46 protein-coding genes are annotated in these 57,017 nt (G+C 73.4%); 19 read left to right on the top strand and 27 right to left on the bottom strand.

The genetic code is table 11. From position 1 onward, the window contains the following. Positions 1–12: 12 nt before the first annotated feature. A complete protein-coding gene (locus tag ACFQ79_RS04320) occupies positions 13–966 on the bottom strand; it encodes a SigB/SigF/SigG family RNA polymerase sigma factor (RefSeq protein WP_383579302.1) in 954 nt (317 codons plus the stop codon). A gap of 257 nt (positions 967–1,223) precedes the next feature. Between ACFQ79_RS04320 and ACFQ79_RS04315 the strand changes: the two genes are divergently transcribed. Next, positions 1,224–1,658 (top strand): ATP-binding protein, encoded by a 435-nt coding sequence (locus ACFQ79_RS04315; protein ID WP_383579301.1) that lies wholly within the window; start codon positions 1,224–1,226, stop codon positions 1,656–1,658. A gap of 120 nt (positions 1,659–1,778) precedes the next feature. Here the strand turns inward: ACFQ79_RS04315 and ACFQ79_RS04310 are convergent, their stop codons facing one another. The 4 genes from ACFQ79_RS04310 to ACFQ79_RS04295 form a co-directional block, all read right to left on the bottom strand. After that, positions 1,779–2,138, bottom strand: coding sequence for a hypothetical protein (locus ACFQ79_RS04310; RefSeq protein WP_383579300.1), 360 nt, complete (start codon positions 2,136–2,138; stop codon positions 1,779–1,781). Between the two features lie 334 nt (positions 2,139–2,472). After that, positions 2,473–2,949, bottom strand: a complete 477-nt coding sequence (locus tag ACFQ79_RS04305; RefSeq protein ID WP_383579299.1) for a GerMN domain-containing protein — start codon at positions 2,947–2,949, stop codon at positions 2,473–2,475. Between the two features lie 14 nt (positions 2,950–2,963). Next, on the bottom strand, positions 2,964–4,583 hold the full coding sequence (locus ACFQ79_RS04300; RefSeq protein ID WP_383579298.1) for an ATP-binding protein: 1,620 nt from the start codon (positions 4,581–4,583) through the stop codon (positions 2,964–2,966). Further along, the gene (locus tag ACFQ79_RS04295) at positions 4,580–5,275 is read right to left on the bottom strand and encodes a response regulator (RefSeq protein WP_383579297.1); all 696 of its coding nucleotides are present in this window, start codon (positions 5,273–5,275) and stop codon (positions 4,580–4,582) included. The genes ACFQ79_RS04300 and ACFQ79_RS04295 overlap by 4 nt, the downstream gene beginning before the upstream one ends. A 134-nt stretch (positions 5,276–5,409) precedes the next feature. On the opposite strand from ACFQ79_RS04295, the gene ACFQ79_RS04290 reads away from it, so the two are divergent. From ACFQ79_RS04290 to ACFQ79_RS04275, 4 genes are read left to right on the top strand one after another with little or no spacing between them, the layout of a single operon-like run. Then, positions 5,410–6,063, top strand: coding sequence for a hypothetical protein (locus ACFQ79_RS04290; protein WP_383579296.1), 654 nt, complete (start codon positions 5,410–5,412; stop codon positions 6,061–6,063). Beyond that, entirely contained in the window at positions 6,060–7,157 is a 1,098-nt protein-coding gene (locus tag ACFQ79_RS04285; protein ID WP_383579295.1) for a peptidoglycan-binding protein, read from the top strand. The genes ACFQ79_RS04290 and ACFQ79_RS04285 overlap by 4 nt, the downstream gene beginning before the upstream one ends. After that, positions 7,154–8,014: an ABC transporter ATP-binding protein gene (locus ACFQ79_RS04280; protein ID WP_383579294.1), complete on the top strand. Its 861-nt coding sequence runs from the start codon at positions 7,154–7,156 to the stop codon at positions 8,012–8,014. Before ACFQ79_RS04285 ends, ACFQ79_RS04280 begins: the two co-directional genes overlap by 4 nt. Next, positions 8,011–9,204, top strand: coding sequence for an ABC transporter permease (locus ACFQ79_RS04275; RefSeq protein ID WP_383579293.1), 1,194 nt, complete (start codon positions 8,011–8,013; stop codon positions 9,202–9,204). Before ACFQ79_RS04280 ends, ACFQ79_RS04275 begins: the two co-directional genes overlap by 4 nt. On the opposite strand, the gene ACFQ79_RS04270 is transcribed toward ACFQ79_RS04275, so the two are convergent. From ACFQ79_RS04270 to ACFQ79_RS04240, 7 genes are all read right to left on the bottom strand, one after another. Continuing rightward, complete coding sequence (locus ACFQ79_RS04270) at positions 9,191–9,568, bottom strand: MazG-like family protein (protein WP_383579292.1); 378 nt, start codon at positions 9,566–9,568, stop codon at positions 9,191–9,193. The genes ACFQ79_RS04275 and ACFQ79_RS04270 overlap by 14 nt on opposite strands. A 113-nt stretch (positions 9,569–9,681) precedes the next feature. Next, positions 9,682–11,136, bottom strand: a complete 1,455-nt coding sequence (locus ACFQ79_RS04265) for a DEAD/DEAH box helicase (RefSeq protein WP_383579291.1) — start codon at positions 11,134–11,136, stop codon at positions 9,682–9,684. A 231-nt stretch (positions 11,137–11,367) separates the two neighbouring features. After that, a complete protein-coding gene (locus tag ACFQ79_RS04260) occupies positions 11,368–11,571 on the bottom strand; it encodes a cold-shock protein (RefSeq protein WP_030218719.1) in 204 nt (67 codons plus the stop codon). 212 nt (positions 11,572–11,783) lie between these two features. Further along, positions 11,784–12,554, bottom strand: a complete 771-nt coding sequence (locus tag ACFQ79_RS04255) for a DUF817 domain-containing protein (RefSeq protein ID WP_383579290.1) — start codon at positions 12,552–12,554, stop codon at positions 11,784–11,786. 128 nt (positions 12,555–12,682) lie between these two features. Then, the gene (locus tag ACFQ79_RS04250) at positions 12,683–14,128 is read right to left on the bottom strand and encodes a glyceraldehyde-3-phosphate dehydrogenase (RefSeq protein WP_187624257.1); all 1,446 of its coding nucleotides are present in this window, start codon (positions 14,126–14,128) and stop codon (positions 12,683–12,685) included. 107 nt (positions 14,129–14,235) lie between these two features. Beyond that, entirely contained in the window at positions 14,236–15,267 is a 1,032-nt protein-coding gene (locus ACFQ79_RS04245) for a serine hydrolase domain-containing protein (RefSeq protein WP_383579289.1), read from the bottom strand. 120 nt (positions 15,268–15,387) lie between these two features. Next, positions 15,388–17,160: a VanW family protein gene (locus tag ACFQ79_RS04240; protein ID WP_383579288.1), complete on the bottom strand. Its 1,773-nt coding sequence runs from the start codon at positions 17,158–17,160 to the stop codon at positions 15,388–15,390. A 294-nt stretch (positions 17,161–17,454) separates the two neighbouring features. Here ACFQ79_RS04240 and ACFQ79_RS04235 point away from each other — a divergent pair, with 294 nt between their 5' ends. From ACFQ79_RS04235 to ACFQ79_RS04215, 5 genes are all read left to right on the top strand, one after another. Beyond that, positions 17,455–18,216, top strand: coding sequence for an IclR family transcriptional regulator (locus tag ACFQ79_RS04235; protein ID WP_383579287.1), 762 nt, complete (start codon positions 17,455–17,457; stop codon positions 18,214–18,216). Positions 18,217–18,261: 45 nt separating this feature from the next. After that, a complete protein-coding gene (locus ACFQ79_RS04230; protein WP_073902316.1) occupies positions 18,262–18,591 on the top strand; it encodes a putative quinol monooxygenase in 330 nt (109 codons plus the stop codon). 103 nt (positions 18,592–18,694) lie between these two features. Then, the gene (locus ACFQ79_RS04225) at positions 18,695–19,729 is read left to right on the top strand and encodes a LacI family DNA-binding transcriptional regulator (protein WP_383579286.1); all 1,035 of its coding nucleotides are present in this window, start codon (positions 18,695–18,697) and stop codon (positions 19,727–19,729) included. A 311-nt stretch (positions 19,730–20,040) separates the two neighbouring features. Next, positions 20,041–24,705 carry an aminotransferase class I/II-fold pyridoxal phosphate-dependent enzyme gene (locus ACFQ79_RS04220; RefSeq protein WP_383579285.1) on the top strand — a complete coding sequence of 1,555 codons (4,665 nt, stop codon included), beginning with the start codon at positions 20,041–20,043 and terminating at the stop codon, positions 24,703–24,705. After that, positions 24,705–25,499 carry a class I SAM-dependent methyltransferase gene (locus ACFQ79_RS04215; protein WP_383579393.1) on the top strand — a complete coding sequence of 265 codons (795 nt, stop codon included), beginning with the start codon at positions 24,705–24,707 and terminating at the stop codon, positions 25,497–25,499. Before ACFQ79_RS04220 ends, ACFQ79_RS04215 begins: the two co-directional genes overlap by 1 nt. On the opposite strand, the gene ACFQ79_RS04210 is transcribed toward ACFQ79_RS04215, so the two are convergent. The 9 genes from ACFQ79_RS04210 to ACFQ79_RS04170 form a co-directional block, all read right to left on the bottom strand. Then, positions 25,490–26,764 (bottom strand): beta-galactosidase, encoded by a 1,275-nt coding sequence (locus ACFQ79_RS04210; protein WP_383579284.1) that lies wholly within the window; start codon positions 26,762–26,764, stop codon positions 25,490–25,492. The genes ACFQ79_RS04215 and ACFQ79_RS04210 overlap by 10 nt on opposite strands. Further along, entirely contained in the window at positions 26,761–27,855 is a 1,095-nt protein-coding gene (locus ACFQ79_RS04205) for a glycosyltransferase family 4 protein (protein ID WP_383579283.1), read from the bottom strand. The genes ACFQ79_RS04210 and ACFQ79_RS04205 overlap by 4 nt, the downstream gene beginning before the upstream one ends. Further along, positions 27,842–29,530, bottom strand: coding sequence for an ArnT family glycosyltransferase (locus tag ACFQ79_RS04200; RefSeq protein ID WP_383579282.1), 1,689 nt, complete (start codon positions 29,528–29,530; stop codon positions 27,842–27,844). The genes ACFQ79_RS04205 and ACFQ79_RS04200 overlap by 14 nt, the downstream gene beginning before the upstream one ends. After that, the gene (locus ACFQ79_RS04195) at positions 29,527–30,411 is read right to left on the bottom strand and encodes a PIG-L deacetylase family protein (protein WP_383579281.1); all 885 of its coding nucleotides are present in this window, start codon (positions 30,409–30,411) and stop codon (positions 29,527–29,529) included. Before ACFQ79_RS04195 ends, ACFQ79_RS04200 begins: the two co-directional genes overlap by 4 nt. After that, the gene (locus ACFQ79_RS04190; RefSeq protein ID WP_383579280.1) at positions 30,393–32,219 is read right to left on the bottom strand and encodes a glycosyltransferase; all 1,827 of its coding nucleotides are present in this window, start codon (positions 32,217–32,219) and stop codon (positions 30,393–30,395) included. Before ACFQ79_RS04190 ends, ACFQ79_RS04195 begins: the two co-directional genes overlap by 19 nt. Next, positions 32,216–34,843: a lipopolysaccharide biosynthesis protein gene (locus tag ACFQ79_RS04185; protein ID WP_383579279.1), complete on the bottom strand. Its 2,628-nt coding sequence runs from the start codon at positions 34,841–34,843 to the stop codon at positions 32,216–32,218. The genes ACFQ79_RS04190 and ACFQ79_RS04185 overlap by 4 nt, the downstream gene beginning before the upstream one ends. Then, entirely contained in the window at positions 34,840–36,291 is a 1,452-nt protein-coding gene (locus ACFQ79_RS04180; protein WP_383579278.1) for a glycosyltransferase family 4 protein, read from the bottom strand. Before ACFQ79_RS04180 ends, ACFQ79_RS04185 begins: the two co-directional genes overlap by 4 nt. Positions 36,292–36,296: 5 nt before the next feature. Then, a complete protein-coding gene (locus tag ACFQ79_RS04175; RefSeq protein WP_383579392.1) occupies positions 36,297–37,046 on the bottom strand; it encodes a glycosyltransferase in 750 nt (249 codons plus the stop codon). Between the two features lie 614 nt (positions 37,047–37,660). Continuing rightward, positions 37,661–38,446 (bottom strand): glycosyltransferase family 2 protein, encoded by a 786-nt coding sequence (locus ACFQ79_RS04170; protein ID WP_383579277.1) that lies wholly within the window; start codon positions 38,444–38,446, stop codon positions 37,661–37,663. A 149-nt stretch (positions 38,447–38,595) separates the two neighbouring features. Between ACFQ79_RS04170 and ACFQ79_RS04165 the strand changes: the two genes are divergently transcribed. The 6 genes from ACFQ79_RS04165 (at position 38,596) to ACFQ79_RS04140 (ending at position 46,401) form a co-directional block, all read left to right on the top strand. Beyond that, complete coding sequence (locus ACFQ79_RS04165) at positions 38,596–40,437, top strand: glycoside hydrolase family 15 protein (RefSeq protein WP_383579276.1); 1,842 nt, start codon at positions 38,596–38,598, stop codon at positions 40,435–40,437. Between the two features lie 51 nt (positions 40,438–40,488). Continuing rightward, complete coding sequence (locus ACFQ79_RS04160; protein WP_383579275.1) at positions 40,489–40,779, top strand: hypothetical protein; 291 nt, start codon at positions 40,489–40,491, stop codon at positions 40,777–40,779. Between the two features lie 126 nt (positions 40,780–40,905). After that, on the top strand, positions 40,906–41,976 hold the full coding sequence (locus tag ACFQ79_RS04155; protein WP_383579274.1) for a phosphatase PAP2 family protein: 1,071 nt from the start codon (positions 40,906–40,908) through the stop codon (positions 41,974–41,976). A 43-nt stretch (positions 41,977–42,019) separates the two neighbouring features. Continuing rightward, a complete protein-coding gene (locus ACFQ79_RS04150; RefSeq protein ID WP_383579273.1) occupies positions 42,020–44,239 on the top strand; it encodes an NADP-dependent isocitrate dehydrogenase in 2,220 nt (739 codons plus the stop codon). 130 nt (positions 44,240–44,369) lie between these two features. After that, complete coding sequence (locus ACFQ79_RS04145; RefSeq protein WP_030319344.1) at positions 44,370–44,660, top strand: hypothetical protein; 291 nt, start codon at positions 44,370–44,372, stop codon at positions 44,658–44,660. Between the two features lie 97 nt (positions 44,661–44,757). Continuing rightward, positions 44,758–46,401, top strand: coding sequence for a sigma-70 family RNA polymerase sigma factor (locus tag ACFQ79_RS04140; RefSeq protein ID WP_383579272.1), 1,644 nt, complete (start codon positions 44,758–44,760; stop codon positions 46,399–46,401). Positions 46,402–46,417: 16 nt separating this feature from the next. On the opposite strand, the gene ACFQ79_RS04135 is transcribed toward ACFQ79_RS04140, so the two are convergent. The 4 genes from ACFQ79_RS04135 to ACFQ79_RS04120 form a co-directional block, all read right to left on the bottom strand. After that, on the bottom strand, positions 46,418–47,500 hold the full coding sequence (locus ACFQ79_RS04135; protein WP_383579271.1) for a CAP domain-containing protein: 1,083 nt from the start codon (positions 47,498–47,500) through the stop codon (positions 46,418–46,420). Positions 47,501–47,652: 152 nt separating this feature from the next. Continuing rightward, entirely contained in the window at positions 47,653–48,525 is an 873-nt protein-coding gene (locus ACFQ79_RS04130) for a universal stress protein (protein WP_383579270.1), read from the bottom strand. 202 nt (positions 48,526–48,727) lie between these two features. After that, a complete protein-coding gene (locus ACFQ79_RS04125; protein WP_383579269.1) occupies positions 48,728–50,104 on the bottom strand; it encodes an acyl-CoA dehydrogenase in 1,377 nt (458 codons plus the stop codon). A gap of 158 nt (positions 50,105–50,262) precedes the next feature. Then, positions 50,263–50,718 carry an Rrf2 family transcriptional regulator gene (locus tag ACFQ79_RS04120; protein ID WP_073902335.1) on the bottom strand — a complete coding sequence of 152 codons (456 nt, stop codon included), beginning with the start codon at positions 50,716–50,718 and terminating at the stop codon, positions 50,263–50,265. A gap of 434 nt (positions 50,719–51,152) precedes the next feature. Between ACFQ79_RS04120 and ACFQ79_RS04115 the strand changes: the two genes are divergently transcribed. Then, the gene (locus ACFQ79_RS04115) at positions 51,153–52,013 is read left to right on the top strand and encodes a glutathione S-transferase C-terminal domain-containing protein (protein ID WP_383579268.1); all 861 of its coding nucleotides are present in this window, start codon (positions 51,153–51,155) and stop codon (positions 52,011–52,013) included. Between the two features lie 73 nt (positions 52,014–52,086). On the opposite strand, the gene ACFQ79_RS04110 is transcribed toward ACFQ79_RS04115, so the two are convergent. After that, complete coding sequence (locus ACFQ79_RS04110) at positions 52,087–53,124, bottom strand: NAD-dependent epimerase/dehydratase family protein (protein ID WP_383579267.1); 1,038 nt, start codon at positions 53,122–53,124, stop codon at positions 52,087–52,089. Between the two features lie 141 nt (positions 53,125–53,265). Between ACFQ79_RS04110 and ACFQ79_RS04105 the strand changes: the two genes are divergently transcribed. Both ACFQ79_RS04105 and ACFQ79_RS04100 read left to right on the top strand, forming a co-directional pair. Next, positions 53,266–53,508: a DUF5133 domain-containing protein gene (locus tag ACFQ79_RS04105; RefSeq protein ID WP_383579266.1), complete on the top strand. Its 243-nt coding sequence runs from the start codon at positions 53,266–53,268 to the stop codon at positions 53,506–53,508. A 142-nt stretch (positions 53,509–53,650) separates the two neighbouring features. Further along, positions 53,651–56,029 (top strand): ATP-binding cassette domain-containing protein, encoded by a 2,379-nt coding sequence (locus ACFQ79_RS04100; protein WP_383579265.1) that lies wholly within the window; start codon positions 53,651–53,653, stop codon positions 56,027–56,029. Positions 56,030–56,065: 36 nt separating this feature from the next. Here the strand turns inward: ACFQ79_RS04100 and ACFQ79_RS04095 are convergent, their stop codons facing one another. Then, positions 56,066–56,689 carry a DUF6058 family natural product biosynthesis protein gene (locus tag ACFQ79_RS04095; protein ID WP_383579264.1) on the bottom strand — a complete coding sequence of 208 codons (624 nt, stop codon included), beginning with the start codon at positions 56,687–56,689 and terminating at the stop codon, positions 56,066–56,068. Between the last annotated feature and the right edge of the window lie 328 nt (positions 56,690–57,017).

Here is a 57,017-nt window from a genome sequence, read left to right as displayed (position 1 = left end):
ATCGCCGTGCGGCTACCGGGCCGCTCGGTCCGGTGCGGTCACGGTCCTCGTCGTGGTGGCCGGGGACGCGATCGTGCTCGTCGCCTCCGCCGGCTCGTCCGCCGTCAGGGCCGTACGCAGCTCGCCCAGGATGCGGCTGAGGAGACGCGACACGTGCATCTGCGAGAGGCCGAGGCGCTCGCCGATCTCCGCCTGGGTCAGCTCGTCGCCGAACCGCAGCGCCAGGATCGTCCGGTCGCGCGCGCAGAGGTCGGCGACGAGCGGCTTGAGCGCCTCCAGGTTCTCGATCTTCTCGAAGGAGTCGTCTTCGCTGCCGAGGCGGCGCGCGAGCACGCCGGGTCCGCCGTCCTCGTCGTCGACGGGAACGTCGAGCGAGCGACTGGTGAATCCGTTGGCGGCGAGCCGGCCCTCGCGCAGTTCGGCCTGCGTGATGTGGAGGTGGGCGCCGAGCTCGGCGTCCGTCGGCGGGTGGCCCAGCTCCTGTTCGAGGGCGTCGGTCGCCTTCGCCAGATCCAGGCGCAGTTCCTGCAGACGGCGCGGTACGTGGACGCTCCAGCTGGTGTCCCGCAGATGCCGCCGTATCTCACCGAGCACGGTCGGCAGCGCGAAGGACATGAACTCGTTGCCCCGCTCGGGGTCGAACCGGTTGATCGCCTTGATCAGACCGACGGTGCCGACCTGGACGATGTCCTCCCAGGACTCGTGGGAGCGGCGGAAGCGGGTCGCGGCGTACTTGACCAGGCTGAGGTTCAGCTCGACGAGGGTGTTGCGTACGTACGAGTAGTCCGCCGTGCCCTCCTCGAGCGAGTGCAGCCGCTCGAACAGGGAGGTCGAGAGCGAACGGGCGTCATCGGTGCTCACCGCGAGGGGATCCGCGATCTCCGGGAGCCCGGCCGGGGGCTCGGGAGTGCGACGGACCGGCCGACGGTCGCTCCGGCCCCGGACGGTGGTGCGGTTGTTCGACATCAAGGCTCCTTGTGAGAGCCCCCTCTTCCCTCCTACCCGCTCACGCCCCACACGAGCAGTGCACCGTGGGTGACAGAGAGGTGGAAAAGGAGAATACGGGTGCATACAGCAGCATGCGGGGGCATGCGGGGTGAATGCAGACGAATCGTTGGGGCAAGGGCCTGATGGACGCCCGAAGCGGAGGGGGCCCGGAGGGTGCGGGGCGGAGCGGACAGGGTGCGTGGGGGACGAGCGGGGACCGCGTAGGAAGAACAGTGATGACAGGGCAGCGCACGGGACATCCCACGCCGTACGGGAACCGGACCCTCGTTCCGCATGACGCGGCCGAAGCGCGCGCCCGGGTGGCGGAAGCGCTACGGGCGGCCGCGACGGGGACGGGCGGCGCGCCGTCCACGACCGCCGTCGGGGACGCGCTGCTCGTCACCTCCGAGCTGGTGACCAACGCGCTGCGCCACGGGGGAGGCCTCACCGGGTTCGCCGTGGACCTCCAACCGGGCGCGGTGACGATCACTGTCGCGGACGCGAGCGGCGAGCTGCCGCACCTCACGGACAGCCGCGGGGCGGAGCGGGCCTCCGGTCCGGCCGAGGGCGGCTTCGGGTGGCCCCTGGTCAGGCTGCTCGCCCAGGAGATCCGGCTGACGCTGCCGCCGGAGGGCGGCAAGACGATCGAGGTACGGCTGCCGCTTCAGTGAGGCCGGCCCCTCTCCGGGACGCGAAGGCGGCGGTGAAGGCAGCCTCCGGCCGCACCCGCGAGCACCGCCCCCGGCGCGGGGCGGGGGCGGTCTCGTGCCGCGCGGCCCTCCGGCGGCCGATCAGCAGCGGATGTAGCTCATGGCGATGCTGGTGATGCTCTGCCCGGAGGGCGCGGAGACGTTGACCGGCGAATCGTCGCCCTTCGGGCCGGCCCAGTCGCTGTCCCGGTAGCCGCCGCCGGACATGTAGGCGCGGACGAAGGGGCAGCGGCCGTCCGCCTTGGTGTCGTGCACGTTGCCGGAGATCCGCGTGTTGTAGTCGCACCACTTTCCGTTGGCGAAGCCCTCGCCGGAGGAGATGGAGAAGTTGACGGTGCAGTCGAGCGCGCCGGATCCGCCGGCGCTGGCCGGCGGCGCGGTCACCGCGAGAGCGGCGGCGACCAGCGCACCGGCCGCGAGAACGCGCGATATGTGCTTCATGACGACACCTCCGTGGTTCCGGACGCCGCCGATCGGCGTCCGACGGAAGGTCAACGTAATGTCCGACATCTGCGGAATGGCCTGCTCCACGGCGAACTCCTCCTCGCCCGCGCCGGATTGACGCGGAAGCACCTCGTGCCTCCGGCGCACCCCGCACCGCAACCACCCAGCGTGCCGCCGCTGACCCCGTACGGAGCCGGTCCGTCCACCCGTGCCGTCGGTCGGACCGCCGTTGGCTCGTTCGTTGCCGGTGCCGGTGCCGGTGCCGGTGGCGACGCGGCCGACACCGCCCACGTGGCCCCGTGACCGCCTGGCCCCGGCCCGGTTCCCCGCGCTAGCCGTCGAGGAACTCGGCACACCGGTAGGGGCCCAGGTCCGGGGCCCCGGGCTGGAGCAGCGTGACCTCCACGTCGTCCGTCCTGACCTTCGGGTCGAGCACGGACTGGGCGCGGGTCAGCGTGCACACCAGCTGCCCTGTTCCCTGGTCCCGGCCCGTCCCCGCGTACGGGCTCTCCAGACGCACCGTGACCTGCGTGCCCCGGCCCGTCACCGTGTAGCCGCCGAGCTCCACGAGGTTGGTGAGTCCGTCACGCTGCTCGGCGGGCGGCGGGCCGCTCGCGAGCAGCTTCACCACCGAGGCGAGGTTCTCGATCTCCCTGTCGAGCACGGGCACACCCCGCAACCCGCTGTCCGACGCGTAGTACAGCCGGATCCCGCGCGTCAGCCCGGTCGCCGGCTCGCCCGCCCCTATCACCCCCGTCGGTTGCACACCGCACCCCACCAGGGCCGCCCCGAGGACGGAGACCAGCACACGCGCCCGTACCCTCACTCCGCGTCCTCTCCCGTACGCCGCAGCGGCAGCCACAGGGTGAACACCATGCCGCCCTCCGGTCCTTCGGCGACGTCGATCGTGCCGCCGTGCAGCCGCGCGTTCTCCAGGGCGATCGCCGTCCCGAGGCCGCTGCCCTGCCCTCCGGTGTCGGCCGCGCTCCGTGTGCGGGCCGTGTCCGCCTTGTAGAAGCGGTCGAAGACCCGCTCCCGGGCCTCCGGCGGCAGCCCCGGGCCGTGGTCGGCGACCTCCACCGTCACCCACTCCTCGCCCTCGCCCTCGCCCGCGACGGCGCCCGCGACGGCGCTCGCGCCCGTCGTCGTACGCGGCGTGCCCGACCCCGTTCCCGGCCCCGAACCCGTTCCCGTCCTCGTCGCGAGGGTCACGGTGACCGGCGGCGCTCCGTGCCGCAGCGCGTTGCCCACCAGGTTCGCCACGATCACATCGACGCGCCGGCGGTCGACCACCGCCCGGACGCCCTCGTCGAGACGGACCGCCACCAGGTCGGTCCAGCCGCGCAGCGCCAGGGACGCCCGTACCGTGTCGGCGAGACCGGTCTCGGCCGCGTTCAGCCGGATCGCGTTCGCGTCGAAGCGGGAGATCTCCATCAGGTCCTCGACGAGCCGCGAGAGCCGTGCCGTCTCGGCGCCCACCGTGCGGGCCGCCCGCGCCGCGTCCGGCGGCAACTGGTCGGCGTCCTCCTCCAGGACGGTCGCCACCATCGTCATCGCCGCGAGCGGCGTACGCAGCTCGTGCGACACGTCCGCGACGAAGCGGCGCGCCTTCGCCTCCTGCTCGCGCAGACGTGCGTCCGAGGCCTGCAGGGCGTCCGCCGTCTCGTTGAACGTCCGTGCCAGATCGGCGAGTTCGTCGTGGCCCTTGACCGCGACCCGGCTCCCGAGATCGCCCTCCGCGAGCTCACGCGTGGCCCGCCCCAGCTTCCGTACGGGCCGCAGGACCGTTCCGGCCGCGAGCAGCGCCAGGACGGCGGCCAGCACCACCACCGGCAGGACGCCCGCCCGTACGGAGTCCAACAGGGCGGCGGTGTCGTCGCGTTCGGCGCGGAGATCCGTGATCGCGAAGACCTCGAGGCCGGAGGGACGGCGGTCCCCGTCCGCGTACGTCACGGGCATGCCGACCACCAGATACGGCTCGTCCCGCCACATCACCCGCTGGAAACGGGTCCCGTCCCCGGCCCGTACGGCGCTCCGCAGCTCGACGGTGATCCGGCCCTCCGTGGCGGCGAGCGGATCGGACACCGCGACGAGGTCCTGGTAGCGGGCGACGACGATCCGGGCGCCGAGGCCGTCGGAGACCTTCGCCGCGAACCGGGCGAGCGACCGCTGGTCGGGCGGCAGGTCGAAGTCGGCCGCCACCGCGGTGACGCGCGTCCGCACGTCGTTCACCGCGGCGTCCTGGGTGCGCCGCAGGACGGCGGTCCGCGCGTCCCGGTAGGCGAGCGCGGTCGCGGTCACCGCGCTGATGAGCGCGACGACGACGAAGGTCACGACGAGCCGGGTCCGCAGCCCTCCGGCGAGCCGTCGCGAGCGGCGCTTCGGGGAGCCCCCGGCGGGCCGGGAGCCGCCCGCACGACCCGTACCTCCGGTCCCGCTCACAGCGGCCCGAAGCGGTAGCCGAAGCCCCGCACCGTCTGGACGTACCGTGGCTTCGCCGGTACGTCCTCGAGCTTCGCCCGCAGCCGGCCGACCGCCGCGTCCACCAGCCGGGAGTCACCGAGGAAGGTGTGGTCCCAGACCGAGGCGAGGAGCTGCTCGCGGCTGAAGACCCGGCCGGGCGAGGCGGACAGTTCGAGGAGCAGCCGCAGCTCGGTGGGCGGCAGCGGGATCAGGACGCCGTGCTTGGTGACGGTGAGACCGGCGCGGTCGATCACCAGGCCCGCGGGGTCGGCCTCGGCGGCCCGCGACGGAGCCGACGGCTCCGCGCGGCGCAGCGCTGCCCGGATGCGGGCCTCCAGGACGGGTGCGGTGACCGGCTTGACCACGTAGTCGTCGGCACCGGCCTCCAGACCCGTCACGATGTCGTGATCGTCCCCGCGCGCGGTCAGCATGATGATCGGAAGCGTGGTCGTACGGGCGCGGACGCGGCGGCACACCTCGAACCCGTCCATCCCCGGAAGCATCAGGTCGAGGACGGCCAGCTCGATCTTCGCGCCGGCCGGGGTGTCGAGCAGTGCGAGCGCCTCCTCGCCGGTGGCCGCCGTGTCGACGTCGTACCCGTGCCGACGCAGCACGAGCTCCATTCCGTCCCGTACGGACGCGTCGTCCTCGATGAGCAGTACATGCGGCATGCCGTCGATTATGGGTGCCGCGCGGCCCCGTCCGGCGCCCCGGCAGGGGCTCGATGCGCAGGTCGGGGGCATTGTTACGTTCTCATCATGTCGCCATGGAATCGCCATCACGTGGCGTGACGAGGGTGGTGGCCATGACCCCGAAGACAAGCTCCCGCATCCCGGTCCGACTGCGTCTGACCGTTCTCGCCGTCCTCCCCGTCCTCGCCTTCTCCGCGGCCTGCGGCAGCGGTGACGACAGCGCCGGGGGCGGCGGCGAGCACGACAGGATCGCCTCGGTGCCGGAGACCACGACCGCCTCGCCGTCCGCGCGGAGCCAGACCACTCCGAGCACCCGGCCCGCGGGGAGGAGCGCCTTCTACGACGCCCAGATGGACTACGTCCGCTGCATGCGCGTCAAGGGCGGCTACAAGGACTTCCCCGACCCCAAGCTCAGCGGGCACCTCGACTGGGGGAAGGTCGAGGAGATCTCCTCCCGGCCCGGCCAGATGGAGGCCGCCAAGGGCGGCAGGAACGGCGTCTGCGTCGAAGAACTCCAGAAGGTCATGCTGGCCGAGCCCAAGCGGGACCAGCAGAAGGACTACGAGTCGATGCTGGCGCACGCCAAGTGCATGCGGGACAACGGCGTCTCCCGGTTCACCAACCCGACGATGAGCGGCGGCAACGCCCAGCCGGGCGGCGACCCCAACCCGGCGTCCCCGACCATCGACCAGGACTCGCCGGCGTACAAGCAGGCCCGCGAGGCGTGCCGGACGAAGCTGCTCGACGGTCTGGACGGCATGCAGTGAAGCGCCGCACCGCCCTCCGTACGCTCGCCGCGGTGACGGTCGCCGCCGCCGTCACCGGGGGAGTCGTCCTCCTCGGCGACTTCGGACTCCTCGCCGAGGGCGCGGGCGGGTCCGGAGCCGCCGGGAAGGGCGGCGATCTGCCGCCCGCCACCGCGACGGTCGTACGGACCGACCTCGTCCGGTCCAAGACCGTCGACGGCAGGCTCGACTTCGCGCAGCGCCGCCCCGTCAAGTCCGCCGTCGACGGCACCGTCACGGTCGCCGCCGCCGAGGGCAGGACACTGACCAGGGGGCAGGCACTGTACGAGCTGAACGACAAGCCCGTCACCCTCCTCTACGGCCCCGTCCCGATGTTCCGCGAGATGAAGCCGGGCGACCGGGGCAGCGACGTGCTCCAGCTGGAGCGCAACCTGCGCGACCTGGGGTACGGAGCCGGCGTCCACGTCGACGCGCGCTACGACAAGGGCACCGAGACGGCGGTCAGGCAGTGGCAGAAGTCCCTGAACCGCGAGCCCACCGGAAGGGTCGGCAGAGGGGACGTCGTCTTCCAGCCGGGCCAGGTCAAGGTGGTCTCCGTCGACGCCGCGCTCGCCGACCAGGTCGGCCCCGGCGGCGCCGTCCTCACCGTCGCCTCCACCAGACCCGTCGTCCGGGCCCGCCTGGACCAGACCGACGGCGCGCTCACCGCCGCCGGGACCAAGGTCGAGGTCACGCTGCCCAGCGGGAAGACCGTGGCCGGGCGGGTCGCGGGGACCGTACGCCCCGAGGAGGCCGCGTCGGGGGACGGCGCCGCGCAGGACGGCATCGTCGTCGAGGTCGTCCTCGACGGCGGGGCGCGCGCCGCGTCCGGCGAGGACGCCAGGGCCTCGGCCAGCGTCACGTTCGTCAGCGAAGCCCGCAGGGGAGTCCTCGTGGTTCCCGTCGAGGCGGTCCTCGCCCTGCGCGGCGAGAACGGCGGGTACGGCCTCCAGATCGTCCAGGGCACCACCACGCGGACGATCCGGGTGGACACGGGCATGACCGCCGACGGGAAGATCGAGGTCGGCGGACCGGACGTGCGGGAAGGCCTGACGGTCGGAATGGCGGCCTCATGACCCCGGACCGCCGCCGGGCCGCCGAGCCGCCGGCAGGGGGCGCACAGGCCCGTACGGGGACCGCCCCGGCCTCCGTAAGGACCGCCCCGGCCCCCGCCCGGCCCGCCCCGGCCCTCACCGGGAGACCCGCCGCACCCGCCTCCGTCGTGGAACTGCGGGACGCCACCAAGTCGTACCCCGGCGGTGTCCACGCCCTGCGCGGTGTGAACCTCACCGTCGGCGCGGGTGAACTGCTCGCCGTCGTCGGTCCGTCCGGGTCCGGCAAGTCCACGATGCTCCACGTGATGGGCACCCTCGACAAGCCCACCAGCGGCACCGTCCGGATCGCCGGCCACGACGTGTCCGCACTGTCCGACAACCGCCTCTCCGCACTCCGCGCCCGCCACATCGGCTTCGTGTTCCAGCACTTCCACCTGGCGGCGGGTCGTGACGCCGTCGACAACGTCGCCGACGGGCTGCTGTACGCGGGCGTGCCGCTGAGGGAGCGCCGGGCGCGGGCGCGGGCCGCACTGGACCGGGTACGCCTCGGCCACCGCCACTCCCATACGCCGAACGAGCTGTCCGGCGGCGAGAAGCAGCGCGTGGCCATCGCCCGCGCCCTGGTGGGGGAGCCCCGGCTGCTGCTCGCGGACGAGCCCACCGGCGCCCTCGACACCGCCTCGGGGGAGATCGTCATGGAGCTGCTGCACGAACTGAACGCCGCGGGCACCACGATCTGCGTCATCACCCACGACAACGGGATCGCGGACGCGCTGCCGCGCCGGGTCCGCTTCAAGGACGGCGAGATCGTCTCGGACGAGCGCGGTGTCCTTCCGGACGACCGCGGCCCCCTTTCCGGAGAAGGAGCCGCGCGGTGAAAGGCACCCTCAAACCCTCGCGTCTCTCCGCCGCCGACGTCCTCCGGGTCGGCGCGGTCGGGCTCCGGGCGCGCCGCGCGCGCGTGGTGCTGTCCGCGCTCGGCATCGCCATCGGCATCGCGACCATGGTCGCGGTCGTCGGCCTCTCCGAGTCCAGCCGCGCGGACCTGATGGCCCGGCTCGACCGGCTCGGTACCAACCTCCTGACCGCCGAGGCGGGCAAGGACGCCCTGGGCAAGGAGATCAAGCTCCCCAGGAACGCGGTCGCGATGGTCGAGCGCATCGGCCCCGTCCGGCACGCCACCGGAACCGGCGACGTCGACGCCCGCATCCGCCGCAGCGACCTCGTCCCCGAGGAGCGCACCGCCGGCGTCACCACCCAGGCGGTCCGCACCGACCTCCTGGCCGCCCTCGGCGGCGAGGTCGACAAGGGAGCCTGGCTGGACCTGGCCGGCGAACGGCTCCCGGTCACGGTCCTCGGAGCGGTGGCCGCCGACCGGCTCGGGATCACCCGCACCGGCGAGACGATCATGATGAACGACACCCGTGTGGTCGTCGTCGGCATCCTGAAACCGCTCGAACTGGTCCCGAACCTCGACCGGGTGGCGATGGTCGGATTCCCGGCCGCCGAACGCCACTTCGGCTTCGACGGTCACCCGACCACGATCTTCGAGCGCTCCACCGACGCCTCGGTGGAGGACGTACGGGCGATCCTGGCCCGCACGATCAGCCCCGGCGGCGAGGCGGGCGTCAAGGTCTCACGGCCCTCCGACGCGCTCGCGGCCAAGGCCGCCACCGACAAGGGCCTGACGACCCTGATGCTGGGTCTGGGCGCGGTGGCGCTCCTGGTCGGCGGTGTAGGCGTCGCCAACACCATGGTGATCTCGGTCCTGGAGCGCCGTCAGGAGATCGGCCTGCGCCGCTCCCTCGGCGCGACCCGCAACGCGATCCGGCTCCAGTTCCTCACCGAGTCACTGCTGCTGTCCGCGCTCGGCGGGGCGACGGGCGCGCTGCTCGGGGCGGCGGCGACCCACGGCTTCGCGCGGGTCCAGGGCTGGACCGCGGTCGTCCCGCCCTGGTCCCTCGCGGGAGGCCTCGCCGCGACCCTCCTGATCGGGATGATCGCCGGCCTCTACCCGGCGATCCGCGCCTCGCGCCTCCACCCGACGGTGGCGCTCAACGCGACGTGACCGCGGGGTCGTCGTCCTGGGGGTGCGGGTCCGTGCGCGGCAGGAACGCGGCCGACTTCCGGGCGAGTACGGAGGCGAAGAACTCGGGTGCGTCGTCGGGGCGCATCCGGGTGAGGGCGACCATGCCGGTGATCACGGCGTCGACCACCTCCTCCTGCACCTGCTCCCAGTCGTGGCTGCGGCCCTTGCGCGGATTCGCCGCCCGCACCCCGATGACGGCCTGCGCGGCCTCACCCACCTCCTCGGAGAGCTTGAGCACCTGCAGCGTCCACTGCTCCTCCGCCGCGAGCCCCCGCTCGGCGTCGAACTCCGCGAACCGCGCGGCGAGCGATCGGATCGTGTCCCACGGGTCGTTGTTCCTCACGGGTCTCCTCTGGTCTGCGGACGGTGGAGCGCCCGGCCGCCGTCGCGGCCGGCGGAGCCGGGCAGGGAGCAGGGGCAGGCGGTCCTTCGCCGGCATGCCCCGCGGGGAGCCGCCTACTTGCCGCGGCGGATGCGGGCCGCCTGCCTCGCCTCGGCCGTCTTGCGGGCCTCGGCGGCCTTGCGGGACTCGTTCTTGGCACGGCCCGGGCGGCCCGGGACGGTGCCCATGCCGCGGAAGGCCGCCCCGCCGCGCTTGCTGCCCTCCTGGCTGGGCGCGGCGCCGCCGACGGGCACGCCCGAGGGGGTACGGGCGCCGGTGATGCGGCTCAGCGCGGCCTCGCCCGACCGGACCTTGGTGACCTGGGGACGGATGCCGGCATCGGCCATGAGCCGGGCCACGTCACGCTGCTGCTCGGGGGTGACCAGGGTGACGACGACCCCGGACTCTCCGGCGCGGGCGGTGCGTCCGCCGCGGTGCAGATAGTCCTTGTGGTCGGCGGGCGGGTCGACGTTGACGACGAGGTCGAGCTCGTCGACGTGGATGCCGCGCGCCGCCACGTTGGTGGCGACGAGCACGGGGACCTCGCCGGTCCTGAAGCGGTCCAGGGTGCGGGTCCGCAGCGGCTGGGACTTGTCGCCGTGCAGCGCGGCGGCGCGCACGCCGCTGCCGAGGAGGTGCTTGGTGAACCGGTCGACGGAGGCCTTGGTCGCCAGGAACATGATGACCCGGCCTTCGCGGGCGGCGATCTCCGTGGCGGTGGCGAACTTGTCGGCGCCGTGCACATGGAGCACGTGGTGCTCCATCGTGGAGACGGACGCCGCCGACGGGTCGACGGAGTGGACGACCGGGTCCGTGAGGTAACGCTCGACCAGGAGGTCGACGTTGCGGTCGAGCGTGGCGGAGAACAGCAGCCGCTGGCCCCCGGCGGGCACCAGGTCGAGGAGCTCGGTGACCTGCGGCATGAAGCCCATGTCGGCCATCTGGTCGGCCTCGTCGAGTACGGTCGCGCCCACCCGGTCCAGGCGGCAGTCCTTGCGCTCGACGAGGTCCATGAGCCGGCCGGGCGTGGCGATCAGGACCTCGGCCCCGTCGCGCAGAGCCGTGGCCTGCCGGCCGATCGACATGCCGCCGACGACGGTGGCCAGGCGCAGCTTGAGGGCCCGGGCGAAGGGGTCGAGGGCGTCCGTCACCTGCTGGGCCAGTTCGCGGGTGGGCACGAGGACCAGCGCGAGCGGCTTGCGGGCATCGGCGCGCCGGCCGGCGATACGGGCCAGCAGGGGCAGGCCGAAGGCGAGCGTCTTGCCGGATCCGGTGCGCGCGCGGCCCAGGACGTCGCGGCCGGCGAGGGCGTCGGGGAGCGTCGCGGACTGGATCGGGAACGGCGTGTCGACGCCGAGCCCGGTGAGGACGGCGTGGACCTCGGCCGGCAGGTCGAGCTCGGCGAAGGTGGCGGCGGGCGGCAGGGCCGGGGTGCCGGCGGGCAGCGCCGCCCATTCGTCCCCGCCGGAGGTGCCGCGTCCTGCCCGGTCCGTACGGGGGGCGCTGTTCGCGTTGTTCGTGGTGTTCATGGGTCCTCCTCGAAACGGTGCGCTTCGAGGAATTCGCGAGGGGCCGCGGGCCCGATGAATTACTGGAACGTACCGAATGCCACAGGCGTACGGATCCGGCCACGCCGAGGGGATGAAATCGGCGGCCGGTCGGTGAAAAGCCCGGGAATATCTGGAAAAGCCTGGAAAATGCGACGAGCCGGGGCCCTCACCACACGGGTGAGGACACCGGCTGCGTCGGACGTGTCAACGTCAGGCGGGGAGGATGTTCTCCGCCTGGGGGCCCTTCTGGCCCTGCGTGACGTCGAAGGTCACCTTCTGGCCTTCCTGGAGCTCACGGAAGCCAGAGGTGGCGATGTTGGAGTAGTGGGCGAAGACGTCCGGGCCGCCACCCTCCTGCTCGATGAAGCCGAAGCCCTTTTCAGCGTTGAACCACTTCACGGTGCCGTTAGCCATGTCAATTCTCCTTCGGGGCGTAGCCCTGGGGGCCGCACTGTGCGGACCCCGGAGTCGCCGTGATGATTGCCCCGTCCGGAAAACTGCACCGAAAACACAGAAAGTGCCTGACGATGTCGAATCGTCAAAGGCACTTGTAAGTTTCTTTGGGAACCACGACTGCAACTGCTGTCGACTGTACCACGTCCCCTGCACCCGTGCACCGAATTGCTTCAATTCTCGTGTCGTGCCGACCGGGAAGACATTGCCAGGACGAACGTGACCGTCATCAGCAGCGCCCAGGCGCCGAACTTGGCGAGGGACACCGGCTGCCAGCCGTCCAGCTGGTCCGGATAGCTCCAGGCGCCGACGTACGTGGCCGCGTTCTCCGCGACCCAGAGGAAGAAGCCGATCAGGACGAACGACAGGGCCAGCGGCATCCGGTGGTCCCGGTCGCCGACCCGGAACCGCACCCAGGTCCCCGCCGTCGCCACGAGGAGCAGCGCCGCCAGGGCCCAGCGGGCGTCGGGCAGCCAGTGGTGGCTGAAGAAGTTGACGTACACGGCGGCGGCGAGCGCGGCCGTCGCACGCGGCCGGTACCCCGTCAGCCGCAGGTCGAACAGGCGCCGGGCCCGGCAGACGTAACTCCCGAGCGCCGCGTACAGGAACCCGCCGTACAGCGGCACCCCGCCGACCTTCGTCAGCGCGTCCTCCGGATAACTCCACGAGCCCATCCGTACCTTGACCAACTCGAAGAGCAGGCCCGTGGCGTGGCAGGCGGCGATCACCGCGATGTCCCGCCCCGTGTCCCACCCGACCCTCCAGGCCACGACGGTGAGGCCGATCCCGTACAGGAGCAGCAGGTCGTAGCGGGCGATCGGCAGCTCGGGCAGCAGGGACGAGACGGCGATCCCCCCGACGAGCGCGACGGCGAAGGCGCAGCACCGCACCTCCAGTACCGCGAACCGCAGGAGCTGGCGTATCCCGTGCGTGAACGTGTCCATGCGGGGAGGGACGCCGCTCGGAGGCGGTCGGTTCGCGCGGCGGGAGAGGAAGGGGGACGGCGGACGGCGGCGCGCCGCACCTCCCGGAGGAAGTGCGGCGCGCCGCCGTGCCGGTGGGCGGGTGGAGATCAGACCGCCGGGGCCGGGAAGGTCGGGTACTCCACGCCGGAGACGTGCTGGACGACCCGGATGACCTGGCACGAGTAGCCGAACTCGTTGTCGTACCAGAGGTAGAGGATCGCGTTGTCGCCGTCGACCTTGGTCGCGCCGGCGTCGACGATCGACGCGTGGCGCGAGCCCACGAAGTCCATCGAGACCGCGTCGGGGGCCGTGGTGAAGTCGATCTGACGCTTCAGCGGCGAGTGCAGCGAGACGTCGCGGAGGTACTCGAGGACCTCGTCGCGGGTGGTCTCGCGGCCCAGGCGCAGGCTCAGGATCGCGATCGAGACGTCCGGGACGGGGACGCGGATCGAGCTGCCCGTGATCGGGGCCTTGAGCTCCGGCAGCGCCTTGGCGACGGCCGAGGCGGCACCGGTCTCGGTGATCACCATGTTCAGCGGCGCGGAACGGCCGCGGCGGTCCGCCTTGTGGTAGTTGTCCAGGAGGTTCTGGTCGTTCGTGAACGAGTGGACCGTCTCCACGTGACCGCGGAGCACGCCGTACTCGTCGTCCATCGCCTTCAGCGGCGGCACGATCGCGTTGGTGGTGCAGGAGGCGCAGGAGAGGATCTGCTCGTCCGGCTTGATCGTGTCGTGGTTGACGCCGTGCACGATGTTCGGCACGTCGCCCTTGCCGGGCGCGGTCAGGACGACCTTGTCGATGCCGGGGCGCAGGTGCTTCGAGAGGCCCTCGCGGTCGCGCCACTTGCCGGTGTTGTCGATGAGGATGGCGTTCTCGATGCCGTACGCCGTGTAGTCGACCTCGGAGGGGTCGTTGGCGTAGATCACCTTGATCGTGTTGCCGTTGGCGACGATCGTGCTGTTCGCCTCGTCGACCGTGATCGTGCCCTGGAACTGGCCGTGGATGGAGTCACGGCGCAGCAGCGAGGCGCGCTTCACCAGGTCCTGCTCACCGCCGCCGCGGACGACGATCGCGCGCAGGCGCAGACCGTTGCCCGAGCCGGCCTTCTCGATGAGGAGGCGGGCGACGAGGCGGCCGATGCGGCCGAAGCCGTAGAGGACGACGTCGCGTCCGTCGCGGCGCTCGATCTTGTTCTCACCGGTGGCACCGGCGACGGCCTCGGCGGTGAACTCCTCCACCGTGAGACCGCGGTTGTCGGTCTTGTACTCGGCGGCCAGCATGCCGATGTCGATCTGGGACGGGCCGAGATCGAGGGTGGTGAGCGTCTGGAGGAACGGAAGCGTCTCGGTGACCGACAGTTCCTCGCCGGCGATCTGGCGGGCGAACCGGTGGGTCTTGAGGATGCTGACCACCGACTTGTTCACCAGGGAGCGGCTGTGGACCAGGACGGTGATGTCCTGCTCCCGGTGCAGCTTCCCGATGATCGGGATCATCGACTCCGCGATCTCCTCGCGGTTCTTCCAGCTGGTGAACGAGTCGTCATTGACAGTCACAAGTTTATCTTTCGAGCTAGGCGGCGCTCATATGGTAACCCCCGGTCTGATTGCTCCATCAGAGGGGTGTCCAAGCTCACGACCTGCCCGTCCCCGCCCGGGCGGGGTCACGGGAAGGCGAGGGTCCTGAACACCTCCCTGACGCGGGCCAGGGGGCCGGGATCCCGGGTCAGATGGAGACGGTTGGTGAGGAGGACCGCCCAGCGGTCCCGGGTCGGCGAGACCCACATGCCCGTGCCCGTGAAGCCGAAGTGGGACCAGACGCCGTCCGCGGGTCGCGTGCCCGGCGCCGGGTGCCAGAACAGCCCGCGGGGAGGTTCGAGGCCGCCGGTCCGCACACGGAGCGAGCAGGCCGTCCACTCGGCCGAGAAGGTGCCGGGCACCGGGGCGAGCAGGTGCCGCAGGAACCGTCCGACGTCGCCGGTGGTCGTGAAGACCCCCGCGATCCCGCAGGCGCCGCCGAGCAGCCGGGCCGAGAAGTCGTGGACGGTGCCCTTGAGGTGCCGGCCGCTCTCCTCGTCGTACTCGGTGGGCGCGCACCGCTCCCTGAGCGCGGCGGGCAGCGGACCGTACCGGGTCTCCGTCATCCCGAGCGGGGTCCAGACCCGCTCCTCGGCGAGCCGGGGGAGCGGGCGGCGGGTGAGGTGCTCGGCGAGGTAGCCGAGGATCAGGGCCGCCCGGTCGGTGTACGCGACGGCCTCCCCGGGCCGGTGCCTGAGCCGCTCGGCGAGGACGCCGTCCCGCACGTCCTGCGGATCGGAGCCGTAGAGGTGCCGGAGGTTGGCGCGAAGCGGCATGCCCGCGGTGTGGGTGAGGAGGTGATGTGCCGTCACGTCGCCGAGCGGCCGCCCCGCCGCCTCGGGCCAGTAACCGCCCAGCGGGGCCGTCGGATCGAGCTTCCCGGCGTCGACGAGGGTGCCGATCACGGCCCAGACGGCGAGGATCTTGGTGAGGCTCGCCACGTCGAACAGCGTGTCGTGGCGCATCGGTTCCTCCGGCCGCGCCGGGTCGAGCAGACCGACGGCCCCCGCCGACAGGGTCGTACGGGCGTCGCCCACGGCCCAGACCATGCCGGGGCAGACGCCCGCGCGCACCGCGTCGGAGAGGAGCCGCTCGAAGGGGTCGCTGCGCTGCGCCAAGGCGGGCCTCCGGACGGTTGAGGGCGGCCCTGGCCTGGTGGGCCGTGCTCCGGAGTCATGCCCCGGCCGTACGGGAAGACACCCTTCCGGGCGTCCGTCTCCCCACCGGCCGCACGCCGGTCACCTGGCGTCCGTCTCCTTGTCGGGCTTGTCGACCGGCTTGCAGGTGACCTCGTCGCGCGGGGTGTAGTGGGTCTTGAACGTCTCCCGCTTGACCTCGGCGCCGTCGTTCTTGAAGACCCGGTCCACCGAGATGTCGAAGCCCTGCAGCGGCGGCTGCGGCACACAGGCCTTGCCGGTGCCCTCGGCCTTCTTCGGCTCCGTGAGGTTGGTGCGCTCGCCGGCGACCGCCTCCACGGAGTCGTACTTCTTCGTCCCGAGGAAGCTCACGGTGACGGACGAGTCCGTCGCGCCGGCCTTGATGTAGATCGGCTTCCCGGAGTCGTTCCGGAACTTCAGGTCGAGCTGGCCCCAGGCGACGGTCGCCTCGCGGCCCGCCGGGTAGCGCTCGATGTAGAAGGAGTGGGCGCCGTACTCGACGGGCTTCACCCCGGCGAAGAACATGGCGTTGAACATGGTGGTGGCCATCGCCGACACACCGCCGCCGGGCGCGGAGCGGTACTGGCCGTCCAGGATCATCGTGCCGTCGACGAAGCCGTTGTCCGGGGTGCGCTCGCCGACCGTCCTGTTGAAGCTCCAGACCTCGCCCGGCTGGACGATCGAACCGTTGATGAGCTCGGCGGCCCGGCCGATGTTCGTCGTCCGGTACGGAGCGCTCGGGAAGTTCACCGTGAACGTCGACATCTGCTCGGTGATCCCGAGACGCGCCAGGGAGTCGGACGTCAGCTCGGGCTGCGTCACCGTCGTGGCCACGGCGCCGGTACGCGCGGCGTCGCCCGAGCGGGTCAGCAGCGGGCGCACGGCGTCGCCGAGGGCCTTCGCGGTCACCTCGTGCCCCGGCCTGCCCTCCGACTCGACGACGACCCTGCCGTCCCGCACGCCGAGGGTCGCCTCCACGGGCGCGCCCGTCAGCGAGGAGACCGGGTCCGCCACGTCCGGGTCGCGCAGCAGCGCATCGGCGTCCAGGGCGGCGGTCAGCCGGCCGTTGTCGTTCTTCACGGTGAGGTGGTCGCCGAGCGTCGCGGCGGAGATCCGCAGCCGGTCCGCGCCCGCCGTGAGCGTCACGGGTCCCGAGACGGCGGGCTTCGCGTACGTGTCGAGGAAGCGGTTCACCTCGGCCGCGGGCAGCTTCGGCTCGGTCACGGCGACGGGAAGCGTGACGGGCGAGGCACCGGTGGCGGGGTAGGCGGCGCGCAGGGTCTCGACGGCCTTGCCCGTGTCCAGCTTCTGGCCCGTGACGGGACGGGTCGCGACGGCCTTGCCCTCGCGGAAGGCCACGGCCCCCTCGCGCACCGCGCGGTCGTTCTTCCTGGCCAGCTCGGCCACGGCGGCGTTCGCCTTGCCCGCGTCGTAGGCGAGGACCGGCTGGATCTCGCGGTCGCCGGACGAGAAGAGGCGGCCGATGACGGTGAACGGGTCGCGGGAGGGATCGGCCGCCAGCTCGGCGGTCTTCGCCACGTCCACGGTGAGACCGGCGGACGCGGGCGCCACGGTCGAGGCGCTGTCGCCGACCCGCACGGGTATCGGCGCGCTCCACGCGGCCGGTGCCTCGGCCGCCAGTCTGGCCTCGGCGTCGGCGCGGCTCATGCCGCCGATGTCGACGCCGCCGACACGGGTGCCGGCGGATATGTCGTCGCCGGTGGCGACGAGCCCCGCCACGTACAGGCCGCCCGCGGCGACGGCGACCACGCCTGTCGCGATCGCCGCTGTCCGGAGACGCGGACGGCGCCCCTCGCGGGGCGTCGGGGCATGGTCGGTCGTGGAGCGGGGCACGCGCTCTCCCGTGGCGTCGAGGATCAGGGGAACACTAGACGGTACGCCGAAAGAGTGTCTTATGCACATAAGGGGGGTTTGACCTGCGGGGATACGGAGCGCCCCAACGCGGGTACGGAGAGTCCCCGCGTTGGGGCGCGGAGAGTCCCCGAGAGGGCGCGGAGAATCCCCGCGTGAGGGCACGAGGCTTCCCCGCGTGAGGGCGCGGGGCTTCCCCGGCGACCGTGCCGGCGCCCCGGAGCGGGGACGCGCGGCGGCCCCACCCCGGCCTCGCCGCCCGCCTAAGCTGGACCGATGCCTGACCCGTCCCCGAGCTCCGGGCCCCAGTCCGTCGACCGGGCCCTCGCCGTCCTCGACGCCGTCGCCGACGCCGACCGGCCCGTCGGGGCGAAGGCGCTGGCCAGGCGCCTCGGATGCGCCCTCTCGACCGTCTACCACCTGACCGGACCCCTGCTCGCGCGCGGCTACCTCGTCCGCACCGCCGAGGGGTACGCCCCCGGGCCCCGCGTCCCGGCCCTGCACCGCTCCCACCAGCGGCACCACGGGCTCGGCGCCGGCACCGGTGAACTCCTCGGCCGGCTGCGGCGGGCCACGGGCGCGGAGGCCTACCACACCGCCTACCGCGACGGCCTGATCACCGTCGTCGACACCACCGCCCCCGTCACCGACGCCGCCCACCCCTTCGCGCCGGGGCCCGAGCAGCGCGCCCACGCGACCGCCCACGGCAAGGCCCTGCTCGCCGCACTGCCGCGGCCGCTGCGCCGCCGCTATCTCGCGGAGCACGGGATGGCGCGTTTCACCGAGCGGACGATCACCAGCGCCGAGCGCTTCGAGGCCGAGGTCGACCGGGTGCGCGGGCAGGGCATCGCCGTGTCCGTGGGCGAGGCGGACCTCGCGTACACCTGTCTCGCCGTCGCGTTGCCCGAGCGCGGCGACGGCATCGTGCACGCCCTGTCGGTCTCGCTGCCCACCGCCGACTTCGGGCGGCGGCAGGGCGAGATCCGGGCGGCGCTCACCCGCGCCGTACCGGAGTTTCCGGCCCTGCCGGAATCCTGAGCCGGCCGACTGGCCGTGCCGGCCGGGGCGCCGCAGGCTGGTCGCATGATCTTCATCGCCGTACGTTTCACCGCCCGCCCCGACCACGCCGACCGCTGGCTCGACCTGGTCGCCGACTTCACCCGCGCCACCCGCGAGGAGCCCGGCAACCTCTTCTTCGACTGGTCCCGCAGCGTCGACGACCCGAACGTCTTCGTCCTCCTCGAGGCCTTCGCGGACGCCGAGGCGGGTGCGGCACACGTCGCCTCCCCGCACTTCACCGCCGGTCTCGAGGCCATGGCCGGAGCCATCGCCACCACCCCCGAGATCATCAACGTCGAGGTCCCGCAGCAGGGCTGGGGCGCCATGGCCGAGCTCGCCCCGACCGGCGCCTGAGCGTTCCCCGGGCCCTTCCGCGGCGCCCGGGACCGCCTCGCCCCGCCTGATAGGTTCGCGTGCACACGCAGGCGGGGCGGCGGCCCGAGGGGAGAAGCGGCACATGGCGGTGAGCGGGCGGCAGACCGGCAGGCCCACCCTTGAGGAGGTCGCGGCCAGGGCCGGAGTCGGCCGCGGCACCGTCTCCCGGGTCATCAACGGCTCCCCGAGGGTGAGCGAACAGGCCAAGGCCGCCGTCGAGCGGGCCGTCGCCGAACTCGGCTACGTACCGAACCGGGCCGCCCGCGCCCTGGCGGGCAGCCGGACCGACGCCGTCGCGCTCGTCATCCCCGAGACCGAGGCCCGGCTCTTCGCGGAGCCGTACTTCCTCGACATCATCCGCGGCGTCAGCGGCGAACTCGCCGACGCCGACAAGCAGTTGCTGCTCACGCTGATCCGCAGCGAGCAGGAGCGGCAGCGCTTCGAGCAGTACCTCGCGGCCCAGCGCGTCGACGGCGTCCTCCTCGTCTCCGTGCACGGCTCCGACCCCCTGCCCGACCAGGTCCGCGCCCTCGGCCTGCCCGCCGTCCTCAACGGCCGCCGCACCGAGGACGAGCGCGTCGCCTTCGTCGACTCCGACAACACCGGCGCCGGCCGGACCGCCGTCGGCCATCTCGCCGCGCGCGGCCGCCGTGCCGTCGCCACGATCACCGGACCGCTCGACATGTACGTGGCCCGCTGCCGTCTCGACGGCTACCGGGAGGGCCTGGCGGAGGCAGGACTGGCCGCCGACGAAGGGCTCGTCGCCACCGGGGACTTCACCGAGGAGGGCGGGCGGCGCGCCATGCGCCGACTCCTGGACCGCAGGCCGGACCTGGACGCCGTCTTCGCCGCGTCCGACGTCATGGCCGCGGGCGCGCGCGGCGTCCTGCGCGAGGCGGGCCGCCGGGTCCCGGAGGACGTGGCGCTCGTCGGCGTCGACGACTCGGCCGTCGCCCGGCACATGGACCCGCCGCTGACCAGCGTCCGGCAGCCCATCGAGGAGATGGGCCGCACCATGGCCCGGCTGCTGCTCCAGGAGATCGCCGCGCCCGGCGGGCCGGACGAGCAGCCCCGCCGGATCCTCCCGACGGAACTCGTGGTCCGCGCCTCCTCTTGACGAGGAGTCCCTCCGGCCGCCCCGTCCCGACACGGCCTCCGGCTTCCGGCTTCCCCGTTCCGACACGGCCTCCGGCTTCCCCGTTCCGACACGGCCCCCGGCCGCCCCGTCCCGACGCCGAATCCCTCCGGCCGCCCGCCTCCTCCTGACGTGGGGACACCCCGCCCTCGTCGGCGCTGCGGCCCCCACCCGATCGGCTCCGAGATGCAGGGGCCCCGGGCGCCCCGGAGAATGGACACCGTACGGGGTCCAATCCGCGAACAGGGCGCTCCCGACGGCGTCCGTCCGACCCGGCAAGGGGGCGGTCGACGATGTCGCTGCGCCAGCCGAACCGGCCGTTCACAGCGACCGGGTCACTGCGCCGATGGACCCTGGTGTACCTCGTGATCGTGGCGGGGCTGACGGCCGCCTATCTGCAGTTCCCCGAGCGGCACACCGTGCTGTGGGCGCTCATCGGGCTCGGCGGCGTCGGCGCCATCCTCGTCGGCGTCCACCTCCACCAGCCGTCCCGGCGCTGGCCCTGGCTCGTGCTGGCCGCCGCCAACCTCGCCTTCGTGGGCGGCGACACGGCGTACAACGCGCTGGAGGCCTTCTTCGGCCAGACCAGGCCGTTCCCCTCCGTCGCCGACGCCCTCTACCTGGCCACGTACCCCCTGTTCGCCATCGGCCTGTTCGGCTTCATCCGCTACCGGGCCGTCGGCCGCGACCTCGGCGTCGTCCTCGACGCCCTGATCCTCACCTCCGGCCTCGCCCTGCTCTCCTGGGTCAACCTCATCACCCCGCTGGCCAGGAGCGAGGACATGAGCTGGACCGAGAAGGCCATCTCCATCGCCTATCCCCTCGGCGACGTGCTGATGCTCGCCATGCTCGCCCGGCTCCTCGTACCCGGCGGCCTCAGATCCCGGTCCGTGCAGCTCCTCACCCTCGGCACCTGCGGCATCCTCGCCTCCGACGTCATCTACGGCACGCTCCAGCTGCGCGGCACCTGGCAGGTCGGCACCCCCTGGGACCTCGGCTGGGTCGTCTTCTTCACCGCCTGGGGGCTCGCCGCCCTCCACCCCTCGATGACCGGGCTCACCGAGCGCGCGCCCGAACCCGCGCCGCACGTGGCCGAGCGACGGCTCGCCCTCCTCGCGGGCGCCTCGCTCGTCGCCCCCGCCCTGCTGCTGTTCCAGTCGCTGCGGCACGACCGCGACCAGGACATCGCCGTCATCGCGATCTTCTCGGCGCTGATGTTCCTGCTGGTCCTCGCCCGCCTCTGGGGCATGATGAACGACCACGGCAAGGCCGAGGCGCGCGAACGCAGCCTCCGGATCGCCGCCGCCTCCCTCGTCGCCGCCCTGAGCCCCCGCGAGGTCGCCGGAGCCGTGGAGACGGCGTCCGCCACCCTCTTCGGCCCCGGCACCGGGCACCGGGTCCTCCTGCTCACCCGGGACCGCCGGGGCGGTCTGAGCGGCGTGGCCACCGCCGCCCACCCGTGGAGCTGCCGCACGGACGACCTGACCCGGCCCCCGGCCTCGGCTCACCGGACGTCGAACGCGCCGACGCCGACGCCGACGCCGACGCCGACGCGGACGTCGTACGAATCGACGCCGCCCACGAAGGGGTCCGGCGGGGCCGGGCACTCCGCCGCGTCCGGGCCCGGCCGGGCCCGTCCCCCCACCGGTCCGGACCGTCCCCCCGCCGACCGGACGCACGACTCCCCGGAGACCGCCTGGCCCGACACCGTCTCCGACGGCACCCGGCTCCTCCCCGTCTCCCGGCTCGACCCCGCCGTCGCCGCGGAGCTCGCCCCCGAGACCTTCGCGCTGCTCTGCCCCCTGGAACTCCAGGCCCCGGCGGGCCCCGAACCGCTGCTCGGCGTCCTGCTCATCGCCGGCCCGGAGAAGAAGCTCGCGGAGATCTCCGGCCCGGCCCAGTCCCTCGCCTCCCAGGCGGCGCTCGCACTCGAACGCTTCGCCCTCAGCGAGGAGGTGAACCGCCGTACCAGCGAGGCCTACTTCCGTACCCTCGTGCACAACACCTCAGACGTCATCCTCATCGTGGACGACGACGACACCGTCCGGTACGCGAGCCCCTCCGCCGAGTCCATGTTCGGCCGCTCCCTGCTCCCCGGCACCCCCCTCACCGACCTCATCGCCCCCGCGGACACCGCCTCCGCCCTGCGCGTCCTGGCCGACGCGCGCACCCGGGCCTCCGTCGACGCCCGGGACGACTGGAAGCTCCTCCACGGCGGGCAGGCCGACCTGGAGGTGGAGGTCCGCTGCAGCAACCTCCGCGACGAACACACCGTGCACGGCCTCGTCCTCACCCTCCGCGACGTGACCGAGCAACGGAAACTGGAACGCGAGCTGACCCACCGGGCCTTCCACGACTCCCTCACCGGGCTCCCCAACCGCGTCCTGCTCCTCGAACGCGTCGAGCGCGCCCTGCTCAGGGGACGCCGCGAATCCACCCTGACCTGCATGCTCTTCGTCGACCTCGACGACTTCAAGGTCGTCAACGACACCATGGGACACTCCGTCGGCGACGAACTCCTGGTCGCCGTCGCCCGCCGCCTCACCTCCGTCCTGCGGCTCACCGACACCGCTGCCCGGCTCGGCGGCGACGAGTTCGCCGTCCTCATCGAGGGCGCGCGCGAACCCCGCGACGCCGAGACCCTCGCGGCGGAGATCGTGCACACCCTCAGCCAGCCCTTCCACCTCACCGACGGCGCCGTGTCGGTGTCGACGAGCGTCGGCATCGCGACCGTCCTCGACAGCGCCCACGCCGAGGAACTCCTCGGCCACGCCGACCTCGCCCTGTACGCGGCCAAGGCGGCCGGCAAGAAGCGCTGGCGGCTCTTCCACCCCGAGTTCCACTCCCGGCTCGTCGCCCGGCACGAACTCCAGGCGGGCATGGACACGGCCATCGCCGACAAGGCGTTCGCCCTGCGCTACCAGCCGATCGTCGAGGTGCGCGACGGTGCGCCGGCCGGCCTCGAAGCGCTCATCCGCTGGCCGCACGCCCGCCGCGGCATGGTCCCGCCGGACCAGTTCATCGCCCTGGCCGAGGAGAGCGGCCACATCATGCCGCTCGGTGCCTGGGTCCTCGAACACGCCGCGCTCGACATCGCCCGCTGGCAGCGCGCCCGCCCCCGCAAGTCCCCTCTCTACGCAAGCGTCAACGTCTCCGCCCGCCAGTTCCGCGACCCGGGATTCCTCGAAGGAGTGCGCCGCACCCTGCACTCCTCCGGGCTCGCGCCCGGCTCCCTCGTCCTGGAGCTGACCGAGACCGTCCTGATGCGCAGGGACGCCCAGATCAGGACCACCATGGCCGCCCTGAAGGACCTCGGCGTCTCCATCGCCATCGACGACTTCGGCACCGGGTTCTCCTCGCTCAGCTACCTCCGCGAGTTCCCCATCGACGTCCTGAAGGTCGACAAGTCGTTCATCGACAACATCACGACCGACCCGCAGCAGGTGGCGCTCGTGGAGGGCATCGTGCGCATCGCCGACGTCCTCGGCCTCCAGGTCGTCGCCGAGGGCATCGAGAACGAGGAACAGCGGGCCCTCCTCGCCGACATGGGCTGCCGCTACGGGCAGGGCTATCTCTTCGCCCGCCCCATGACCGCCCACCAGGCCGAGTCCTATCTGCACCGCGCCCCGCCGTCCGGCGAGCGTCCGCCCGCCCGGCCCGCCGTCCGCCCCGCCGCCCGTGCGGGACACCCCCCGCGGGCCTCCCGCTGGCGCGACCTCGAACACCTCCACCGCACCAGCCGCATGTGCGACGCCGTCATCGACGAGATCGACGGCCGCCGCATCCGGGTCGGTGACGACTGGCTCATCGACTTCGCCTCCTGCAACTACCTGGGCCTCGACCTCGATCCGACGGTCATCGAGTCGATCGAGCCGGAGGTCAGGCGCTGGGGCACCCATCCCAGCTGGTCCCGGCTGATCGGCAGCCCGCGGCTCTATCCCCGGATCGAGGAGCGGCTCACCGAACTCCTCGGCGCCTCCGACACCCTGCTGCTGCCCACCATCACCCTCATCCACCAGTCGGTGATCCCGCTCCTCGCCGGCACCGGACAGGTCTTCGTCGAGGCGCAGGCCCACCGCACCGTGTACGACGGCTGCGTCGCCGCCCGCGGCCAGGGCGCCGAGATCCACCGCTTCCACGCCGAACGGCCCGACGAACTGGAGGCGCTGCTGCGCGGCGCGCCCGCCGACGCCAACCGCCTCATCTGCATGGACGGCGTCAACAGCATGACCGGCAACTTCCCCGACCTCCCCACCCTGGCCCGGGTCTCCCGCGAGAACGGCGCCCTGCTGTACATCGACGACGCCCACGGCTTCGGGGTCATCGGAGAGCGGCTGCCCGGCGAGACCAGCCCCTACGGCTCGCGCGGCAACAGCATCGTCCGTCACCTCGGCGAGACCTACGACGACCTGGTCCTGGTCGGCGGCTTCTCCAAGGCGTTCTCCTCCCTGCTCGCCTTCCTCGCCGTCCCGAAGTGGCTCAAGGACCATCTGAAGGTGGCGGCGGCCCCGTACCTCTACTCCGGCCCCTCGCCGACCGCGTCGCTCGCCACCGCCCTGGCCGGACTCGACGTCAACGACGCGCGCGGGGACGAGATCCGGGCCGGTCTCTACCGCAAGACGGCCCGGGTGCTCGCCCACGTCCGCGCACTCGGCATCGCCACTCCCAACACCGACGGACTGCCGATCATCGAGATCCCGCTCGCCGACGCCGACGACCTCGACCGGGTCGCGGCGTTCCTCTGGGAGCACGGCATCTACGTGACGCTCGCCTCCTACCCGCTCGTCCCGCGCGACCGGGTCGGCTTCCGCGTCCAGATCACCGCCGCCAACACCGACGAGGAGATCGAGGAACTCTGCACGGCGCTCACCGAGCTCGCCGCACGCTTCTCCCTGCAGGCCGCGGACGCCGCACGCACCTCCGCCGTCACGGCCGGCCGGACCCCGGAGCCGCCGTGATGGGCACGACCCGGGCGCGCCGCAACCAGGACGCCGACTGGGACGCCTGGCCCGTCACCGACTACCTGGCCGAGAACTACCGCCGGCTCCACCCCTGCGACATCGACGTCATCCACCACCACGCCGCCGTCTACCGGCGCATCGCCCCGGGCAGCCTGGCCCGCACCCTCGAACTCGGCGCGGGCCCCAACCTCTACCCCCTGATGCTCGCGGGCGCCGCGAGCCGCCGGATCGACGCCCTCGAACCCAGCGCCGCCAACCTCCGCTATCTGCGCCGCCAGCTCGACCGGGGTCCCGACGCCAGCTGGCAGCCCTTCTACGCCCTGTGCCGCTCCCTCGACCCCGCCCTCCCCGAGAGCGGTACCGAGGCGCTGCGCCCGGTGCGGGTCGTGCCCGGAACCGTCGACGACCTCGTGCCCGGCACGTACGACCTCGCCTCGATGAACTTCGTCGCCGAGAGCGTCACCGAGGACTCCGCCGAGTTCACCCTGTTCTGCGACGCCTTCGTCCACGCGGTCCGCCCCGGCGGACGGCTCCTCGCCGCGTTCATGGAACGCATGCCGAGCTACCGCATCGGCGCGGGACCTGTCTGGCCCGCCTGCCCGGTCGACGAAGCCGCCCTGCGGGCCGTCTTCGCCCCCCGTACCACCGGTCTGCGGATCGCCCGGGTCGCCAAGGACCTCACCCTGCCCGAGTACGGGGACACCGGCATCCTGCTCCTCAGCGCCGAGCGGCCGGACGGGCCGCCGACCGGGCCCCCGACCCCTGCCGACGCCCCCGTGCCTCAGGGATGACGGCGGATCGTCTCCGCGTACTCCCGCAGGGACGAGCCGGGCGTCCCGTCGTACAGGTTGCCGTCGAAGGCCCACATCATCCCCTCGAGCCCGCAGGACGCCATCTGCCGGTACGCCGTCTCCGTCACCCCGGGCCGGTACGGGGAGACCTGCGGCCCCGCGCTCTCTCCGGTCAGCCGGGTGAAGCCCGCGCTCCTGGCCACCGCCACCACCCACCGCGCCGAGGACCAGTCGCGCACCGACGCGTCGTCCGGGGCGTCGACGTCCGTCCTCGCGTCGGCGGGCTCGCAGCCGTTGTCCACGGGTTCGCCCGTGCCGTCCACCAGGGCGGTGGTGACGATCCGCACCGTGTCCCGGTGTTCGACCAGGGGGAGCGTCAGGAAGAACCCGGCGCCGCGCGACACGAGCCGGATCGACGGCGAGCCGACGAGCCCGGCGTCGACCGCCGCCCGCAGGTCCGAGGGGTAGAAACCGCCCCCCGGAACCAGGACCTTGAGCGTCCCCTCGTACCCGAGCGAGGTGTACAGGCCGAGCTGCCAGTTCACGGCCCCGGCCAGCTTCCCGACGTACCAGTCGTACCAGTGGGCCACCTGCTCCGGGGTGAACGGCTTCCCGTGGTAGGTGCGCTCCCCGGGCCGCCACCCCGGGTACGGGGTGCTGCGCTGCGCGTGGCTGTCGTACGCCCAGAACGCGCCGGGACCGCCGTCCTCCGAGGTCGGGCCGGGGTAGGCGAACTCGCCGCTCGCGTTGACGCCGACGCGGATCGCCCAGAAGTTCCCGAGACCGATCAGCCGGTCCACCGCGCGCGCGTACTCGGCGATGTGGTCCCGTACGGGCGCGCTGAACACGATGTTGGGGGTGTCGGCGGACCGCTCGCCGAACTGGTTCACGTAGACGGACTCCGGGAAGGCGTCCGGCAGCCAGCGCGGCGGATCGTTCAGGCCGAGCCCCGCCTCGACCCGCAGCCCCGCCCCGTGGAAGACGTCCAGCCGGTCCCGCACCTCGCGCGCGTAGTCCTCGTCGTACACGCCGGGTTCGGGCTCGAACCTGCTCCAGTCGATCTCGAGATGGGCCACCCGGATGCCGTTCTCGTACTCGATGAGCGCCCGGTCCGGATCGGTCTGGAGCGTGCCGTACAGGTACGGCTCCGGATCCGGCCGCTCGTCGCGAGGACCGCCGAACGCCCCCACCAGCGGCAGGAGCACGGCGAGCGCCACCAGCGTCGCCGGCGCCCTCCGGGAGCCCCTCCAGCGCGGTGCCGTCATGACAGCAGCTCCCGGTACAGGGCCCCGTACCGGGCCGCGAACCGCTCGGGACCGAAGTGGTCCTCCACGAGCGCCCGGCCCCGGTCGGCGAGCACGTCCCAGGAGCGCGGCTGGTCGAGCAGCCAGGCCAGCTGCTGCCCGGTGCGGCGCGCGTCGCCCGCCGGGGCCCGCAGCACCGCGTGCCCGAAGTCGGCGAACTGGGGGAGGTCGCTGAGGATCGACGGTCGCCCCGAGGCGAGCGCCTGCAGCACGGTCAGCGGGATGTCGGCCTTGCCGCCCAGGACGGCCGGCGGGAACAGCAGCACATGGACGCCGGAGAGCAGCGCGTGCATGTCCTCGACGTACCCGCGCACCTCGAAGTCGGTGAGCCCGGCCGCCCCGGCCCGCTCCCGCAGGGCCTCGTCGAGCATCACGGTGTCCTGCCCCGGCCGCCCGCGCATCGCGAGCACGAGATGGAACATCGCCCCCGTCCGTACGGCCTCCGCCGCCGCGTCGATCGCCGTCTCCGCACCGCCGTGCGGATCGTGGTGCCCCGCGAACAGCACCACCGGGAAACCCTTCGGGCGCGGCAGGTACGGCCACTCGTCCAGGGCGATCATGGGAGGGATCACCCGCACGTCACCGAAGTCGACGGCCCGCAGCCGCCGTGCCATGGACTCCGAAAGGGCGACCGTCGTCCCCATCGGCCGGACGCGCTTCAGGAGGCGGGCGTCCATCACCCCGGGCACGGTGTGGACGACAGGCCGCCTCCCGAGCAGCAGCGGGCGCAGCCGCGAGAAGGCAGGGAAGGTACGGCCGACGGTGAGGAAGGCGTGCACCAGGTCGACCCGGCGGGCCAGGAACGCGCCGAAGAGGGCGGACTGCACCCGCTCGGGAACGTGCGGCTCACCGTCGCCGGAGAGGATGTGCACGGGCCGGCCGCGCCCCGGCGGGGGCTGCCGGCGGCCCGGCCACTGGGAGAACCAGACGAAGTCGACGTCGGGCAGGGCTCCGAGGACGTCGGTGGCGAGCCGCACGTCACACCCCTCCGCCCCGTCCAGCGGGCTGCTGGTCAGGAGGAGGACACGGGGATGCCGGTCACCGAGGCGCATTGCCCGCTCCCGTCACGGGGGCTCCGCCGCCGGGCTCCGCCGGAGTCGTCTGCGGGGCCGGCAGCAGCGGGCCGTTCACCGTCGATCCCGGCACCGCGAGTGCGGTCAGGCTCGGTCCTGGCAGGGGCGACGGCAGGCGGTACAGGGCGAGCGTGCCGTACATGGGACCGTCGAACGCGAACACCGGCCGCAGGCCCTCCGTGAGCCGCTCCACCTCGGTGAGCGAGGACTGCCCGTACCCCTGCTCGACGACCCGCCACGGCACGATCAGGTACCGGGCGTCGTTGACCGCCTGCTCCTCGGGGGTCGTCCAGTGCCCGAGCCGGTAGGTGTCGTTCAGTGCCCAGCTGGTGACACCGCGGGTGCGCTGCCCGTCCACCGTGACGATTCCGCTGCCCGCCGGCACGTGGGTGATCAGATAGGCGCGGAGGCGGTCGAAGCCGTCGTCGGGGGTGAACCGTTCCCGGGCGTACACCGCGGCGGGGGCGGCGATCACGGCGACGAGGGCGGTCCAGGCCGCAAGCCGCAGTCCGGGCCGGCTCCGGGACGGAATCGGCACGGTGACCGCGAGCGCCACCAGGTTGGGCACGAACAGCAGGTACAGCGCCTGCTCCTCCAGGGTGCCCACGCCGAGCGCGTACCCGAGGGTGACGATCGCCGAGGCGTGGAAGAGCGCGAGCAGCCGGTACACCGGCTCCTTGCGGCGCAGCAGCAGGAAGAGCGCCACCGGGGTGAGAGCGAGCAGCAGGTACGTGCCCCCGTACGCCGAGAGTTCGGCGAGGAGCCGGTCCGCGAGCGAGGGCGTGCCCTCCGCGTTGAATCCGGTCTCCTGCACGACTCCGAGCAGCCGGCGGACGCCGGACGTCTTGGCCTCCCAGAACTCGTCGAAGTGCCCGAACCCGGCGACGAGCGCCACGTAGACGACGTACGACAGGACGGTCACCCCGGTGGTGAGGGCGACGAGCCTGCGGGGTGGACCCCAGCCGAGCAGCAGTGCGGCGAGCAGCGGCAGCACGGTGATCAGCACCGCGTGGTCCTTCGTCAGGATCGCGAGGCCGAAGAACACTCCGGCGAGCAGCGCCCGGGCCCGCGCCCGGGGCTGCGGTCCGGCGCGGGTGAGACCCACCAGGACCAGATAGCCCGCGAGGATCCACACCATCGTCGAGGTCTCCAGGAGCACCCGGTTGTTCTGCCGGATGCAGAACTGGTCCAGGGCGAACACCAGACCGGCGACCGCGCCGGCGCCGCGCGAGCGCACCCGGGCGACGAGGAAGACGATGAGGGCCGCGGTGACCCCGGCGAGGAGCGCGTTGAGCACCCGCGAGGAGTGCACCCCCGCGATGATGTCGGAGTGCTCCCCGACGAGCTTGGTCCAGCCGGCCTCCACGTAGAAGTAGCCGGGCGGGTGCAGGAAGAACAGGCCCTCGTCGGTGCGGGGGAAGCCGCCCGCCGCGGCGCTCTCCCCGAGCTGCCGGTAGATCGGCTCGTCGATGAACAGGTCGCCCGCCCGGCTGATCTCCACCAGCCGCAGGGTCACGGTGAGCAGTGCCGCGGCGGCCGCGTACACCGCCGTCGGCACCGAGCCGAGCCGGATGCGGCGACGCGCCGGCGAGGGCGGGACGGCCGTGGCCGGTTCGGTCCGGGCGGACGAGGCGACGGTGCGCGGGATCGTCACGACACACCCCCCGGGGCATGGATCCCGCGGACCCCGCGCAGCGTCGCGGGGTGCGTCGGCCGGGGGCGGAAGTCCGCGTCCGCCGACTCGGGGAGGAGGTAGACCTCGGGCGTCAGGGGGACGCGGCCCCCGGGGAACATGGCATCGGCCTGGGTCCCGTAGCCCTGGATCAGCTCGGCCTTCCGGTCGAGTCCGCGCTGCCAGTCGCGGGCGACCAGACCGTGCCGGCCGGTGAACCGGGCGTCGGGATCGGCGCGCTGGTTGTACGGGAAGTCGCTGTAGTACACGACCGGACGTCCGCACCGCTCGGCTGCGGTGCGGACGAGGACGTGGTCGGCGTGCCCGCCCACGCCCAGCGGGGCGAGGACCAGGCCGCCGTCGGTGCCGGGCAGCAGGGCGTCGATCGTCTCGGCCACGGCGCGGAGCGTCTCCTCGTCGTACGGGGAGACCCGGCCGCGGGACAGGTGCAGCCGGTACGTGGGGTACACATGGGCCAGTTCGGGCAGCAGCCCGGCCAGCAGGCCGGTGCCCGGACGCGGCCTCGGCAGCCGCCGGAACAGTCCGTCGACCAGTCCGATGTGGCGCCACCCGACGTCGAGCCGCTCCAGGACCCGCAGGTCCTCCGCCCGTCGTTCGGCGTAGAGCTGCTCGGCGGTCTCGGCGCCGGTCTGCTTCAGGTACTGGCGGGCGGACAGGGTGTGCGGCGGCGGTGCCGCCTCCGTGAAGAGGGACGCGACGGTCACCGGCGCCCGGCGCCCGGCCCATCCGAGCAGCCCGCCGCAGGACAGGACGGCGTCGTCCAGGTGCGGCGAGAGCACCAGGATCGGGACGTCCGAACCGACGACGGTCCGGACGAACCCGGTCAGCGGGTCGACTGCCATGACGCACCCCTCTTCCTCGGCCGCCGTGCGGGCGCGGGAGTGTCCAGAAGCCGGTGGGCCAGGGCCAGGTAGCGGCCCGTCATCTCGTCCCACGTGTAGTGCCGGGCGGCGATCCCGGAGCGCCGCCCCAGCCTGCGGCGCAGCGCCGCGTCGGTGGCCAGCTCGTTCATCCGCCGGCCGAAGGCCGCCACGTCGAACGGCGGCACGGTCATATCGCCGCCGTCGCGCATCCAGCGCAGTGCGGGAAGATCGAAGTGGAGGACGGGTTTGCCGTACGCCATGCCTTCGAGGGCCACCAGACCGAAGGTCTCGTGGCGCGAGGGCACCACCAGGAAGGCGCAGTCGCGCAGGAGTTGGCGCTTGCGGTCGCCCTCGGCGTAGCCGACCCAGTGGATCCGGGGCTTCGGCCCGGGGGAGTGGGCGGCCACGAGGGCGGCGAGCCGGCGTTCCTCGGCGGGGGTGCCGCTGCCCGCGATGAGTAGTTCAAGGGGTGGCGCGGCGCTCTCGTACGCGTCGAGCAGCAGGTCGAGGCCCTTGACCCAGGTGTCGACGCGTCCCAGGAACAGGATGAACTGGCCGCCGCCCAGCCGGCTCTCGTCGAGGTCCCGCTGTTCGACCCCGTTGGCGATGACCTGGACGTCGGCCCGGGGGCTGCGCCGGCGGATCTCCGATCGGTCGGCCGCGTTCATCACCACGATGTGCCGGTAGCTGCGCAGCCCGAGCCGTTCGACCAGGAAGAAGGGGATGTGGTAGCGCCGCCACAGGGCTTCGGCGCTGCGGCCCTGGTCGATGCCGATGACGGGGGCGCCCGTCGCCAGGGGCAGGAAGCTCGTCGAGAACGGGGGAGTGAAGCTCTCCAGCCACAGGTCGTGGCGGATGCGGCGGGCGACGAACGGCAGCAGCGTCAGGAACAGCAGCTGGCCGGCGCGCGGGCCGGCCCGGCAGACCGGCAGCCGGACGTAGCGGATGCCGTTGCGCTCCTCGCTGCCGCCTTCGCGGCCGGCCGTCACGACGGTGACGCGGAAGTCCTCGGCGAGCCGGCGGGCCACCTTGCCGACGACCAGGGCGCCACCGCCCCGGTAGGCGGGGTTCTCCGCGTCGTCGTAGATGGACACCACCACGTGCCGGCGCCGCAGGGTGGTGTGCCGGATCCGCTCCCGGTCCCGAACGACGTCCAGGATCCGGTCGAGCGCCTCGTCCGCGACGAGGGACTGCGGCCGTTCGCCGTCGATCCGCGCGAGCCGCGGCAGCCGCTGGGACCAGTTCCGGTAGCGGGCCCACCAGAGGGTCGGGGCACCGGCGATCTCCTCCCAGCCGCGGTCCCGCAGGGTCTCGGGTCCGGTCTCCACGAGCAGGGTCAGTCCGTAGCGGTCGGCGATCCGGCGGAACACGGACGTCGCCGCCGAGGGGGCCGGCAGGTCGAACTTCACGAGGCCGTCGAGCGGCCCGCGGTCCGTGAGGACCACGGACTCCCCGCCCCCCGCGCGCCTGCGGGCCCGCACTTCGGCGACCCCGATCCGGGCGGCCAGTTCGGCCGCGTCCAGGAGCGCGTGGGCACGGTGCAGCCGGGATCCCCGGCGCTTGGGATCCGTGGCGCGCCGTGCCCACCCGCCCCTGCCCGGTCCCGTCTCCTTCGCCTTGGGGGGAACCGGGAATCCGCGGCACAGGAAGCAGCCGTAGCAGTGCAGGGCGACGACGGTGAGCCCGTGCTCGTCGAGCAGCGCCGAGAGCCGGCGGACCAGCGAGGACTTGCCGGCCCCGTCCGGTCCGGACACGGCGACCACGAGGGGGCGGTGTGAACGGGTCATGGCACTCGCCTCCGCAGTTTCTTGGTCACCACGAGCGGCACCCGCAGGGACGCCTCGCGGGTCGCGGCCCGCAGCCGGCCCTCGCCGAGGAGGTGGCCCGAGTGCTCGGCCCCCGCCCGGAGCGAGGTCGCCACCGGGAGCGGTAGCGGCAGTGGGACGTGTTGGCCCCGGTCGAGCCGCGCCATCGCCTCGACGGCGGTGTCGAGCGCCTCCCGGCCGCCCGCGGACCAGCCCTCGCGGGCGGCCTCGTGACGGGCCTCCGCCACGACGTCGGGGTGGAGGAGCGAGCGCAGGGCGAGGAGTTCGGAGAGGTCCAGGGTCAGGTTCTGGAAGAGGGCGTGCGCCAGCCAGATCCGCAGCCGGTCGGAGGGGCAGGGCGTCAGCCAGGCGTAGCCGTCGGTGCCGTTGTCCGCGGTGTCGATGTCCTCGGCGTCGTTGTCCTCGGCGTCGCGCGGGTGCCCGTCGGGGGAACCGTTCGGGTTTCCGTTCAGGTTCCCGTTCACGTGCCGGTGCGTGTGCCCGTTCGCGGCCCCGGGCCGCGCGACGTGTTCGGCGCGGGCGAAGAGCCGGTCGGTCGCCACCACCGGAACCCCGAACCACGAGACCGAGCCGTGCAGATGGGCCGCCGGGCCGCTCGCGGGCTCCAGGAGCACCTTCGTCGAGCGCTCCAGCCAGTACGTCGTGCGGTGCGCGTACCAGCCGTCGAGCGCGGCCTGCGCGGCCCGCAGCCCTCCCGGGGGCACCACCAGGTCGAAGTTGCCGTACACGTAGTCCCCCGCCAGATCGGCCTTGATCAGGACGGTGGGGATGCCCGCCGCCCGCAGCCGCTCCGTGGACTCGACGAGGTTCCGCCGGAACAGCCCGGTCGCGCTCTCCACCTCGGTGAGCGTGACCGCGAGCTGACGGGGGTACGCGCGGGCCAGCCTGCCCTCGACCTGGTTGCGCCGGGCCGCGGCCAGCGCACCGAGGAGCTCCTCGTCTGCGGCAGGCCGGACCCGACCCCGCCACACGGCGTCGACGAGAAGGTTCACGGCGCGCTCGTCGTGGACCGCGACCCGGGTCCTTCGAGCCTCGGCGGGCGGCGGCTCCCGCCACCCGGGTACGGGCTCCGCCTCCGGAGCCGCACCGGTCCCGCCGTTCAGGGGCGCTCCATCGGGCCCTGCCACGGGCCCGTCCTCGGGTCCGTCCCCGGGCCCTCCGGCGGGTCCGGTCCGGAGTACGGGTGCCCGCCGCCGTCCGAAGAACCGCCACAGGGCCACCGTGGTGACCACGAGCGCGGCAGCGAACCACACGTAGGTGAACGGGCGGAGCAGCGCGAGGCCCGCGGCCAGCGCGAGCAGGGGCAGCACCACCCGGCCGAACGGCCGCTCGGCGACCCCGAAGCCGTGCCGGCGGGAGTGCCGCACGGCCAGCAGGACCAGTGCGGCGACCGTTCCGCACAGCCCGCCGATCGCCATGCCGAGCACGCCGCCGGTCGCCCAGCCGGACGCCAGGGCCGTCACGTACAGGCCGAGTCCCACGAGCAGCGTGCGCAGGCACCCGTAGTCGTCGACGGCCTGGGCGAAGGTCACCAGGAGGGCGAGCGCGCCGAGCGCGAGGCCCGCCGCCGCGGTACAGGCCATCAGGGTGGAGACCATCGAGTAGCCCGAGGGGAAGACCTTGGTGATGAGCGCGTTCGGCACCGTCGCGGCCACCACCGTCAGGGGCAGCGCCACGGTCAGGTACATCCGCAGCGCGCTCGCGGTCAGCGGGTCGCCGGCCCGGCGTCGCGAGAGCGCGGGCAGGAAGGCGATCGAGACGGCCCCGGCCAGGAACAGCGGGACCCGGCCCAGCATGACCGCCGCCTGGTAACTGGCCGCCGCCGCACGGTCGGTCGGCAGCATCGCGACGAGGACGATGTCCACGGAGGCGATCAGTGCCACGACGCCCTGCAGCGAGGCGACGCCGGACGCCCGCCGCCACAGGTCCCGGTCGGCGCTGACCGCGCGCCACGGCCGGCGCGGCTCCTTGCGGAACCGGTTCGGCCAGAAGAACACGTACGGCAGTACGGCGACGCCGAAGGCGGCGAGGGCGCCCGTCTCGCCGAGCCCCAGCGCCGACACGAAGAAGAGGCCCACGCCGAACTTGAGCAGGGCCTCGACGGCGGTGAGGACCGCGAGGGTCCGCAGCCGCTCGGTGCCCTGGAGCCAGCCCACGCTGACCCGGGTGACGTAGATGGCCAGGGTCGAGCCCGCGATGGCGAGGGTCGTCAGGGTTCCCGCGAACTCCATCGCCACACAGCCCACCGCGATCGCGGCGACGGTTCCGCCCAGGACGGCCGTGACCATGGCGAAGCGGACCGCCTCACCGCGTTCGGCGTCCGAGCCGGACCGGGCGAGGGCCTGGGCCAGCATCCACGGCACGGTGACCACGGCGACCGCGGCGGTGCACACGACCAGCCCCTGACCGGCGGCGAAGGTGGCGTACCCGGAGACGTCGAGGAGCCGGGTGAGGATCAGCGTGTACGCGTAGTTCACCGCGCCGACCACGACCACCGCGGTCGCGATCCAGCGCGCGCCGTGGACGGCGGTGACCTCGTCCTGATGGACGGGCGACCGCTCGGCGACGCGCGCGGCGGAGGTCATGACGGCCGCCCGGGGGCCGGACCGCCGGCGGACCCCTCACCGTGCCCGGCCGCGCCGAGCAGGACGTCGTGGCCGTTCGCCAGGACGATGTCGGCCTCGGCGACGTCGAGGCGGCGCAGTGCGCTCAACGCCCGCATCTCGTCGCAGCCGTGGAGCAGCAGCCGGAAGGCGTCGCCGCTCCGCTGCCAGGCGTCGGTCTGCCGCAGGGCGCGGCGGACCGCACGCTCGGTGGACTCGGGGTCGGCGGACGTGAAGCGCGTGATGACGGACAGGTCGCTGGCCGAGCGGCGCGAGCGCCGGTGCCGGTGGATGCGCTGGAGGTCCTCCACGACGACCTGGGCGAGCCGTTCGGCGCTGGCGTCCCAGGAGAAGGCGGCGGCCCAGTCACGGCAGGAGGCCGCCGTGCGGGCCCGCGCCTCGGGGGTGGACAGTGCGTCGAAGGCCGAGGCGATACCGGCCGCCAGATCCGCGTCCGGGTCGAGGAGCCACCCGTTGACGCCCGGGCGGATCGCGTCGCGCAGCCCCGGCACGTCGAAGGCGAGGGCGGGGGTGCCGACGGTGTTCGCCTCGATGACGGCGAGGCCCCAGCCCTCGGCGACCGACGGAACGACCGTCAGCCACGCCCGGTGGAACAGCTCCTGCTTGCGCTCGTCGGAGACGTGCCCGTGGAACTCGACGGCGGCGCCGATGCCGAGACCGGCGGCGAGCTTGCGCAGCGACTCGCCCTCGGGGCCGTCCCCGCACAGGTCGACGCGCAGCTCCGGCAGACGGCGCAGCAGCGTCGGCATGGCCCGGAGGATCAGGTCGACCCGCTTCTGCGGCACGAGCCGGCTGACGACGGTGAGCGCCGGGGTCGCCGAGCGCTGCCCGGCGGGATCCGTGTGCCGGGGGCGGGGGCGCCCGTTGGGCACGATGTGGATCGGATTGCCGAAGCCGAGTTCCCGCCGGGTGCCCTCGCGGGTGGAGGGCGAGACGACCACCACGGGCCTGCCCCGGTAGACGCGCCGGCTGACCTGCTTCTCCAGGACCCGGCCGACGGTGTTCATCGGCCACCGGAACCGGGTGTCGAACTGGTGCTGGTGGACGTGGTGGATGACACAGAGGTCCGCGGTCCAGCGGGGTGTGAACAGGGGTGAGAAGAACGGGATCCCGTTCTGGAAGTCGACCACGGCGTCGTACGCGTGACGGTTCCGCAGCAGGTGCGCCGCGGCGGCGGCGTACACGCCGAACGTGCCGCCGCCCCGCACGACGCGGATGCCGTCGCGGTACTCACGGGCGCGCGAGCCGGGGTACCGCGACGAGACGAGGGTGACGTGGGCTCCGGCCGCCGCGAACCGCCGGGCGATCTCCCAGCAGTACGCCTCGGCCCCGCCCGCCTCGGGGTGCGTGGGGTCGCGCCAGTTGAGGAAGGCGAGGTCGGTACGGGCGAGCCGGTCGAGTGCGGTCATGATCATCACCGGGCCAGCGAGATGCGCAGGAGATCGGCCATCGAGCGCAGACCGTCGCGCCGCGCCGAGAACGTCGAGCCGGGTACGTCGTGCCAGACCACCGGCACCTCCACGACGTCCCGCCCGGCCCGTACGACGTGGGCGAGCAGTTCCACGTCGAAGGCGAAGCCGTCGATGTGACAGTCACGCGCGATCGCGCGGGCGAGCGGACCGCAGAAGAACTTGAACCCGCACTGGGTGTCGGCGACTCCGGGCAGCGACAGATGAGCGAGCGAACGGAACAGCAGGCCGCCGCCGCGCCGCAGCGCCGACTGCTCCACGTCGAGCCGGGCACCCGGCGCGTGCCGTGAGGCGATGACCGCGCCGTGGCCCGCCCGGAGCAGCTCCATCACCCGGTCCAGGGTCTCGACGGGGGTGGCGTTGTCGGCGTCGGCGAAGCCGATGAACCGTGCCGAGGAGGTCTCGATCCCGCGCCGGACCGCCGCGCCCTTGCCCTGGTCGCTGCACCCGATGGCGTGGACCGGGACGGGGGAGTCGACGAAGCGCTCCAGGACGTCGAGGGTGCCGTCGGCACTGTTGTTGTCGACCACGACGACCGCCGACGACCAGGACCGTCCCGCCAGGAAGTCGACCGTGGCGGCCACGGTCGACGGCAGCCTGCGCCGCTCGTTGTAGGCCGGGATGAGCAGTTCGAGCTCCACCGGCGGGCGGACGAGCTGGTGGGCGAGCGGTGTGTGTGAGCGGGCGGTGGCCATCACGCCACGCCTCCTCGGGGGAAGGCGCGGGGCGCGGGGCGCACCGGCGCGCGGGGGATCAGAGCGGGAGTGGGGCGGTGCTGACGCGGTTCACCCGGCCGGTGAGGACGTGCCTCACAGGGGCGGTGAATACGCGCCTCACCGGGGCGGTGCTGACGTGCTTCATCCCGGCGGTGCGGTTCGGGGGCACCGGTCGGTGGGGGTTCGCAGGCCCCCGCTGGTGCTGGTTCGGACGACCCGGCAGGACCGTCGGAGCCGCGGCTTCGCCGCGCGCCGCGCGTGCGGGTGCGGGTCGCACGGGCGCGTCGTCGGCGGGCCGATCCCCGCGGCCTGCACGCCCGGCTCCGCGGCGGCGGGGCGGCGGCCGTGATCCGGTCGGCCGCCCGGCGTGCCGGGTGGGAGGTCGGGCGGTGTGCGGGGCGGCAGAGCGTGCGGCGCCGGGCGTCGGCGACCGGCCAGTCGGTCATCCGCCGCAGAGGATGCGGTGCGGATGCCACCGGCGATCGGTCGAACTGGCTGGAGGCCACGACGTACCTCTTCCGGCAACCGACCCTGCCGAGGGTCTGTCCTGAATTAGTGCTCTTTCCAGCGGTAGCACCCTTTCGGGTGGTTCGTCAACCGGAGGAGGCGCGATCGGAACGCGGGCGCCGCCGGTGCGCCAGCCGCGACAGGGCGTTGTGCGGCCGCTCGTCGAGGAGCGTGCCGAGGATCCGCGTGCCGTCGCGGATCGTGCGGAGGCGGACCGGCTCGTGGAGGCGCGGCCGTTCGAGACTGGGCACCTCGGCGACGCGCAGGCCGTAGTGCAGGGCGTGCGTGACCAGTTCGGCGCCCAGCTCGACCCCGTCCTCGCGCAGGTCGAGCAGGTCCACGAAAGAGCGCCGGAACGCACAGAACCCGTACCAGAGATCGGTCAGGTGCTGGCCGTACATCCGGCGCGCGACCCGCAGCAGCGCGCGGTGTCCGAGCCGGCGCGAGAGCGGATAGTCGGCGAAATCCCCGCCCGCGATGAAGCGTGATCCCTTGACGAAGTCGTAACCGCTGTCCAGGTAGTGCAGATAGTGCGGGATCTCGTGCGGCGACATGCTGCCGTCGGCGTTCATCAGGACGACCAGATCACCGGTCGCCGCGAGCAGACCCGCGTGCGGGATGTCGCCGCGCGAAGAGTCCCAGAATCCGAGTCCGCGCACCGTGAGCCCTTTCCGGGTCCGCCGCTCACCGGGCGGGCCGCCGACCAGGACCACGTCCCCCACGCTCGACGGCACTTGATCGAGGAGCAGGTCGAGCGCCGGCCGCGGGTCCCCGCCGCCGGGGCGGACCGTGAGGACGAGACTCACCGTACGCGTGCCGGAACCGGGCGCGCGGTCGGTCGAACGGCGCAGGGGATGCGAATCGCTACTCATAAGTACGGCCTTCCGCGCGGAAAACCCGTGAACTTCATGATCCTGCGCCGTGGACGATGCCGTCAAGAAACGAGGAAGGATATGCGGAAGACCAGAAAGCTATTCCCCGCCCCGCTGCGCCGGAATTCGATCAGGCATACAATCCCGTCATGGCAGGGCGAATTGAAGACTACGCCCTCGTCGGTGACCTGGAGACCGCGGCGCTCGTGGGTACCGACGGGTCCGTCGACTGGTGGTGCGCGCCGCGCTTCGACTCGCCCGCGTGCCTGGCGGCCCTCCTCGGCGATCCGGGGCACGGGCGCTGGCTCCTCGCACCCGTCGGCAGGACCCGCTGCACGCGCAGGAGTTACCGGGGCGACACCCTCGTCCTCGACACCGTCTGGGAATCCGTCACCGGCACCGTACGCGTGACCGACTTCATGCCCCCGCGCTCCCCGAGCGAGGACGCCCCGCGCATCGTCCGCGTGGTCGAGGGGATCGCCGGACGGGTCGACGTGCGCAGCGAGTTGAGAGTCCGCTTCCACCACGGCAGCATCGTGCCCTGGGTCCGCTCGGTGGACCGCCGCACCGTCGCCTGGGTCGCCGGACCCGACGCCGCGTACCTCTCCTGCGCACCCGGCGTCGAACCCGTCGTCACCCCGGACCGCACCACCGTCGACTTCACCGTCACCGCGGGCCGCCGCGTCTCCTTCGTCCTCGGCTGGCGCCCCTCGCACGCCCCCGCGCCCCCCGCCGCCCCGCCCGCCGACATCGACGCCACCCTCACCCGTACCCTCGCCCTCTGGAACGACTGGGCGTCCGCCCTCCGTTACGAGGGACCGGCGCGCGAGGCGGTCATCCGCTCCCTGCTCACCCTCAAGGCCCTCACCTACGCCCCCACCGGCGGCATCGTCGCCGCGGCCACCGCCTCCCTCCCCGAGTCCCTCGGCGGACAGCGCAACTGGGACTACCGCTTCTGCTGGCTGCGTGACTCCACGTTCACCCTCTCCTGCCTGCTGCGCGGCGGCTATCGCAGGGAGGCGCTCGCCTGGAAGGACTGGCTCGTCCGCGCCGTCGCCGGCGATCCCGCCGACCTCCAGCCGCTGTACGGGGTGGAGGGGCAGCGGCAGTTGCCCGAGACGTACGCCGACTGGCTCCCGGGCTACGAGAACTCGCGGCCCGTCAGATTCGGCAACGCGGCCGTCGACCAGTTCCAGCTCGACATCTACGGCGAGGTGCTCAACACCGTCTACTCCGCCGTCCGGGCCGGGGTCGCGCTCGACGCCCCGGACTGGGCCCTGGTCGCCTCGCTCCTGGAGTACCTCGGCAAACGCTGGCAGGAGCCCGACGAGGGCATCTGGGAAGTCCGGGGCCCGCGCCGTCACTTCGTCCACTCCAAGGTCATGGCCTGGGTCGGCGCCGACCGCGCCGTCCGCCTCGCCCGGGTCGCCGGGCTCCGCGGCTCGCTCAGGCACTGGCAGGCCCTGCGCAACGAACTGCGCGCGGAGGTGTGCGCCCAGGGCTGGAGCGACGAGCAGCAGTCCTTCACCCAGTACTACGGAAGCCACCAGGTCGACGCCACCGCCCTGTTGATCCCGCGACTCGGCTTCCTCCCGGCCGACGACCCCCGTGTACTCGGCACCGTGCGGGCCATGGCCCGGCTCGACGACCACGGATTCCTCCGCCGCTACGGCGATGTGCGGGACGGCGGGACGCACGAGCTCGACGACCTCGGCGGCACCGAAGGAGCCTTCGTCGCCTGCACGTTCTGGTACGCCGACGCGCTCGCCATGACCGGCCGCCCCGACGAGGCCCGCGCGGTCTTCGAGCGCGTCCTCGACGTCTGCAACGACGTCGGCCTGCTCGCCGAGGAATGGGATCCGCTGACGCGTCGCCAGCTGGGCAACATGCCGCAGGCGCTCAGCCACGTGGCCCTGGTGAACACGGCGTTCACGCTGTACGGGACCCGGCGTCACGACCGTACGGGTTCCCGTCATCTCGCTGTGGCATGATCGCGCAGCGGGTGCCCGCCGGGTGCCCGCCGGGAGTTCAGGGGGTGGAACATGCCGTGGTTCCTGATCGTGCCGAGCGTGCTCGGGGTGCTGCTCGTCCTCGGAGGCGTGGCGGCGATCCGGAACGACTGGATCCTGCCGTTCCAACGGCGCCGCGTCCACCGGACCCGGCTCTTCGGCTGGGCGCAGCTGGTGATGGCGGTGGCCTTCGCCTCCCAGGCGGCCGGCCAGCTCCTCGGTGAGGGCGAGGCCCGCTTCGTCCTCGGAGTCGTCGCCCTGTTCGCCCTGCTCGGCGGACTCGTCCTCGCGACCGTGGCGCAACGCCCGAGCCCGGACCGCTGAGCCGAGCCGTCCCGGAGCGCGGGCGTCCCCCCGCCGTCCGGGCCCGCCGCGCCGCACCGCCCCCGAAGCGTTTCGTTCGGGTGCGTCCAGCGGGCGGGGCCGCCGCGCGTGGGTTCGAATCGGGGCATGGCTTCCTACGACAGGCCCCGCGCAGGCGGCTCCCCGAGGCCGCTGGAGACCGGTGACACCTGGTGGTACGCCGCCGTGGCAGGCGAGGCCGCCGGATCGTTCAGCGCCCGAGTCCGCACCCGGACCCGGCGTGGCTGTCTCGGGGCCGTCCTCGTGCTCACCGTCGTCTACGCGGGCCTCGTGCTCACCGCGACCGGCCGCCGCTGGGGCGACGCGGCCATGACCGGCCGGCGCGCCGACACCGCCGCCGTCACCGTCCTCCGCGAGCACCCCTCGCTCGCCGGGCTCACCACCCTCTCCCTGGTCCTCGGCTGCGTCCTGCTGCTCGCCGCCGGCCTGATACGCAAGCGGTACGCCCTCACCGGCCTCGCCGTCGGCGGGGTCGTCACCGCCCTCGCCCTCACCGGACTCCTCCAGCGGTACGCACCGCGCCCCCGGCTCGCCGACGCCGGCGGGCTCACGTCCAGCGGCTTCCCCAGTGCCCAGACCACGCTCGCCCTCGGCATCGCCCTCGGTCTGGCCCTCGTCGTCCCCTACCGGCTGCGCAGCGTCGCCGTCGGCGCCGCCACGCTCTGGGCCGTCGGCGTCGGCGCGTACACCATCGCCGCGGGCCAGCACCGTCCCGGTGACGCCATCGCCGCCGCCCTGGTCGTCCTCGCCGTCTTCTGCGGCCTCCTCGCCCTCCTCGCCCGCAAGGGCAAGGTGCGCCCCGGCGCCCGGCGCGGGCCCACCCTCCCCGGCCTCCCGGTGACCGTGCCGCTCGCCCTGCTCGCCGCCGGAGGGCTGGGCGTGGGCCTCTGGCTCCTCGGGGACACCCTCGCCCTGCCGAGCGCCGCCCCCTACGACCCGGCCGAGCTCCGGCTCGCCCACCGCTGCGGCCAGGCCCTCGCCGCGGGCGTGGTCGCCACCGCCGGCCTCGTCCTGCTCGGCCTGCTCCGCCGCGTGGACGTCGAGGGCGCCCCCACCCCGTACCGGCTCGGCGGGCCCTTCGTCGAGGCCGCCGGAGTGCCCCGGGACGGCGAGCTCGTGGGGCCCTTTACCGAGGACCTCGATCACGAGATATCTTGATGTCGAGCAATCTCGCATACGCAGACGTGGAGCGGAGCACCCGGTGACTGACTCGACCATCATCTACACCCACACTGACGAGGCGCCTGCCCTGGCGACGTACTCGTTCCTGCCCGTGATCCAGGCGTATGCCTCGCAGGCCGGCGTCACGGTCGAGACGCGGGACATCTCCCTCGCGGGCCGCATCATCGCCGTCTTCCCCGAGTTCCTGGAGGAGGGCCAGCGCATCGCCGACGCCCTCGCCGAGCTCGGCGACCTGGCCAAGACGCCGGGCGCCAACATCATCAAGCTGCCGAACGTCTCGGCGTCCATCCCGCAGCTCAAGGCCGCGATCGCCGAGCTCCAGGCGCAGGGCTACGCCCTCCCGGACTACCCGGACGACCCGCAGACGGACCAGGACAAGGACGTCCGCGCCCGTTACGACAAGATCAAGGGCTCGGCCGTCAACCCGGTCCTGCGCGAGGGCAACTCCGACCGCCGCGCGCCCGGCTCGGTCAAGAACTACGCCAAGAACCACCCCCACCGCATGGGCGCCTGGACCCCCGAGTCCAAGACCAACGTCGCCACCATGGGTGAGAACGACTTCGCCTCCACGGAGAAGTCCGTCGTCGTCACCAAGGACGACACCCTCCGCTTCGAGTTCACCGCCGCCGACGGCACCACCAGCGAGCTCCGCGAGCCGCTGAAGGTCATCGCCGGCGAGGTCGTCGACGCCGCCGTCATGCGCGCCGCCGCCCTGCGCACCTTCCTCGGCGAGCAGGTCGCCCGCGCCAAGGCCGAGAACGTGCTCTTCTCCGTGCACCTCAAGGCCACGATGATGAAGGTCTCCGACCCGATCGTCTTCGGCCACGTCGTCCGCGCCTTCTTCCCCGCGACCTTCGCCAAGTACGGCGAGGTCCTCGCCGCCGCCGGCCTCTCCCCGAACGACGGCCTCGGCGGCGTCCTGAAGGGCCTGGAGTCCCTCCCGCAGGGCGAGGAGATCAAGGCCTCCTTCGACGCCGAGCTCGCCGACGGCCCCGCCCTCGCGATGGTCGACTCCGACAAGGGCATCACCAACCTGCACGTGCCGTCCGACGTCATCGTCGACGCCTCGATGCCGGCCATGATCCGCACCTCCGGCCACATGTGGGGCCCGGACGGCCAGGAGGCCGACACCCTCGCGGTCCTCCCGGACCACAGCTACTCCGGCGTGTACCAGGCCGTCATCGAGGACTGCCGCGCCAACGGCGCCTTCGACCCGTCGACCATGGGCTCCGTCCCGAACGTCGGCCTCATGGCGCAGAAGGCCGAGGAGTACGGCTCCCACGACAAGACCTTCGAGCTGGCCCAGGCCGGCACGGTCCGCCTGGTCGACTCCGAGGGCAACGTCGTCCTGGAGCAGGAGGTCGCCGAGGGCGACATCTTCCGCGCCTGCCAGACCAAGGACCTGCCCATCCAGGACTGGGTCAAGCTCGCCGTCACCCGCGCCCGCGCCACCGGCGCCCCGGCCGTCTTCTGGCTGGACGAGAACCGCGCCCACGACGCGCAGCTGATCGCCAAGGTCAAGCAGTACCTGCCGGAGCACGACACCGAGGGCCTGGACATCAAGATCCTGTCCCCGGTCGAGGCGACGGCGTTCTCCCTGGAGCGCATCCGCCGCGGCGAGGACACCATCTCCGTCACCGGCAACGTCCTCCGCGACTACCTGACCGACCTCTTCCCCATCCTGGAGCTGGGCACCAGCGCCAAGATGCTGTCGGTCGTCCCGCTGATGGCGGGCGGCGGCCTCTTCGAGACCGGCGCCGGCGGCTCCGCCCCGAAGCACGTCCAGCAGCTCGTCAAGGAGAACTACCTCCGCTGGGACAGCCTCGGCGAGTTCTTCGCCCTGGCCGCCAGCTTCGAGCACCTCGCGACCTCCACGGGCAACTCCCGCGCCCAGGTCCTCGCCGACACCCTCGACCGCGCCACCGGCACCTTCCTCAACGAGGACAAGTCGCCGACCCGTCGCCTCGGTGGCATCGACAACCGCGGCAGCCACTTCTACCTGGCCCTGTACTGGGCCCAGGAGCTGGCCGCCCAGACCGAGGACGCGGAGCTGGCCAAGGCCTTCGCGCCGCTGGCCGAGACCCTCTCCGCCAACGAGCAGAAGATCGTCGACGAGCTCGTCGCCGTCCAGGGCTCCCCGGCCGAGATCGGTGGCTACTACCAGCCCGACCCGGCCAAGGCCGCGGCCGTGATGCGCCCGTCCGCCACCTTCAACGAGGCCGTCGCCTCCCTCGCCTGACGCGGCACGGGAGGCCCCGCGCCTCCCACGCCCCGCCGAGCACACGCGTGGCGCCGCCCCGGACGGAACTCCTCCGACCGGGGCGGTCCCGTCGGTGGCGCATCCGCCGTCCGGGTGTGAACCTGGATGGATGAGCTGGGCATCTTGGACGACCGCCGGTGTCTACACCGGGCGAGGTGGGGTGCTGACCGTCGAGGCCGGAGTCGTCACGGGCGATCTGACCGTGCACACGACCTGGGCCGACAACGAGGCACGCGTGGCCGTGCAGTACAGCGGCGCGTCCGACTGGTTCACCATGTCGGGCAGTCCCGTTCCGTGCGCGTCGGAGGAGGAGAGCCGCGATCTGCACGACGCCGTCGTGGCAGCCGTCCGGGAGGGGAGCGGGGCCACGGTCCCGACCCTGCCCGTTCCACCGAGGTGATGGACGTCGGCGTCGATCACCGATAAGTGTTATCCCTCCCTCGCCCACGGGTCTCCGAACCACGGGGGACTCGCACCAGGGATGAGGGAGCAGATCCATGCACAGCGACGAGCGCCGCACCACCGCGCTGGTGGAGGCCGCCAGGGCCGGTGACGCGCACGCCAGGGACGCGCTGGTCCGCGCCTACCTGCCCCTCGTCCACAACATCGTCGGCCGGGCCCTCGACGGCCATGCCGACACCGACGACATCGTCCAGGAGACGATGGTCCGCGCCCTCGACGGACTGACGGGTCTCCGCGACCCGGCCCGGTTCCGGTCCTGGCTCGTGGCCATCGCCATGAACGGGATCCGCCGCCGCTGGCGCGAACGCCAGCAGGCACCCGTGCCAGGGCTCGACCGGGCCGCCGACCTCGCCGACCCGGCCGCCGGCGACTTCACCGAGGTCACCATCCTCCGGCTCGGCCTGTCGGGGCAGCGCCGCGACGTGGCCCGCGCCACCCGCTGGCTCGACGAGGACGACCGGGAGCTGCTCGCCCTGTGGTGGCTGGAGGCCGCGGGCGAGCTGACCCGCGCCGAGCTCGCCGAGGGCCTCGGCGGGATATCCCCGCAGCACGCCGCCGTCCGCGTCCAGCGGATGAAGGAACGCCTGGAGACCGGCCGCGCCGTCGTCCGCGCCCTCGACGCGGTGCCGAGCTGCCCCGACCTCGTGGAGACCGTCACGGCCTGGGACGGCCGGCCCTCCCCGCTCTGGCGCAAACGCGTCGCCCGCCACGTACGGACCTGTGCCGCCTGTACGGCGAGGGTGACCGGCCGTAGCGGTCTCGCCCCCGTCGAAGGGCTGCTCGTCGGCCTCGGCCTCGTACCGCCGCTGGTGATCGGTCTGACGGACGGCCCCACCGCCGACCCCGTCGCCTTCGACACGGTGGCATCCGACACGGCCGTCCCGGACACCGGCATCGCGGACGCAGGCATCGCGGACGCAGGCATCCCGGACGCAGGCATCCCGGACACCACCGTCCCGGGCCCGGCCGCGCCCGACAGTTCCATGGCGCACCCGTCCGGTGCCGACGGGACCGCTCCGGTCCAGGCCGTCGCCGACAGCGTCTCCCGGTGGACACCCCTGCGGCGGGCCGGGGTCGGTGGAGCCGTGGCCGTCGCCGTCCTCGGTGCCGTCGCCCTGCTCGTACCCCAGGAGCCGCAGACGCGCATGGAGCCGGGCAGCCCGGTCGCCGCGCCGCCGGCGACCCCCGCCCCGACCACGCCCCCGGCGACCCCGACCCCCACCCGCACCGCCACCCCCACACCGACGACCACGCCCCCGACCCCGCGCCGCACCCCGCGCCCCACCCCGACGCCCACGCGTGAGGAGCGGGTGACCGGACTCGTCAACCGGCTGCGGGCGGAGGCGGGTTGCGCCCCGCTGCGCATCGACCCCCGGCTCACCGCCGCGGCCCGCGGCTACGCCCGTGACATGGCCGCGCGCGGCTACTTCGGACACGCCAGCCCCGAGGGCGAGTTCGCGGACACCCGGATCACCGCCGCCGGATACAGCTGGAGCGCCTGGGCGGAGAACCTGGACCAGGGCACGGCCGACCCGGCGTCCGTCGTCGACGACTGGACGGACGGGTCGATGCACGAGGAGAACATGCTCGACTGCCGGTACCGGGACACCGGAGTGGCCGCGGCGCCCGGCCCCGGCGGCACGATCTGGGTGCAGAAGCTCGCCGCTCCCGCCTCCTGACCGCCGGGCCGGCGGCTCAGCGCCTGGCGCCGAAGTTCTGCACCCACCACGGGCCGTTGGCCGTCAGCGTCACCCCGACGCCGATGTCCTTGAACGAGCAGTTGAGGATGTTCGCCCGGTGGCCGGGACTGTCCATCCAGTCCTCCATCGCCCTGGCCGGGGTCGTCGGCCCGCGGTGGATGTTCTCCCCCCAGGTCGACCAGGCGTACCCGGCGCCGGTCATCCGGTCGCCCGCGTCCCGGCCCTCCGGGTTGTCGTGCTCGTAGTAGTCGCGGGCGGACATGTCGTCGGCGTGGCCCTGGGCGGCGGTCCGCAGATGGCTCTCGGAGTGCAGCGGGCCGCAACCGGCCTTCTCCCGCTCGGCGTTGGCGAGCGCGATGACATCCTGGACGAACCGCGCGGCCCTGCCCGCCGGTGCCTCCGCCACGGGGGCCGCACCCGGCTGCTCCTGCTGCCGCCCCTGGGCCTGTGCCGGTCGCGGCTGCTCCGGGGCCTGTTCCGGCGGGGGCTCCGGCTGTCGCCGCGACTCCGCCTTCGGAGGTGTCTCCTGCCGGGGTGCCGCCGGTGCGGGCCCGGCCGGTGCCGTCCCCGCCGTACGGGGGGAGGGCGTGGCCGCGGTCGAGGGCGCCGACGGGGGCAAGGCCGTCGTCCTGCTCATCCGTACGGCTTCCACCTCCCGTACGCTCCCCGCCGCCCGCACGGTCTCCGGCGTGGCGTCCGCGTCCCCGCCGGCGACGGTGGAGCGCAGCGACACGACCGGCTCGGCGGCCGAGGGGGAGACTGCCGTGCCACCGGTGCCGAGGGAGGCCACATACATCCCGGTGGCCACCGTCAGGACGGCGGCCACGGACCCGGCGACGGTGACGGCGGTCCGGAAGGACGGCCGGCGCGCGGCGCGCCGTCTCGCTCCGCCGCCCTTGCGGTGCCGCCCGCCCACGCGCGCCGCGGGGACGTCCGCGGTCGCGCCGGCGTCCTCCGCGGCGGGATCGTCCGCCGCGGGAGGCGCCGCCGCGAAGTCCCGTACGGCATCGTGCGGGTGCGGGGTGTGTTCGGGGTCGCCGGGGTGACCGGGGTGACCGGGACGGTCGTGGTGCCGCATGGAGCTCCGCTCTCTCGCCGTGGTCGCCGAACGGTCCGGCGCTGGGGAGAGCCACCGGGGCGACGGCGGTAACACTTTCCGGCCCCGGCCACCCCGACACTCCTCGTCAACGTGACGCGTCAACCCCGCGCGTCAACCTGTATCGCACCCTTTCAGCCCTGCGGGACGACCGCCACCGGACAGGGCGCGAGATGGAGGGCCGCGTGCGCCACGGACCCGATGCGCGGCCCGACGGCACCCCGCTTGGCCCGCCGGCCGACCACGAGGAGCTGGGCGGCCCCCGAGGCGGAGAGCAGCACCTGGCCCGCGCTGCCCAGCTCGACGTGCTCGGTGACCGACACGTCCGGGTAGCGCTCGCGCCAGGGCGCCAGGGCCTCGCGCAGCGCCTTCTCCTCGTACGGGACCAGCCCCCCGGCCTCGTCGGCGAGCCGCATCGAGGCCGGGCTGTACGCGTAGAGCGCCGGCAGGCTCCAGGCGCGCACGGCCCGCACGGCCGCGCCGCGCGCGGCGGCGGTCGCGAAGGCGAAGCCGAGGGCGGCGGCACTGTCCTCCGGGCTGCCGAGCTGCCCGACGAGCACGTGCCCGGTGGGCGGTTCGGCCGGATCGCCGTCGCGGGAGCGGACGGCCACCACGGGGCGGGTGGCGCCGGCGATGATCTGCTGGCCGTACGAGCCGAGGAGGAACCCGGCGACGGCGCCGTGTCCGCGCGAGCCGATGACGAGCATCTCGGCGCGCTCCTCGGTGCCGAGGAGCGCGGCGACCGGTGTGTCGGTCAGCACCTCCGCGCTGAGGGTGAGCTTCGGATGGCGCCGGCCGATCGTGGCCTCGGCCTCGCGCAGGACCGCGTCCGCGGCGCGTTCCTGGCTCGCGCGGTCCTGGACCAGGGGGAGGTCGATCGGTTCCCAGCGCCACGCGTGCGCGAGCCGTAGCGGGAGGTCCCGGTGGAGCGCCTCGCGGGCGGCCCAGTCCGCCGCGGCGAGGCTCTCGGGGGATCCGTCCACTCCTGCGACGATCTCACGACTCATCAGGCTGCCTCCGTGGGTTGCCGTGTCGGGCCAGCCGGACGGCCGGGCCCCGTACCTCCCAGCTTGGGCCCTTCGGCCGCGCGACGAGAGGGCCGGACGTCCCGACATGCCGGTCCGTCCGTCCCTTCGTTCCCCTGGAGACGTGTCGATCCGTCCCCCTGCGGGGGGTGTCGTGTCGATCCGGCCGGGGCGGGCGGCCCCGTCAGGCCAGCAGGGTCAGCCGCGCGTGGGTGCCGTTGAGGTAGTGGTCGCCGATGTCGCGGAGCCGGTGGGCCGCCTGGGTGGGGGCGGTGAGCGCGCGGGCGTTGCGCCAGAAGCGGTCGAAGCCGGGGCCTCCGGCGCGGGCGTCGGCGCCCGCCGTCCCGTCGACGAGTTCGAGGATGCGGGTGGTGATGTGCACGGCCGCCCGGCCGGTGACGGTCTCGGCGGCCGCCACCAGGACGGCGATGTCGGCGCGTTCCTCCACGCCGAGCGACCAGGCGGCGAGCAGACCGTGGGTCATGGCGTCCGTCGCCCGCTCCACCACGGCGGCGGCGGCGTGCGCGGCCGTGGCCAGCTCCCCGTACGCGAGCAGGAGGTAGGGGTCGTCCCCGGCGCCTGCCGGTGCGGAGCCGTCGGAGGCGCCGCCGGAGCGATCCGCCGGCGCCGGTCCGGCGTGACCGGCACGGCTGATGTCCCTGGCCTCGGCGAGCGCCCCCTCGGCGATGCCGAGCCCGACGTGGACCAGGAGCAGTCGCAGGACGAGCGGGGCGAGGGTGGAGAAGGGGGCGACGGCGTGCTCGTCGTGGGGGAGCGCGCCCAGGACGTCCTCGGGCGCCACCGGGACCCGGTCGAAGGTGACGGTGCCCGCGCCGGCGAGCCGCTGGCCGACCCGTTCCGTCCCCGCGTCGGTGAACACCCCCGGCTCGGCCGGGTCCACCAGGACGACGAAGAGGTCGCCGCTGCCGCCGGGGCGGGCCCCGACGACGAGCCGGTCCGCGACCGTCACGGCGGACGCGAAGGTACGGGTCCCGTCGAGGATCCAGCCGCGGCCGGAGTCGGCGGGGGTGAGCGTGAGCCCGGAGCCGGTCTCCAGGCGCGGTGCCTCGACGCCCCCGGCGAGCAGCCAGCGTCCCTCGGTGGTGCGCACGTCGAGCGGGTGGTCGTTCGCGAGGGGGGTGCCCGGGGCCCGTGCGGGGCCGCCGAAGAAGCGGCTGCTCCAGGACAGGGCGTAGTGGTGGGCGAGGAGTTCGCCCACGGAGCTGTCGGCGGCGGAGATCTCCCGTACGACCGCACACGCCGCCTGCCATTCGGCGCCCCGCCGGTTCGGTCCCGGGGCCGTCAGGAGGGCGGGGAGGCCGGCCTCCTGGAGCCGGGCGACCTCGTCGAAGGGCTCCTTGCCCGCCCGGTCCCTGGAGAGGGCGTCGACGGCGAGGTCGTCGGCGATCTCGCGGGTGACGCGGGGCCAGATCGCATCGTCGGCGGGCCGGTCGACCGGGCTCTCGCCGGGCCGTTCGGCGGTCCGCGCGACGGGTCCCGCGGCCGGTGCGGAGGTGGTGCGTATCGCTGGTCTCTTCGGCGACTTCCTCGGCGTACTCACGTCACCTCGCATGCTTCCTCGTATCCCCACTGGAATAGTAGGGATAGTGGCAGAGGGGAGGCCGTCGCCCCAAGGGGCGTCCGTAAGCTGGACAAGGTCGTCTCGATAAGTGAGAAGGAGTCACTTCGGCGCAGGTCACGAGGGGTTGACCCCAGGGCTCAGGGGTTGGTCCAGGCCTCAGGGTCGTCCGCGAGCGCGACGATCGTGTCGGGCAGTCGGGCCGCCGCGACCTCCGCGAGCGACACCCCGAGCACCTCGCGGACACCCGCCCGGAGCGCGATCCAGAGGGTGAGCAGCGACTCGGCCGGACCGGTGTACGACAGGTCCGGCGGCCGCTCCCCGCGGACCGAGACCAGGGGCCCCTCCACGCAGCGGATCACCTCCGCCACCGAGATCGACTCCGCGGGCCTGGCCAGCCAGTAGCCGCCGTTGCCGCCACGCTGGCTCTGGACGAGACCGCCCTTGCGCATGTCCCCGAGGATGCCTTCGAGGAACTTGTGCGAGATGCCCTGGCCCTCGGCGATGGCCTCGGCCTTCAGCGGACCCGCGTCCTGGGCGGCGGCGAGCTGGAGGGCGGCACGCACCGCGTAGTCGGCCCTGGCTGAAATGCGCATGCGCGCATTATTCCGCACGCTTGCCGGAGGTGGCCCGTACCGCACCCTTGACGTCGCCCTGGGCCGGTCGGACACTCAGGACGGGGAAACCGAGCGAACAGGTAGGGAACCATGGGACGCAGCGGTCGACGGGACACGCCACTCGCCGCACCCCTCCCGCGCTCCCTGCCCCTCACGTCCCGCCGCCACATCGACCTGCTGAGGGTCTGCAGCGCGGCGAGTCACGGGCACCGCCGGGTGGTTCGGCCCACCGGCTGAGGGTCTGTTCGCCGAGGGGGCTTCGCCCCCGCGGGCGCAGTGCCGCGCCCCTCTCCTCTTCCCGTACCTCTGCTGCCTCCGGGCCTCGTGGGGCCCGTGCCGTGGTCGCGCCGCCGCGGCCGGGGCCGCGCCGCGCGCCGCCCGGACCCAGCACCGAGCACCCTCAAGGGAGAAGCATGTCCGTCGTCCCCTCCTCGCTGCTGCCCGCCTCCGCCGTGCCCGCCTTCCGGGGCCGCATCGGCCGCGACGAGCACAGCGGCCACTACGCCGTACCGCACCGCTACCGCCTCCACGTCGCCCCGTACGACCCCGGCTGTCTGAGCATCGCCCTGACCCACAGCCTGCTCGGACTCGACGACACGCTCCCGCTCTCCGTGCTTCCCGAGAGCCCCGACACGCCCGACGGCGGGTACGAGGCCCTCCGCCCGCTGTACGAGGCGAGCGCGCACCTCTACGACGGGCCGGCCGCGGCGCCCGTCCTCAGCGACGGCTGGACCGGACGGATCGTCAGCACACACGTCCCCGACATCCTGCGGGACCTCGCCCTGCGCTTCCGCGGCGAAGGCCCCGAGCTGCTGCCGGAGGAGCACCGCGGCGAGATAGAGGCGATCGCCGACCTGTGCGAGCGGAGCATCAACCGGGCCGCCCAGCGCGCCGGTGAGCTCGGACTCGACGGCGAGGCCGCCCACCACGACCCCCTCACCGTCCTCTTCGCCGCCCTCGGCTCCTTGGAGCGCCGCCTCGCCCGCCACCCGTACGTGCTCGGCGACGCGCCGACCGCCGCCGACGTGCAGGTCTGGGTCACCCTGGTCCAGCTCGACACCGTCCACCGCTGGCACCTGGACGCCGCCGCGATGGACCGGGTCGCCGGCTACCCGGCCCTCTGGGCCTACGCCCGACGCCTCGCCGCTCGCCCCGAGTTCGCCCACCGGCTCGACATCGACGGCATCCTGCGCCGCCACCGCACCCACTGCCGGGGCCGCGAGGCCGCGGGCGCCGGCATCCGCCTCGTCGACTGGTCCGGCCCGACCGGCTGACACACGGCGCACGGGCGACGCACCGCCGGACGGCACACGGGTGGCCGGGAGCCCTGCTCCCGGTCACCCCGGCTCAGCCGATGCGATGTCCCGCCAGCGGACCCGTGTCGTCGCCCGCACCCGTACGCACGCCGCGCAGGAACGCCTCCAGGGCCTCCAGGGAGCTGCTCGACGGCTCCCAGCCCAGGTCCTTCCGGGCCCGCTCCGTCGCGAGCAGCGGCATGTGCCGCATCGCGTCGAAGAGGTCGGGGGACGCCGGCGCCAGTCTCAGCCGCCAGGCCGCCGACAGCGCGCCCCGCACCGCGCCCGCCGGCACCCGCACGGGCTTGGCGTCGAAGAGCTCGCCCAGGACCGCGCCGTCGATCACCGGCTCCGCGGCCAGGTTGAACGCGCCGCGGACGTCCCGCAGCAGCGCCCGTACGTAGGCGTCCGCCGCGTCCTCGGTGTGCAGGACCTGGAAACGGAGCCCGTCGAACTCCGGCAGCAGCGGCAGCAGATCGGGCCGCACCAGCTGCCCGGGGAAGAAGCGCCCCGCGAAGATCCGCCGCTGCCCGCTCGCCGACTCCTCCTTGAAGAGGAACGCCGGACGCATCCGCACCACCCGGATCAGCGGATGGTCCCGCTCGAAGGTGTCCAGGACCCGCTCCAGATAGGCCTTCTCCCGCGTGTACGCCGCACCCGGCCAGCCGTGCGTCGGCCACGCCTCGGACACCGGGGCCCCGCCGGCCGGGCCCGGAGAGTACGCCCCCACCGAGGAGGCGTGCACCAGGACCGGCACCCGCGCCTCCGCCACCGCCTCGAAGACGCGCACCGCGCCCAGGACATTGGTCCGCCACGTCTCCACCGGATCGTGCGTCGGCCCGAACCGCCAGGCCAGGTGCACCACCGCGTCCGCGTCGGCGACATGCCGTGCGAGCAGCGGCTCGTCGCCCTCCCGGGACAGGTCCACCTCGGCCCACTCCACCCCGGGCAGTTCGAGTCCCGGCCGGCGCCGGGCGAGACCCAGGACCGAGCCGACGCGCGGCTCGCGCGCCAGGAGCCGAACCAGACTGGTGCCCACGTTGCCGGTGGCGCCGGTGACGACCACCCGCGAAATGTCGCTCGGGTTCATGTCTCCGACCCTCCGCCATCGGCGTCGGAAGCGCACTCCGGAGGCGCCCCGGACCCCCGGCCGTCACCCAGCGTGTCCGTGCCGGTCGCGAGTGTGGCCGACGACCGGGACTATGGAGCGACTCAGGAGAAGGAGGACGCGATGCTGCTGCCCGACAGGAACACGGTCGACCGGCTGCTCCGGCACTACCGCGCCCAGGAGCGGACCGTGCTGGCCAGGCCGTGCGACCTGTCGGCGCGCCGGCGCTTCGAGGACACGGCGTACACGCTGTGCGTGCTGATGGGGGAGCGGACCGCCCGCGAGGCCGCCCAGGCAGCCGAGCACTACGTGGCCGGAACCCGCCCGGCGCCGCAGCCGACCCTCGAGGGCCTCCCGGGAGCCTGATCGGAGACCGATCAGGATGTGAGAAGCGTCCGCATCCGGCCGCCGCTAGCGTGGCTCCCATGGACCTCGCGATGCGGCCGCCGTCGCTCACGACGCACCGCGCCGGTCCGTTCCTCTGCCCCGCGCGACAGCTGGAGAGACGATGAGCAAGGCCCCCAGGGCGGACAAGCAGCCGCATCCGGCCGACCGGCACGACCTGATCCGTGTGCACGGCGCGCGGGAGAACAACCTCAAGGACGTCAGCATCGAGATCCCGAAGCGCCGGCTCACGGTGTTCACGGGCGTCTCCGGCTCGGGCAAGAGCTCGCTCGTCTTCGACACGATCGCCGCCGAGTCCCAGCGGCTGATCAACGAGACGTACAGCGCCTTCGTCCAGGGCTTCATGCCGACCCTGGCGCGGCCCGAGGTCGACGTGCTCGACGGACTGACGACCGCGATCATCGTCGACCAGCAGCGGATGGGTGCCGATCCGCGCTCCACCGTCGGTACCGCCACCGACGCCAACGCGATGCTCCGCATCCTCTTCAGCCGGCTCGGCAAGCCGCACATCGGCCCGCCCAGCGCGTACGCCTTCAACGTCCCCTCGGTCACGGCGCGCGGCGCCATCACCGTCGAGCGCGGCGACAAGAAGACCGTCAAGGCGACCTTCAACCGCACCGGCGGCATGTGCCCCCGCTGCGAGGGCCGGGGCACGGTCTCCGACATCGACCTCACCCAGCTCTACGACGACTCCAAGTCGCTCGACGAGGGCGCGCTGACCATCCCCGGCTACACCCCCGGCGGCTGGAACTACCGCCTCTACACCGAATCCGGCCTGGTCGACCCGGCCAAGCCGATCCGCAAGTACACGAAGAAGGAGCTCCAGGACTTCCTCCACCACGAGCCCACCCGCATGAAGATCGCGGGCATCAACATGACGTACGAAGGGATCGTCCCGCGGATCCAGAAGTCGTTCCTGGCCAAGGACAAGGAGGGCATGCAGCCCCACATCCGGGCCTTCGTCGAGCGGGCCGTCACCTTCACCACCTGCCCCGAGTGCGACGGCACCCGACTCGCCGAGGGTGCCAGGTCCTCGAAGATCAAGCGGATCAGCATCGCCGACGCCTGTGCCCTGCAGATCAGCGACCTCGCCAAGTGGGTCCGCGGACTGAAGGAGCCCTCGGTCGCCCCGCTGCTCACGGCGCTCCAGCTGACCCTGGACTCCTTCGTGGAGATCGGCCTCGGCTATCTCTCCCTCGACCGGCCCGCCGGCACGCTGTCCGGCGGCGAGGCGCAGCGCGTGAAGATGATCCGCCACCTCGGCTCCTCGCTCACCGACGTCACGTACGTCTTCGACGAGCCCACCGTCGGCCTGCACCCGCACGACATCCAGCGGATGAACGAACTGCTCCTGCAACTGCGGGACAAGGGCAACACCGTCCTCGTCGTGGAGCACAAGCCGGAGACCATCGCCATCGCCGACCACGTCGTCGACCTCGGCCCCGGCGCCGGTACGGAGGGCGGCACCGTCTGCTTCGAGGGCACCGTGGACGGGCTGCGGACCGGCGGCACCGTCACCGGCCGGCACTTCGACGACCGCGCCTCCGTCAAGGACACCGTGCGGAAGCCCACCGGCCGTCTGGAGATCCGCGGTGCGACCACCCACAACCTGCGCGATGTCGACGTCGACATCCCGCTCGGGGTCCTGGCCGTCGTCACCGGCGTCGCCGGGTCCGGCAAGAGCTCGCTCGTGCACGGCTCGATTCCCGTGAGCGACGACGTCGTGTCCATCGACCAGAGCCCCATCCGGGGTTCGCGCCGCAGCAACCCGGCGACGTACACCGGACTGCTCGACCCGATCCGCAAGGCCTTCGCCAAGGCCAACGGCGTGAAGCCCGCGCTGTTCAGCGCCAACTCCGAGGGAGCCTGCCCCACCTGCAACGGCGCGGGCGTCATCTACACCGACCTCGGCATCATGGCCGGGGTCACCTCGACCTGCGAGGACTGCGAGGGCAAGCGGTTCCAGGCCTCCGTGCTCGAATACCTCCTCGGCGGCCGTGACATCAGCCAGGTGCTCGCGATGTCCGTGACCGAGGCCGTGGAGTTCTTCGCCTCGGGCGGGGCGAGCACCCCGGCCGCCCAGCGCGTCCTCGCGCGCCTCGCGGACGTCGGTCTCGGCTACCTCAGCCTCGGCCAGCCGCTCACCACGCTGTCCGGCGGCGAACGCCAGCGGCTCAAGCTGGCCACGAACATGGGCGAGAAGGGCGGCGTCTACATCCTCGACGAGCCGACCACCGGTCTCCACCTCGCCGATGTCGAGCAGCTCCTCGGCCTGCTCGACCGGCTCGTGGACTCCGGCAAGTCGGTCATCGTCGTCGAGCACCACCAGGCCGTCATGGCCCACGCCGACTGGATCATCGACCTCGGTCCCGGTGCCGGTCACGACGGCGGCAAGGTCGTCTTCGAGGGCACGCCCGCCGACCTGGTGGCGGCGCGGTCGACGCTCACGGGCGAGCACCTGGCGGCGTACACGGGGGCCTGACGGAGAGGTCCGACGACGGCCCGGCGGCCCGGGTTCTCAGGCCGCCGGGCCGACGCGCGGAAACAGGGCGCGCGGCGCGTCCACGCAGGTGTCCCGTGAGGTGGGGCCGCCGAAACGCAGCCGGTCGTACGCCGTGAACGCCGGCTCCAGCGCGTCGAGCTCGTCCACGCGCGCGTGGAGCGCTCTACGCCACTCGGGGGTGCCGTCCGCCGTTCCGGCCCGCGCCGTGGCCAGCGCCCCGGTGATCTCCGCCGTCAGCTCGTCCTTGCGCCGTATGTGCGCCGGCGTCACCGCGTGCAGACAGACGTACCGGCCGCTCAGATACGCCTCCCATTCCGCCTCCCCCTGCGCCCGGTCCTCCCAGTGCGCGGTGAACCAGGCGCGCAGCCGCTCGGATCCGCCCGCCGTCTCGGTGAGGCGGAACAGATCGCGCGGCACCATCTCGGCGCCGTCGGAGCGCAGATAGCCCGGCAGCGGAAGCAGCCGCCCGAGCATCAGCCGCCGGGCCGTGTCGGGGTCCCGCCCGAGGGAGGCGCAGAGGGACTCGAGGGGGACGAACTGCGCGGTGACGTACGCGTCGTCGGCCGCGGTCATCCGATGGTCGCCGTTCACCGCGCGGAACCGCTCGGCGATCCGCCGTACCAGCGTCCGGTCCGCCATCACATCACTCCTTCGGGGAGGCCGTCCGGGCGTGCCCCGGACGGCGTCCCCGCAGGCTAGAGGCGAGACGGTGCGGCACCCACCGAACCGTCGCCGACGGGGGAGACCCTGGTCTGGCTGGGCTGGGCTGGGCTGGGCTGGGCTGGGCTCGGCCTGGTCTGGCCCGGCCTGCCTGGTGTGGCCTGGCTCGGCTCGGCCTGGCACGGCCTGCCTGGTGTGGCCTGGCTCGGCCTGGCTCGGCTCGGCCTGGCACGGCCTGCCTGGTGTGGCCTGGCTCGGCCTGGCTCGGGACCGGGGCCGCCCGGTCCGGTCCGGTCCGGTCCGGTCC

This window comes from Streptomyces sp. NPDC056480, assembly GCF_042795405.1.
GTDB lineage: Bacteria > Actinomycetota > Actinomycetes > Streptomycetales > Streptomycetaceae > Streptomyces.
Note: the sequence above shows the minus strand (reverse complement) of the source record. Positions and strands in the feature narration are given on the sequence as shown.

Excerpts from the sequence above, each read along its gene's own strand:
- ACFQ79_RS04320 (WP_383579302.1), bottom strand. The coding sequence starts at position 966 with ATGTCGAACAACCGCACCACCGTCCGGGGCCGGAGCGACCGTCGGCCG.
- ACFQ79_RS04315 (WP_383579301.1), top strand. The coding sequence starts at position 1,224 with ATGACAGGGCAGCGCACGGGACATCCCACGCCGTACGGGAACCGGACC.
- ACFQ79_RS04310 (WP_383579300.1), bottom strand. The coding sequence starts at position 2,138 with ATGAAGCACATATCGCGCGTTCTCGCGGCCGGTGCGCTGGTCGCCGCC.
- ACFQ79_RS04295 (WP_383579297.1), bottom strand. The coding sequence starts at position 5,275 with ATGCCGCATGTACTGCTCATCGAGGACGACGCGTCCGTACGGGACGGA.
- ACFQ79_RS04290 (WP_383579296.1), top strand. The coding sequence starts at position 5,410 with ATGACCCCGAAGACAAGCTCCCGCATCCCGGTCCGACTGCGTCTGACC.
- ACFQ79_RS04280 (WP_383579294.1), top strand. The coding sequence starts at position 7,154 with ATGACCCCGGACCGCCGCCGGGCCGCCGAGCCGCCGGCAGGGGGCGCA.
- ACFQ79_RS04265 (WP_383579291.1), bottom strand. The coding sequence starts at position 11,136 with ATGAACACCACGAACAACGCGAACAGCGCCCCCCGTACGGACCGGGCA.
- ACFQ79_RS04260 (WP_030218719.1), bottom strand. The coding sequence starts at position 11,571 with ATGGCTAACGGCACCGTGAAGTGGTTCAACGCTGAAAAGGGCTTCGGC.
- ACFQ79_RS04255 (WP_383579290.1), bottom strand. The coding sequence starts at position 12,554 with ATGGACACGTTCACGCACGGGATACGCCAGCTCCTGCGGTTCGCGGTA.
- ACFQ79_RS04235 (WP_383579287.1), top strand. The coding sequence starts at position 17,455 with ATGCCTGACCCGTCCCCGAGCTCCGGGCCCCAGTCCGTCGACCGGGCC.
- ACFQ79_RS04230 (WP_073902316.1), top strand. The coding sequence starts at position 18,262 with ATGATCTTCATCGCCGTACGTTTCACCGCCCGCCCCGACCACGCCGAC.
- ACFQ79_RS04225 (WP_383579286.1), top strand. The coding sequence starts at position 18,695 with ATGGCGGTGAGCGGGCGGCAGACCGGCAGGCCCACCCTTGAGGAGGTC.
- ACFQ79_RS04220 (WP_383579285.1), top strand. The coding sequence starts at position 20,041 with ATGTCGCTGCGCCAGCCGAACCGGCCGTTCACAGCGACCGGGTCACTG.
- ACFQ79_RS04215 (WP_383579393.1), top strand. The coding sequence starts at position 24,705 with ATGGGCACGACCCGGGCGCGCCGCAACCAGGACGCCGACTGGGACGCC.
- ACFQ79_RS04210 (WP_383579284.1), bottom strand. The coding sequence starts at position 26,764 with ATGACGGCACCGCGCTGGAGGGGCTCCCGGAGGGCGCCGGCGACGCTG.
- ACFQ79_RS04205 (WP_383579283.1), bottom strand. The coding sequence starts at position 27,855 with ATGCGCCTCGGTGACCGGCATCCCCGTGTCCTCCTCCTGACCAGCAGC.
- ACFQ79_RS04195 (WP_383579281.1), bottom strand. The coding sequence starts at position 30,411 with ATGGCAGTCGACCCGCTGACCGGGTTCGTCCGGACCGTCGTCGGTTCG.
- ACFQ79_RS04190 (WP_383579280.1), bottom strand. The coding sequence starts at position 32,219 with ATGACCCGTTCACACCGCCCCCTCGTGGTCGCCGTGTCCGGACCGGAC.
- ACFQ79_RS04185 (WP_383579279.1), bottom strand. The coding sequence starts at position 34,843 with ATGACCTCCGCCGCGCGCGTCGCCGAGCGGTCGCCCGTCCATCAGGAC.
- ACFQ79_RS04180 (WP_383579278.1), bottom strand. The coding sequence starts at position 36,291 with ATGACCGCACTCGACCGGCTCGCCCGTACCGACCTCGCCTTCCTCAAC.
- ACFQ79_RS04175 (WP_383579392.1), bottom strand. The coding sequence starts at position 37,046 with ATGGCCACCGCCCGCTCACACACACCGCTCGCCCACCAGCTCGTCCGC.
- ACFQ79_RS04170 (WP_383579277.1), bottom strand. The coding sequence starts at position 38,446 with ATGAGTAGCGATTCGCATCCCCTGCGCCGTTCGACCGACCGCGCGCCC.
- ACFQ79_RS04165 (WP_383579276.1), top strand. The coding sequence starts at position 38,596 with ATGGCAGGGCGAATTGAAGACTACGCCCTCGTCGGTGACCTGGAGACC.
- ACFQ79_RS04160 (WP_383579275.1), top strand. The coding sequence starts at position 40,489 with ATGCCGTGGTTCCTGATCGTGCCGAGCGTGCTCGGGGTGCTGCTCGTC.
- ACFQ79_RS04155 (WP_383579274.1), top strand. The coding sequence starts at position 40,906 with ATGGCTTCCTACGACAGGCCCCGCGCAGGCGGCTCCCCGAGGCCGCTG.
- ACFQ79_RS04145 (WP_030319344.1), top strand. The coding sequence starts at position 44,370 with ATGAGCTGGGCATCTTGGACGACCGCCGGTGTCTACACCGGGCGAGGT.
- ACFQ79_RS04140 (WP_383579272.1), top strand. The coding sequence starts at position 44,758 with ATGCACAGCGACGAGCGCCGCACCACCGCGCTGGTGGAGGCCGCCAGG.
- ACFQ79_RS04135 (WP_383579271.1), bottom strand. The coding sequence starts at position 47,500 with ATGCGGCACCACGACCGTCCCGGTCACCCCGGTCACCCCGGCGACCCC.
- ACFQ79_RS04130 (WP_383579270.1), bottom strand. The coding sequence starts at position 48,525 with ATGAGTCGTGAGATCGTCGCAGGAGTGGACGGATCCCCCGAGAGCCTC.
- ACFQ79_RS04120 (WP_073902335.1), bottom strand. The coding sequence starts at position 50,718 with ATGCGCATTTCAGCCAGGGCCGACTACGCGGTGCGTGCCGCCCTCCAG.
- ACFQ79_RS04115 (WP_383579268.1), top strand. The coding sequence starts at position 51,153 with ATGTCCGTCGTCCCCTCCTCGCTGCTGCCCGCCTCCGCCGTGCCCGCC.
- ACFQ79_RS04110 (WP_383579267.1), bottom strand. The coding sequence starts at position 53,124 with ATGAACCCGAGCGACATTTCGCGGGTGGTCGTCACCGGCGCCACCGGC.
- ACFQ79_RS04105 (WP_383579266.1), top strand. The coding sequence starts at position 53,266 with ATGCTGCTGCCCGACAGGAACACGGTCGACCGGCTGCTCCGGCACTAC.
- ACFQ79_RS04100 (WP_383579265.1), top strand. The coding sequence starts at position 53,651 with ATGAGCAAGGCCCCCAGGGCGGACAAGCAGCCGCATCCGGCCGACCGG.
- ACFQ79_RS04095 (WP_383579264.1), bottom strand. The coding sequence starts at position 56,689 with ATGGCGGACCGGACGCTGGTACGGCGGATCGCCGAGCGGTTCCGCGCG.